This is a genomic window from Halovulum marinum (genome assembly GCF_009697225.1).
GTDB lineage: Bacteria > Pseudomonadota > Alphaproteobacteria > Rhodobacterales > Rhodobacteraceae > Halovulum > Halovulum marinum.
Genome location: NZ_WIND01000024.1, coordinates 1 through 50,901 on the forward strand (window position 1 = coordinate 1; position 50,901 = coordinate 50,901).

A 50,901-nucleotide genomic window follows, 5' to 3' on the forward strand; every position below is an offset into this window, starting at 1 on the left:
GCGCCGTACTGGTCGATCGCGCGGATCGTCACCTCGCTCGAGAAGTCCTGCGTCAGCGTCAGGTCGCCGTAGTTGCCGCTCTCCAGCAGGATCTCGTCGCCGCCGGAGGCCGAGGCCAGCGCGGCGGCGAGCGTGCCGGGCCCGGCGCGCAGTTCGCGGGCGGCGGCGATGCCGGCGGCCAGCGCGCAGGCCAGCGCCAGGGTGGCGGCGCGCAGGATCCTCCCGGCCTTCATCCCGACCTTCATCCCGGCCCTCCTCCCGGCCTTCATCCCGGCCCTCATCGCGCGCCCCGCCCCGGAACCGGGGCACGCCGGGCATAGGGCAGCCGCCGCCGGCCCCCTGCTTCCGGTGCGTCTTCGGGTGCGTCTTCGGGCGCGTCTTCGGGTGCCTCTGCGGACCCGTCCCGGTCCTGCGGCGGCGGCGCGTCGGGCTCTTGCGGGGCGTCCGCGAACCAGGCGCCGGCGCCGATCATGAAGATCAGCAGCACATAGGTCGAATTCCAGTAGTGCACCGTCCACCCGGCCATGATCATGCCCATCAGCGAGATCAGGTAGGCGGTGCGGTAACTGGCGACCCGCGCGTCCAGCCCCTTGCGGAACGCCGCCGCCAGGAAGATGCCGAGCACCGCGACGGCCAGGAAGATGACGGCCGGGATCCCGTTGCGCATCGCCGGCAGCAGCCAGAACATGTCCACGCTCGGCAGCATCCAGTACGGCCGCACCCAGTCATTCAGGCCGAGGCCGAACAGCGGGTTGTCGATCACGTTGGCCGATCCGTATTCCCAGATCCGGATGCGGTTCATCGCCGTCCAGGTGTTGAACGCGAAATAGGAGATCAGGATCTCGGGGGTGGAGCGGTTCGCCACCGCCTCGATCAGACCGATGCCGCCCGCCGACAGGCCGGCCAGGATCTTCCACCGGGCGGCGACGCTGCGGAACATCCAGTTCCAGCCCATCAGCATGATCTGCACCACCTGCGCCGTCAGCGGTCCGGAGGACAGCGCGAAGAACGCCGTGAACATGACGCTGCCCGTGCGCAGGGCCCGGCGCCCCACCGGTTCTCCGTAGCCCAGCACCATGTGCACCATGGCCAGCATGCTGCCGCTGTAGACGCCGAACAGGATCTGGTGATCGAACGGCCCCTGCACCCGGTACAGGCCCATGCGGGGCTCCATCGCGTTCGCCGTCAGGGTTTCGGAGAACAGGCCGAAGATGGACAGCAGCAGCGCGTGCCCGGTCAGCGTCTCGTAGAGCGCGAAGGGCAGCATGACGATGACGGTCCAGTAGAACACGCGCACCATGGCATGGAAGTCCGCCGCGGTGCGGATGTAGCAGCGCGCCAGGAAGTAGGTGCCCACCGTCTCGAGAAAGAAGATCCCGTTGCGCTCGATCATCGGGCCGACGCCGTGGTGGACGGTGAAGCTGAGCGCGCTCCAGAACCACAGCAGCAGGATCGCGAAATCGGGGATCCGCATCCGCCCGGCCTTGCCGCTGAGCCACATGAACAGGCAGGGCACGGTGACCAGCAGAAGCACCACCCGGTAGACCGACAGCCGCAGCGGGCCCAGCTGGATGATCGACGGGATGATCAGGCCGACCAGGAACAGGACGATCATCAGGGACAGGCCCTGCCGCTGTGCGCCGCGCGCGGCCGGGCCGTGCGCCCGGGGTTCCGCAGCCGCCTGCATGTGACCTGCACCCATTCCGTACCCGACCGTCCTTCGCCCCGTCCCATAGTAGACATAGGGCGCGGCACGCTCCAAGCACATGCGCATTCGCACTTCCGGTGCCGGCGGTGGCGCTGCTAGAGTGCCGCGCGTGCGCAGGAGCGGGGGCAGGAGCGGGGGCAGAGCGTAAAATGCCGTTTTTCAGGGCGGGAACGGGCATCTATTTCTTCGCCCATGTGCCGAAATGCGCCGGCTCCTCGGTCGAGGACTACCTGCGCGACCGGTTCGGGCGCCCGGGCTTCGTCGACAACCGCTTCCTCCGGCGCCCCGAGGCGGAGCGCTGGACCCGGACCTCGCCCCAGCACGCCGACTGGGCGACGGTCGAGCGGCTGTTCGGGCCGGATTTCTTCGACGGCGCCTTCGCGGTGGTGCGCCATCCGCTGAGCCGCGCGGTCAGCGCCTATCATTTCCAGGTCGAGGTCGAGAAGACCGCGCCGGCGGGGATCGGCTTCGGCGACTGGCTGCAGGAGATGCGCGCCCGGCAGGCGCGGGACCCGTTCGCCATCGACAACCACTTCCGGCCGCAGACCGACTTCCTGCCCCCCGGCTGCACGCTGTTCCACCTGGAGCACGGGGTGGACGCCCTCGTGCCCTATCTGGACCGGCTGACCGGCACCACCGGCGGGCCGCGCGCGATCGGCCACACCAACCGCCGCGGCGCCGGCAAGGCGGCGCCGGATCCGGCCGCGGCCGCGCTGGCGGCCGAGATCTACGCCGAGGACTTCCGCCGGCTGGGCTATCGGCCCGACCGCCCCGATCCGGTCGCCGCGCCGCCCGCGCTCGACCCGCGGACCGTGGCCGAGGCCGCCGCCGCCCGCGCCCGCAGCGCCCGGCCGGACCGCCGCCTGGCGGCCCGGGTGCGGCGCAGGCTGCGCCGCTGGGCCGGGGCCTGAGCCCTCACAGGCGCGGCTTGCGGCTGAGCTTCTCGCCCAGGAGCCGGCCCGCCAGCGGCGGATGGTGGCGCAACGCCGCCCGGCAGAAGCGCCAGCCGGTGCGCCGCTTGCCGGCGTTGATCAGCGCGCGGCCCAGCCGCCAGAGGTTGAGCGCGTATTCCCGCGGATAGCGGTCATAGAGCGCCCGGTTGCGGCGCATGATGCGCACCAGCCCGATCGCCTTGGCCCGCTTGTTCTTCGAGATCGAATCCGTGGACGAGAACGCCATCACCACCGGCTCGGGCAGTTCCAGGATCCGGGCGTGCTGGGCCAGCGACGAGGTGAAGGCCCAGTCGGCGTTCGAGCGCACCCGCGCGTCGAACCAGACCGGTTCCGGATAGCAGTTCCGCCGGAACAGCGCGTTCTGCAGGCTGATGCGGTTCTCGACCAGGAATTTCGCCACCTGGTCCTCGTCCTCGCGCAGCCGGCCGTCCGGGGGCGGACGCAGCGACACCTTGTCGATGCCGTAGCTGCCGTCCGGCCCGCCGCCGTACAGCACCTTGGCGTTGGTCACCACGTCGATCTCGGGGCGCTGCTCCAGCACCCGCATCTGCTGTTCCAGCTTGCGCGGCAGCCACAGATCGTCGCTGTCCTGGAAGGCGATGAAGTCGCCGCGGGCCTCGGCCAGGCCGGCGTTGCGCGCCGCCGAGGCGCCGCCGTTCACCTCCAGCCGCACATAGCGCAGCCGGGGGTCGTCGATGCGGCCGATCACCCGGGACAGGTCCTCGGTCGAGGCGTCGTCGACGACGATCAGCTCCAGGTCGGCATAGCTCTGGGCCAGGACGCTGCGGATCGAATCCTCCAGCGCGTGCATCCGGTTGTAGACCGGCAGGATCACGGAAACCGTCGGCGCCCCGGCGGATGCTGTCATGCAGGTCTCCTGCGTGCTGCCCCCTCGCGGCGCCGGATCCGGGCCGCCCCCGGGGACCGTTATGGCAGCCGGCCCGCGCCCGCGCCAAGCGGTTTTGCCCCCGGCCGGGCGATTTTCCGCACGCTCCCGGGGGCCTTGCGCCTTGAAAAGCGCCCGGCGCTCGGCCAAGCAGGACGGACCCCTGCCCTGCGGAGAGCCCAGATGTCCGGTACCGGGTCCGAGATCGGCAACGATCAGTATCTGCTGATCATCGGCGCGATGAAATGCGCCACCACATCGCTGTTCAGCTATCTGGCCGAACACCCGGCGATCTGCCCCGCCGCGGTGAAGGAGCCGGAGTATTTCTCGAACCAGGTCCGGGTGCACGACACCCGCAACCGGATCGCCGCCTACGCCGAGCTGTGGGACTTCGACCCCGACCGCCACGCCTGGGCGATGGAGGCCTCGACCGGCTACACCAAGCACGAGGAGCCGGAGGCGCCCGGCCGGGTGGCGGCGCACGGCCTGCGGCCGCGGCTGGTCTATGCGGTGCGCGATCCGTTCGCGCGGATCGAGTCGCACTACAACTTCATGCGCCGCCATCCCGACTGGCGGTTGCCGATCACCCATCCCGACCTGGTGCAGACCTCGAACTATTTCGCCCATGCCCGGGCCTGGACCGGGCTGTTCGGCCGCGACGCGCTGCTGATCGTGGACTACGACGAGCTGATCCGGACCCCGCTGGTCACCGTCAACCGGGTCTGCGCCTTCCTGGACATCGCGCCGATGCACACGATCGCCGACAGCTCGGCGCGCAACGTCACCCGGCGGCCGAAATCGGCGCCCGAGCGCGCGCTGCGCCGCGCCGCGCCGTTCCTGTCGCGCCTGCCCGCGGGGATGAAGGCGCCGGTGCGCCGGGTGCTCGAGGCGACCCGGCCGCAGCCGGCGCGGCTGACCCCGGCCGAGCGCGCGGCCGTCGCCGAGACCCTGGCCCCCGACATGGCCCGGCTGCACGACGGCTGGGGGGTCGACGTCGCCCGCTGGGGGTTCTGAGCCGCCGCCACGGACCGCCGACACGGACCGCCGGACGGGGCGTTCAGACGGACCGCCCGGACGGACCGCTCAGACGGGGCGGCGCCGCGCCAGGCGGGTCACCTCGGCCAGCAGCGGGTGGCGGACCGCCAGCAGCAGCAGCGCATAGACCCCGGCCATCACCGCCGCCAGCGGGAACACCGACAGCGGGTGATCGCGCCACGGCTCGGGCAGCGCCAGCCGCAGCCCGATCAGCGCCACGGCGAACAGCGCCGCGATCGCCGCCGGCTGGGCGACGGCGGCCCCCAGCGCCCGGTAATCCAGCCCGACATAGCGGCGCAGCGCGGTCATGTGCACCACCACATGCGCCAGCCCGAAGCCGACCCGCAGCCAGGCCACCACCAGCACCGAATACGACAGCCCGACCAGCAGCAGCGCCAGCGCGATGCTCTGCAGGATCACCTCGTTGCGCAGCTTCAGCTTGACGTCGCCGGTGGCGATGTAGACCGCGATCGCCTGGCCCATGACGACCTGCAGAAGCTGCGCCACGCACAGCGCCTGCAGCACCGGCGCGGCCGGGGCCCAGGCCTCGCCGAACAGCAGCTCGATGATCGGCCGCGCCTCGATCGCCATGAACAGCAGCGCCGGCCAGGCGATGATCAGCGTGTAGGCGGTGGCCTTCATCAGCATCGGCCGCATGTCCGCGCCGACGCGGTGCTTGGCGCCCAGCTCGGTGCCGGTGACCCAGTTGACCGAGCTCAGGAACAGCCGCTGCACCATGATCGCCAGCCGGTAGCTGCGCACGTAGTAGCCGACGGCGGCGAAGGCGAAGACCTTGCCCATCAGCACCTGCGGCAGCTGCGAGCCCAGGGTGGAAATCACCGCCTCGAGCGAGGACAGCCCGCCGAAGCCGGCGATCGCGCGCCATTCCTTCAGCGACGGGCGCAGCCGGATGTGGTCGCGCCGGTAGGCCAGCGTCATCACCACCAGCACCGCCGACTGCGCCACCGCCCCCCACGCCAGCGAGATCGGGCCGTGGCCGGCCCAGGCGAACAGGATCGAGACCACGGTATTGGCCAGCGTCGCCGCCAGCACGATCACCGACAGTTCCCGGTAGCGCCGGTCGCGGCGCAGCAGCCCGCCCGCCGGCAGGCCGATGGGCAGGATCAGGAAGCTGACCGCCAGCAGCGCGAAGATCGGCGCCAGCCGCGGCTCGTCGTAGAAGCCGGCGATCGCGTGGCGGCTGAAGAAGATCGCCGCCGCCATCGCCCAGCTGACCAGCAGGGCGATGCCGAACACGGTGCGGATCTTGTCGTCGGTCAGCTCCGGTTCCTTGATCAGGTAGCGCCGGACGCCGAACTCGCGCAGCGATTCCAGGATCGCGATCGCCGCCAGCGCCACCGCGGCCACGCCCAGCTCGGCCGGCGGCAGCAGCCGGGCGATGACGATCGCCGAGAAGAACTGGATGAAGAACTGGCCACCGGTCTGGCCGAAGCTGTAGAGAAGCCCGCGGCGGACGCTCATGGCGATCGATCCCCTGCCCCCGACAGGCCGGTTCCCCAACCGGCCATCCGGCGGGTCATAGCATCCCCCGCCGCGGCGCGCGAGATTTCCTCGCGCCTCGGGCCGCAGTTTCGGCGCGGTTTCGGCGCGGTTTCGTCACTGCCGCCCCGCCCGGGTCCGGCAGAAGGCCACGAAGGCCGCGTCCGGCGCGTGCAGCCGCGGCCGGCCCGAGGCCGCCCACCAGGCGCGCCAGTCGGCCTCGAGCGCGTAGACGTCGAAGCCGGGCGCCGCGGCGCGCGCGCGCTCGTGGGCCTGCGCGCCGAGCGGGGGCAGCTCCGCCGCCCCTGCCCCCGCCGCCCCTGCCCCCGCCGCCGTCATCCGGGCGCGCGCGCACACCCGCACCAGATCGCCCGGCTCCACGCTCAGCGTGTAGTCGGGCAGCAGGTCGGCGGCGGCGATGTCGCGGATCATCTTGCGGAACACCCTGAGCGGCGAGGTCGAGCCGGACTTGGTCAGCAGCGTGGCGAGGCCGATGGTCCATTCGCGCTGCCGGCCGCAATGCTTGCGGGCGATCTCGTAGACCCGGCGCTCCAGCGGCTTGCGCAGGCGGAAATAGTCGCGGCTCAGCGTCAGCACCGATTTCGCCAGCACCGCCCGGTACAGCCATTCCGACAGCACCACCTCGGCCGAGACCATGCGGCCCGCCCTTGTCCGCCGCACGATCTCCCAGCTGTCGATCAGCCCGAAGCCGCGGGTGGTCTCGAGGCCCCCGGTGGCGATGGTGGTCACGATCCGGGTGCCCGACAGCCGCTCCAGCGCCTCGCGCAGCCGGCGATAGCCGTCGCCGCTGGTCTCGCGGTTGGTCGCCACCAGCAGGTCGCGCGCGGTCAGCACCAGGCGGCGGCTGACCGGACGCTCGGCGTTGATCGCGGCCATCAGCTGGCTGACGCAGTAGATCAGCACGTCCTTGTCGTGGATCGTCGCCAGCCCCTTGACCGAGGGCGTGATCTCGATGCTGGCGCCGGCGTGCGCGTAGGACAGCACCCGCCGGTCGGGCCGGGTGGACAGCGAGAACACCGGATGCTCCATCGACGCCAGGTCGTCCTTGGGGATCGCGTCCAGCACGTCGCAGACGAAGAAGTCGCCGGTCGGATGCCGGTCCGGAAGAAGTGCCGGGGCCATGACTGCTCTGCCTCACCCTGTTCGTTCATCGGGCCTGTTCATCGGGCCTGTCTATCGGGCGTTTCTTATCGTGGTTTCGTTTACGCCAGCCTAGGGACGGTCCCCCGCCCCGTCCAGCGGCAAGGCGAACCCGAGACGTGGGTTTGGAATCGCGGCTGCGTGGGTTCGGAGTCGCATCATCGTGGTTCCGGAATCGCCTGCGCCGGCGGGCGCCGGTTTTTTCCCGGCGAAACCAAGGGGGTGGCGCAAGGCCGCGAAACCCGTAACACTATATATAACACCCAATAACACACCGGGGCTTGCAGGCTGTGGCCGCCGCGCCCCACCTGCCCCCGGAATCGCCCCGGGAAACCCCGGATTTCCCTGAGAAAATCGAATCGGATGCCGCTTTTGCTTACATGTGCCGCGTTTTGTGGTACATTGCGCAAAACAGGGCACATGAGGCGTTTTTCGATGCAGGATCCCGAGGCCGGCCAGAGGCCCCCGTACTTCAATATCGACCCCGACCAGGCGTTGCGCGAACTGGGCGCACCGGTCGGCACCGACGGCTTCGCCGACACCGCCAGCCGCTCGCTGTCGGGGCGCGAGGACCTGGTCCGCCGCGGCCAGTCCCCCGAGGGGCGCAAGACGCTGCGGCTGTTCTCGACATGGGAGATCACCCGCTACCTGATCCCGGTCGCGCCCGCGCATTTCCGCCGGGTGCTGCGCGCCAACCCGGACCTGCCCCAGGGCCGGTCCGAGACCGAGGGCGGCGCCAAGTGGTTCACCCTCGACGAGGTGCTGCGCCTGCGCGGCCATTTCGCCGACCTTGGCAGCCGCGCCAAGGAATACCGCCCGTACCGGCCGAAGGGGCTGCCGGCCAAGACCGTCGCGGTCGCCAACTTCAAGGGCGGCGTCGGCAAGACCTCGACCGCGGCGCACCTGGCGATGTCGGCGGCGCTGGACGGCTACCGGGTGCTGGTGATCGACCTGGACAGCCAGGGCTCGATCACCTCGATCTTCGGCGGCCAGGTGGCGGACGAATGGCAGACGGTGTTCCCGCTGCTGGCCCGCGACTACGCGCAAAGCCTGCAGGCCGAGAACCGCCGCCGCGCCGACCGGGGCGAGACCCCCCTGCCCTTCGACGACACGCTGCAGACCGCGCTCGACACCAGCGCCGCCGACCTGATCCAGTCCACGCACTGGCCGAACATCGACCTGATCGGCGCGCAGCTGAACCTGTACTGGGCCGAGTTCCAGATCCCGGTCTGGCGCACCGGCCTGCGCGGCTGGAAACTGTGGGACGCGCTGTCGAACGGGCTCGAGGCCGACGGGCTGCTGGAGCGATACGATCTGATCGTGCTCGATACCCCGCCGGCGCTTGGGTACCTCACGATCAACGGGCTGGCGACGGCGGACATATTGCTGGTGCCGCTGGGCGCGTCGTTCCTGGAGTTCGACTCGACGGGCCGGTTCTTCGACATGCTGCACGCCACCTTCGCCTCGATCGAGGAGGGCGAGAACGCCGCCGCGCGCGCGCTCGGCCGCCCCGGCCTGCGCTTCGAATGGGACGCGGTGCGCGCCGTGGTCACCCGCTTCGACGCAAACCAGCAGGCCGAGATGGCGGGGCTGATGCAGGCCTATCTCGGCCCGGTGCTCAGCCCGGTGCGGCAGGACTTCACCGCGCTGGTGGGCCAGGCCGGGGAACAGGTGAACGGGATCTACGAGGCGGATTACCGGGATTTTAACCGCGATACGTATGCTAGGGGGCGCGCCGCCTTCGACGCCACCTATGCCGCCTTCAAGCGCCTGCTGATCGGCGCCTGGCGCCGGGACGAACTGGCCCGGGACGCGGCGCGCCAGCACGAGCCGCAGCAATTGAAAGAGGAGGCGTCCTGATGGCCCGCCGCCGCCTGACCCCCGTTCAGACTCCCGTCCGGACTCCCGCCGATGCCCCGCCGGGCGCCCAACCCGGCGCCGGGCTGGAAACCAAGGCCTTCGGCCTCGCCACCCAGGTCTCGCGCGCGCCGATCGCGCAGGTCGCGGGCGAGGCCTCGGCCACCGCCGCGCTGGAGGCGCTGACCGACGACATGGCCCGCGCCCGCGCCGAGGGCCGGATGGTGATCGGGATCCCGCTTCGGGACGTGCGGGCCGACCACCTGGACCGCGACCGCCTGCCCCGCGCCGACGACGAGGACATGCAGGCGCTGCGCGAAAGCCTGCGCGCCCACGGCCAGCGCACCCCGATCGAGGTCACGCCGCTGACGGACGGGCGCTACGGGCTGATCTCGGGCTGGCGCCGGCTGACGGCGCTGGCGGCGCTGCACGAGCAGACCGGCGACGACCGTTTCGCATCGGTCCGCGCGCTGGTGCGCACGCCGGAAACCGCGGGCGACGCCTATGTCGCCATGGTCGAGGAGAACGAGATCCGCCTCGGCCTGTCGCATTACGAGCGTGCCCGGATCGTGGCGCTGTCCGCCGACCGCGGCGTGTTCGAAAGCGAGCGCGCCGCGCTCAGGGCGCTGTTCGGGAATGTTTCGCGCGCGAAACGCTCCAAGATCGGCAGTTTCCTCGCGGTCTACCGGGCGCTGGACGCGCAGCTGCGCTTCCCGCACGCGCTGGGAGAGCGGCTGGGCCTGCGCCTCGCGAAAGAGATCTCCGACGACAGGGCCGCCGCCAGGGCGCTGCGAAAGGCGCTGGAACAGGCGGCGGCCGAGACCCCCGAGGCCGAGCAGCGGGCGATCGAACAGGCGCTGACCGCGCCGAAAGCGGCATCGCAGCCCGACCCCGCCCCCGAGACCGCCCCCGAAACCGTCCCCGGCATCACCGTGGGCGCGAAACGCAAGGGCCCCGCCATGCAGGTCACCGTCACCGGCCCGCGCGTGGATGCTGCATTGCACCGGGCGATCCTGGACCTGGTCGAGCGCTGGACGCGCTGACACCCGGCCCGGGGGCGGCCCGGGGGCGGCCCGGGGGCGGCCCGGGCGGTTGAAGCGCCAAACGTTTCGCGCGCGAAACGCGAGTGGCCGTCCCGGCGCGCAAATCGTCACAGATTGCCGGGGGTTCCGGCTGGACTCGCAGCCTGCCTTGAATATGCTGCAATGCGGGGTGGCCGGGCGTTTCGTCCGGGAAATCGTGCCGGCAAAAGGGCATTGGGGACATGCAAGCCAAAGATGATCTGGCGGGGGACGCCCCGCCACGGATCTGCGTCCTGTCTCTGCGCGAGATGGAGGCGCATGTCGCGCGCGCGGGCGGGTACGAGTTCGAGGACGTCATCGCCCGCGACCTGGACGATGCCCGGATCCTGACGCCGCGCCATGCCGGATGGTCGCCGCAGCGGCTGGGCCTGCACCGCTGGCTGTCGCGCCGGACACCGCTGGCGCGGCGGCTGTCGCCGGGGCTGCAGGTGCCGGCGCTGGACCGGGACGTGGAGCTTCTGTTCCTCTCGGCAGCCCAGCTGTCGGACCTGTCGGCGCTGGCGGCGGTGAAGGACTGGCGCCGGCGGTCGCGGGTCGCGATCTGCTGGCTGCAGGAACTCTGGGCCGCCGACATCCCGCGCAACGGCCGGCTGCTCGAGGTGCTGAACGCCTTCGACCATGTGATCTGCCCGTTCCACCACTCCACCGGGCCGCTGCGGCAGCGCCTGGACGTGCCGGTCAGCTATCTGCCCTGGGGGATCGACGCGCTGGGGTTCTGCCCCTGGCCGGAGCCGCCGGCGCGGGTGATCGACGCCTACAACATCGGCGGCATCTCGCGGACCACGCACGCCGCGATGGTGGCCCATGCCGAGGCGACGGGCCGGTTCTACCTGCACGACACCACCAGGGGCCGGCGCACGGTGGACTCGCACGTCGCGCACCGGCGGAACTATGGCGCGACGCTGAAGCGGACGAAGTATTTCTTCGCGCACCAGGCCAAGGTGCTGCGGGCGGACGAGCGCGGCGCGCAGGAGGAGTTCGGCCTGCGCTACCTGGAAGGCACCGCCGCGGGCGCGATCCTGCTGGGCGACCGGGTCGACAACCCGGCCTTCCGCGAACACCTGGGCTGGCCCGACGCGGTGATCCGGATCCCCTACGACTGTCCCGACATCGGCGCCGTCATCGAGGAGCTGGAGCGCCAGCCCGAACGCATCGCCGCGGCGCGCCGCGCGAACGTGGCGAACGCGCTGCGCCGCCACGATCACCTGCACCGCTGGGACCGGGTGCTGGAACTGGCCGGGCTGGAGCCGTCGCCGAAGATGCAGGCGCGCCGCGCCGCGCTGGAGGCGCGCGCCGCCCAAGTCGAGGCCGGGGACGAAGCGGCCGGATCGGGGCAGAACCACAAGGCGGCCACGGCATGAGACCGGAACGGAAGGAGCGAGACATGCGCGCGACGGGAAAGACCGGGGTCCGGACGGGCTTCTGGCGGCCGGGACGCCGCAGCGTCCTGACCGGCGCGGCGGCGCTGGCCCTGCTGGGCGGGCGCGGCCTGTGGGGCCGGGTGGTCCGCCACCGCTCGGGCTGGGTGCTGCACGAGCGGGACCTGTAGATGTTCGTCGCCGCCGAGACCTTCGCCGACGGCCATGTCGAGCGCGCCCGGACCTGCGTGTTCGGCTCGGGCCCGGCGGGGCTGACGCTGGCGTACACCCTGGCCGAGCGCGGCGAGGACGTGCTGCTGGTCGAGGCCGGCGGCGCCGAGTGGGAATTCGAATCGCAGGAGCTGTACCAGGGCCGGGTCGAGGGCGACCGCTATTTCCTGCTCGAGGACTGCCGGCTGCGGGTCTTCGGCGGCACCTCGGGGCACTGGGGCGGCTATTGCCGGCCGCTGGACGCCCATGACCTGGCCGGGATCCCGGGCCATCCCGGCACCCGCTGGCCGATCGGCGTCGAGGCGCTGCAGCCCTATCTGGCGGCGGCCGCCGAGATCCTCGAGATCCCCGGCGAGTTCCCCGAGCGCGAGGCCGGTCCCGACCTGGTGCGCACCATGTACAACTACAGCCCGCCGGTGCGCTTCGGCGACAAGTACCGGGACTACTGCGAAAGCTCGGACCGGCTGCGGGTCTGCCTGAACAGCGCGCTGGTCGGCATGGAGCCCGACGCCGGCGCCGGCGAGACCCGGATCCGCGCCGCCGAAATCGTGACCGAGCGCGGCCCCGGCGGCGCCGAGGGCCGGGTGCGCTGGCGCGTCGAGGCCGAGCGCTTCGTGGTCTGCCTGGGCGGCATCGAGAATTCCCGCCTGCTGCTGTGGATCAACGAGCAGAACGGCCGCGCGCTGCTGCCCGATCACGATCTCATCGGCCGCTACTGGATGGAGCACCCGAACGATTCCGTGGGCGAGACGGTGCTGCTGGCCGACCAGGCCGGGCTGTTCGTCGAGCGGCCGACGCATTTCACCCTGTCGGGCAGCTACCAGCAAGACAACGCGCTGCCGAACGTGGTCTTCGAGATCAACGAGGAATCCTATACCAAGGCCAAGCGCCTGGCCGCCGACATCCTGTGCATCGCGCCGCCGCTGGGCCAGCGGCTGCTGGACGGGATCGACAAGAAGCTGGTCTGCGCCGCCCGGGTCCGCTGCCAGTGGGAGCAGGTGCCGGACCCGGACAACCGGGTGGTGCTGGGCGATACGCCCGACCGGCTGGGGATTCCGCAGGTCGCGCTGCACTGGCGCAACAACCCGTCCGAGCGGCGCACCATCGCCGCATCGACCCTGGCCCTGGCCCGGGCCTTCGCCGAGCAGGACATCGGCCGGGTGAAGCCGTTCGACTGGATCGTCGACGACAGCCTGCCGTTCCCCGACGACGAGGTGATCGCCAGCTACCACCACATGGGCGGCACCCGGATGAGCGCCGACCCGGCCGCGGGCGTGGTCGATCCGGACCTGAAGGTGCACGGGGTCGCCAACCTCTACGTCGGCGGCAGTTCGGTGTTCCCCTCGTCGGGCTACGCCAATCCGACGCTGACCATCGTGCAGCTGGCGCTGCGCCTGGCCGACCACCTGAGGCCGGCGGCATGAGGCCGGCGCGGGAAGGGGGGCGGGCTTGCCCGGCCGGCGGAAAGGCGCACCATGATGCGCAGCGAAATCCGAAGGGGAACGAGCATGGCTGACCTGCTGCCCGGCCCGGGCGCCGTCCGGCTGATCCTGGCGCTGATGATCGTCGCCGAACACATCTCCGGGCTGCGCATCGGCGGGCCGGCGTTCATGGCCGTCTTCGTGCTCAGCGGCTACTGGGTGGCGCGGTCGTGGGATCTGCGCTACCGCCAGCTGCCGCGCCCCGAGGCGACCTTCTGGCTGTCGCGCATCCTGCGGCTGTGGCCGCTCTATGCGGTGGTGTTCCTGGGCACGACCCTGGTGCTGGCGCAGGTCGCGGGGCGCTACGATCCGGCGACCTGGGCCGGGCTGCCGATCCTGGGGCTGGCCAGCCACGGGCTGGACCGGATCGGCATCGCCTGGTCGCTGGACATCCTGCTGCAGTTCTACCTGCTGCTGCCGCTGCTGTGGGCGCTGGCCGGACGCACCGGGCCGGCCGGGGCGGCGCTGTGGGTGCTGGCGGCCGCCGCCGCGGGCTGGGCGCTGATCCTCGCCACCGGCCTGGTGCTGCTGCCGGCGTTCCTGCCGCTGTTCGCCCTGGGCTGGGCGGCGCATGCGCGCGGCTGGCGGGTGCCGCTGTGGGGCGCGCTGGCCGCGGGCGCCGGCTTCGTGCTGGTGGCGGGCGCGGCGCTGGTCCTGCCCGACTGGCGCGGCTTCGTGATCGGCGGCTCGGGCAGTTTCGGCGGCGACAAGCTGTTCGCGCTGGTCTGGGTGCTGCCGCTGGTGCCGGCGCTGCTGTGGAGCGTGCGCCGCCCCTCGGGCGCGGCCGACCGGCTGCTGGGCGAGATCGCCTATCCGGTGTTCCTGCTGCACTACCCGGTGATCGTCACCGGCCGGGCGCTGCTGGGCCGCGACTACAGCGCCCCCGAGAAGCTGGCGCTGGTCGCCGCCGTGCTGGCCGCCGCGCTGGTCCTGCACCTGGTGCTGGGCCGCCCGCTGGAGGCGCTGCGCCAGCGCGTGGTGCGCGGCCGGGCCGCGCGCCCCCTGGCCGGGGAAAGCGCGTGATGCCGGCGCTGCTGGGACCGGGGCTGGTGCGGCTGGGGCTGGCGATGATGGTGCTGGTCGAGCACCTGTCGCGGTTCGAGATCGGCAGCCTCGCGGTGATGGTGTTCTTCACGCTCAGCGGCTACTGGGTGATGCGGATGTTCGACGAGAGCTACCGGCACATGCCGCGGCCTCTGACGACGTTCTACGTCTCGCGCTTCCTGCGGGTCTGGCTGCTCTACGTGACCGTGTTCCTGGCCGCGATGGCGGTGCTGTGGGGGCTCGGGCGCTACGATCCGGCGACCTGGGCGGCGCTGCCGATCCTGGGCGTGGCGACCCATGACCGCGACATCATCGGCATCGCCTGGTCGCTGGACATCGAGCTGCAGTTCTATGCCCTGCTGCCGCTGCTGTGGGCGGTGGCGGCGCGGCTGCGCGACGGCGCCGGCTGGGGGCTTCTGGCGCTGGCGACGCTGCTGCTGTCGGCGTTCAGCTGGGTGCTGCTCTACCGCACCGGGATCACGCTGGTGACGGTGTACCTGCCGCTGTTCGTCGCCGGCGCGGCGATCCACCTGCTGCGCCTGCGGGCCTCGTCGCGGCTGGCGCTGCTGTCGGTGGGGGCGTTCGTCCTGGCCGCGGTGGTGGTGTACCTGACGCCCGAGGCGCGCCAGCTGCTGATCTACGGCACCGACAACCCCAACCACAACAAGCTGTTCGCGCTGCTCTGGGCGATCACGCTGCTGCCGTTCGTGGCCTGGAACGTGCACCAGCCCAGCGGGCCGGTCGACCGGCACATGGGCAACCTGTCCTACGCGATCTACCTGGTGCATTTCCCGATGATCATCGCCGGGCGCGAGCTGGTGGGCCGGGACCTGAGCGATCCGGAAAAGCTGGTGGTGCTGGTCGGCGCCCCGGTGCTGGCGCTGGCGCTCTACCTGCTGGTCGACCGGCGCTACGAACGCCTGCGGCGACGGGTGGTGCGGGCCTTGAAAACCCTTCCCCCGCCGCGGCGCGCGGCCATCATTCCGATAGAATCCGCGCCCATGCGTGAATCCGACAGCGTGCAGTAACGACCGAGGCAGCATTCATGATCTTCACCGAAACCGGGCTGGCCGACGCCCATGTCATCGACCTGCAGGAGATCCGCGACGACCGCGGCTTCTTCGCCCGCGCGTTCTGCGCACGGGAATTCGAGGAACACGGGCTGAAGCCGGCGATCGCGCAGGGCAACCTGTCGTACAATCACAACAAGGGCACGATGCGCGGCATGCACTACCAGCGCCCGCCCGCGGCCGAGACCAAGCTGGTGCGCTGCACCGCCGGGGCGATCTGGGACGTGATCGTCGACATCCGCCCCGACTCGCCGACCTACATGAAGCATTTCGGCGTCGAGCTGAGCGCCGCCAACCGCCGCGCGCTCTATGTCCCCGAGATGTTCGCCCACGGCTACCTGACGCTGACCGACGGGGCCGAGGTGATCTATTCGGTGGGCGAGTTCTACACCCCCGGCGTCGAGGGCGGCTACCGCCATGACGACCCGGCGCTGGGGATCGACTGGCCGGTGCCGGTCGAGGTGATTTCCGAGAAGGACGCGACCTGGCCGCTGATCGGGGAAGGGGCGGCGCGATGATCATCGTCGATACCGCGCTTGCCAAACGCGCCGAGGAGGGCCGCCCGGTCCGCGTCGGCCTGATCGGCGCCGGCTTCATGGGCCGGGGCATCGCCAACCAGATCGTCAACTCGGTGCCCGGCATGGCGCTGGTCGCGATTTCCAACCGCAATGTCGCCGGCGCCCGCCGCGCCTATGACGAGGCCGGGGCGGGGGCCGGGGCCGGGGCAGGCGATCTGGTCGAGGTGACCACCCAGGACGCGCTGGAAGACGCGATCCGCGCCGGGAAGCCTGCGATCACCGGGGATGCGATGCTGCTGGCCCGCGCCGACAATATCGACGTGCTGATCGAGGCCACCGGCGCGATCGGGTTCTCGGCCGAGGTGGTGCTCGAGGCGATCGCCCACGGCAACCACATGGTGCTGATGAACGCCGAGCTTGACGGCACCGTCGGCGCGATCCTCAAGCACAAGGCGGACCGGGCCGGGGTGATCCTGACCGGCTGCGACGGCGACCAGCCCGGGGTGCAGATGAACCTGTGGCGGTTCGTGAAGTCGATCGGCCTGACGCCGCTGGTCTGCGGCAACATCAAGGGCCTGCAGGACCCGTACCGCAACCCCACCACGCAGGAGGCGTTCGCGAAACAGTGGGGCCAGAAGCCGCACATGGTGACCAGCTTCGCCGACGGCTCGAAGATCTCGTTCGAGCAGGCGATCGTCGCCAACGCCACCGGCATGAGCGTCTCGAAACGCGGCATGATCGGGCGCGACCACCGCGGCCATGTGGACGAGCTGACGAAGATCTACGACATCGACGCGTTGAAGGCCGCGGGCGGCATCGTCGACTATGTGGTCGGCAGCCAGCCGGGGCCGGGGATCTATGTGCTGGGCACGCTCGAGGATCCGAAGCAGCGGCACTACCTGAACCTCTACAAGCTGGGCGAGGGGCCGCTCTATTCGTTCTACACGCCCTATCACCTGTGCCATTTCGAGGTGCCGCTGTCGGCGGCCCGCGTGGCGCTGTTCGGCGACGTGGTGATGGCCCCCGCCGGCGCGCCGAGGGTCGAGGTCGTGGCCACCGCCAAGACCGACCTGAAGGCCGGCGACACGCTGGACGGCATCGGCTGGTACATGACCTATGGCGAGGCCGAGAACGCCGACGTCGCCCGCGCCGAGCGGCTGCTGCCGATGGGCGTGGCCGAGGGCTGCCGCCTGCGCCATGACGTGCCCCGCGACAGGACCCTGACCTATGACGACGTCGAGCTGCCCGAGGGCCGGCTGATCGACCGCCTGCGGGCCGAGCAGGACGCGCATTTCCACGCGCGGGGTGGGTGAAGTGAAGCGATTTCCGGTTTATGCTGCGCTGCGGAAAACGGAAGGGTGCGGATGGAAGGCGACGTGAACGACACTCCGGAAACCGGATCGCCCGCGATGCCGGCTGCCGCGGCCGAGGCGGCGGACGCCGCGCCCCGGGGCGCGGCGCTGATCCGGCAGATGGGGCTGCTTGCCGTGCTGCGCGAGGATCTGCGCACCCATCAGGGCGCGCTCTCGCGGCCCGGGCTGCAGACGCTGTGGAACTACCGCATCGGCACCTGGGCCGGCACGCTGCCGCCGGGGCTGCGGCAGCTGGCGGGGCTGGTCTATTTCCTGGGCCACCGCTTCTGCCGCAACGTCTACGGCATCGAGCTGTTTCGCACCGCGCGCATCGGCCGGCGCTTCCTGATCGGCCACCAGCACGGCATCGTCATCCACCAGTACGCCAGCATCGGCGACGACTGTTCGGTGCGCCAGGGCGTGACCTTCGGCATCGGCACCGAATGGGTGCCGGGGCAGGGGCCGGTGATCGGCAACAACGTCTCGTTCGCGCCCGGCGCCATCGTCATCGGCAACGTGCGCATCGGCGACAATGTCAGCGTCGGGCCGAACTGCGTGGTATCCACGGACGTGCCCGCCGACCGCTCGCTGTTCATTCCGCCGCCGCGGGTGATCCCGCGCGAACCCGGCTGAGCCTTTCATTCATGTTCCGAGGAGTATGCCCATGTCCCTGACCTACGAGACCGCCCTGAGCGCGATGGAAAGCGCCGTCGACGAGATGAACCTGTCCCTGCCGCAGGAAAAACGGCTGTCCACGGACCCGGACGCGGTGCTGTTCGGCCCCGGCAGCCAGCTCGATTCGGTGGGGCTGGTGAACCTGGTGATGGCCGCCGAGCAGCATCTGGGCGACGCCACCGGCGCGGACCTCGTGCTGGCCTCGGAGGCGGCGATGTCGCGCAAGCGCAGCCCGTACCGCAGCCTGCGCGCGCTGGCCGAATACGCGGTCGAGGTCGCCGGCGCGGACGGCACCGGAGAGCAGGCCGCCACCGCATGACCGCCACCCCGATGACCGAAGCCCCGATGACCGAGAACCGCGTGATCGCCATCACCGGCACCCGCAAGGGGATCGGGCGCTTCCTGGTGGAGCAGTACCTGGAGCGCGGCTGGACCGTGGTCGGCTGCGCCCGCGGCGCCGCCGACATCGACGACAGCCGCTACACCCATTTCGAGCTGGACGTGGCCGACGAGCGCGCCGTGGCCTCGATGCTGCGCCAGGTGGGCCGTGCGCACGGGCGGCTGGACGCGCTGCTGAACAACGCCGGCATCGCCTCGATGAACCATGCGCTGCTGACGCCGGGCTCGACCATGCAGCGGGTGTTCGCCACCAACGTCTACGGCACGTTCTATTTCTGCCGCGAGGCGGCCAAGCTGATGGGCCGCCGCAAGACCGGGCGCATCGTCAACTTCGCCACCGTGGCCACGCCCCTGAAGCTGGAGGGCGAGGCGGTCTATGCCGCCTCCAAGGCCGCCGTGGTGTCGCTGACCGAGGTGCTGGCGCGCGAGCTGGCGCCGTTCGGCATCACCGTCAACGCCGTCGGCCCGACGCCGGTGCCGACCGACCTGGTGGGCTCGGTCCCGCAGGAGAAGATGGACGCGCTGATCGCCCGCCAGGCGATCCCGCGCTACGGCACCATGCAGGACGTGCTGAACGTGTGCGATTTCTACCTGCGGCCCGGGTCCGATTTCGTCACCGGCCAGACGCTGTACCTGGGCGGGGTCTAGGACCGATGGCGACCGGCTTCCTGCTGGCGCGGTTCGCGGCGGCCGGCGACAAGACCGCCTTCGTCGAGGCCGACGGCAGCCGGGAAAGCTATGCCGGGCTGCTGGCGCGGATCGAGGCCGCCGGCGCGGCGCTGGATGCCGCGGGCGTGCGCCCCGGCGCCGCGGTGCAGCTGCGCGGCGATTTCGGCGCCGCCGCCACGGCGTTCCTGCTGGCGCTCTGGGCGCGGGGCGCGGCGGTGATCCCGGTGGCCCCGGTCAGCTTCGAGAAGGCCGGGGAATTTGCGCAGGTGGGGCAGGCGGAATGGATCGTGGACGCCGCCAGCGGGGCCGCCAGCGGGGCCATCGCCCCGGGGCCGGGCAGTTCGGAGCATCCGCTCTACGACGATCTGCGGCGCCGCGGCGTGCCGGGGCTGGTGATCTTCTCCTCGGGAACCACCGGCGCCTCCAAGGGCGCGGTGCACGACGCCACCCGGCTGCTGTCGAAATTCGAGGGCCCGGGCAAGGATTTCCGCACGCTGGCCTTCCTGCTGTTCGACCATATTGCCGGCGTGGACACGCTGCTGTACTGCCTGTCGAACGCGTCCACCATCGTCTGCCCGGCGGAACGCACGCCCGAGGCGATCTGCCGCCTGATCGCCGCCGAGGCCGTCGAGGTGCTGCCCACGGCGCCCTCGTTCCTGAACCTGATGCTGCTGTCGGGCGCGCAGCAGGCGCATGACCTGTCGAGCCTGAAGATCGTCACCTACGGCGCCGAGATGATGCCGCAGGCGCTGCTGGAGCGGGTGGCGGCGGCGCTTCCGCAGGCGCGGCTGGTGCAGAAATACGGCACCTCGGAGATCGGCGCGCTGCGCTCGAGATCGGAAGGCAGTGCCTCGCGCTGGATCCGGATCGGCGGCCATGAAGACGGACGGGGCGCGGAATGGCGCGTCGTCGACGGGCTGCTGGAGGTCAGGACCGGCACCGCGATGCTGGGCTATCTGAACGCGCCGTCGCCGTTCACCGATGACGGCTGGTACCGCACCGGCGACCGGGTCGAGGTGAAGGGCGACATGGTGCGCTTTCTGGGCCGCGACAGCGACGTGATCAACGTCGGCGGGCAGAAGGTGTTTCCGGCCGAGGTCGAGGCCGAGATCGCCCGCCTGGACGGCGTCGCCGAGGTCGCGGTCAGCGGCAGCGCGCACCCGATCCTGGGCGCGGTGGTGACGGCGCGGGTGCGGATGACCGACCCGGGCGCGGCCCCGGCGGCGGTGCGCACCGCCATCCGCCGGGGCCTGGCCGGACGGCTGGAGCCCTACAAGATCCCGCAGAAGATCGAGGTCACCGACCAGCCGCTGGTGACGGACCGGTTCAAGCAGCGCCGGGGCTGAGCCCCGGACACCTCAGCGGTGCGAGGGCGCGACCAGGCCCATGGGGCGCGACAGCGCATCCTTCAGGGTGCGGCCCAGGACCCGCAGCCGGCCCTTCTGATACCGCTGTGCCAGCGCCTTCAGGTCGCTTGCCTGGATCTGGCCCCGATAGCCCAGCTCTTCCGACAGGGCGATGATCTCGGGGTGGCGGCGAATGGTCCTGAAGTCGATCGCCTGCGCGGTCTTGTGGTGGAACCGGTCGATCTTGCGCTGCGGCGCGGTCTCGATCTCGGGGCGCGGCGGCAGGCCGAGAAAGTCGAGCAGCCCGGTCAACGCCTCGCGTTGCTTCAGCAGGTCCTCGAAACGGGCGCGGTGATAGCCTCCGGGCGGCGACAGGTCCTGCTGCTCCAGACCGAAGCGGTGCACCTCGTACCAGTAGAACAGGTTTTTCTCGAACGGCGACAGGCGGTCCCAGCGGTCGGCGTAGCTGTGCAGCCTGACCCCGGCGTCGCCCGGCGTCGGGGCGATCGCGTCGCGGATGTCCGCGCGCCGGTCGGGCATGTACCAGTGGTGCGTGACCAGCGAGGCCGCGACCCGCGCCGGGTTCCGGGTGACCTGCACAAGCCGCAGCCGGTCGCCGAAACGCTGCCGCAGCAGCGGCGCCATGGCGAAGGCCGGAAAGCCCAGTTCGACATAGCTTTTGCCGCTGGCGAGGACCTGGTCGATATCGCCGAAATGGGCCTGCAGCCGGGGGTTTTCGGCCAGGCGGGCCAGCCGGTCGGGGTTCCGCAGGCAGTGCCGGGGATCGTAGAGATAGCCCATCGGCTCGTGCTCGGCATGAACCAGGTCCGGATAGCAGGAGGCCAGGGTCTGGTGCAGCCACTGCGTGCCGGACCGGGCGGTGGTGATCAGAAAAACAACTTTAGAGTTCAAGGCACACTACCCCATTGTACACTTACACAACACATTGCAACATTCAGATACTAACACGGTATCTGTAAAGCGTCGCCCCTGCTGCGGGACAAATGCCGTTTTCAACCGCAAAGCGTGAGAAACGCCGCGACGCCGGCGACTGCGGCCGTTATGTTGGTGGCGGGGCGCGATCAGGGGAGATCCGGGATCACACGGCATTCAGCCTGGGTGGCGACACGCACAAGCGTGCTCTATCTGCTGGGCGCGGGACTGTTCGTCTTTGCGTATTCGGCGCTGGCGGCGGGGATGACCCTGTTGCCCCTGCCGGAAGAGATCCGGACGAATCTGTCCGAAAGCGGCGCGAACTGGGCCGGTCTTTCGGAAAATCTTCCCTATCAACTTCTCATCCACCTGGCCGCCGGTTTTCTGTTCGGGATTCTGGTCACCGTCTATGCCGTGATTTCGTGGCCGGTGATCGCGTTTTCTGGCGCGACCCGGCGGGTCCTGAGGCGCGCGACCGCCCTCTATGCGGTGGTGGTCGCGGTCAACATGGCGCTGGTCGCGGCGCTGGTTGCGGCCGGCTAGGGCCGGCCGGCCGGCCCCTCAGGCGGGGACGGCGCCCACACGGCGGAAGTTCTCGTCCAGCCGGTTTTCGGCCACCAGTGCCTCCAGTTGTGCCAGGCGCTTGTACTTGCGGCCCTCGAAGTCGTCGACGGTCAGCTTTGCCGCCTTCACCGCCTCGTACAGCTGCCGGGCGCCGCGAATCGCGTCCCATTCGGGACGGAAGCCGGGGATCGCCTTCTCGATCTTGGCCGAGCTGACCCGGTAGGAGCGGTTGTCGGGCCCGGCGTCGGCGGCGTAGTCGATTTCCGAATTAGGCACCGTCTCGGCGACGATCTGCGCCAGCTCGCGGATCTGGTAGTTGTTCTCGGTCCGGCAGACGTTGAACGCCTCGCCCCGGATCGCGTCGGCGTCGGCCTCCAGCGCCGCCAGGAAGGCGCGGGCCATGTCCTCGACGTGGATGATCGGCCGCCAGGGCGTGCCGTCGGACATCATCAGGATCTTTCCGGAGGTGTAGGCGTGCGCGATCAGGTTGTTCAGCACGATGTCGAAGCGCATCCGCGGGCTGACGCCGTAGGCGGTGGCGAAGCGCAGGAACACCGGGCAGAAATCCTGATCCGCCAGCGGCTTCAGGTCGCGCTCGGCCAGCACCTTGGAGCGGCCGTAGTCGGTCTGCGGGTTCAGCGCCCCGGTCTCGTCGATCATGCCGTCGCCGGCCTTGCCGTAGTTCGAGCAGGACGAGGCGAAGACGAAGCGCGGCACGCCGGCGGCCCTGGCGCATTTCGCCACGTGGATCGTGCCCTCGTGGTTGATCTGCTGCGTCAGGCCCGGGCGCAGCTTGCCCAGCGGGTCGTTGGACAGCGCCGCCAGGTGGATCACCCCGTCGAACCCTTCCAGGTCGGCGGGGGTCAGGTCGCGGATGTCCTTGCCGATGTTCGGCACGTCCGGAACCGCCCCGCCGGGGGCGAAGTCGGCGCGGTCAAAGAGATTGATATCGCACCCAGTCACCCGGATGCCCGCCGCGGCCAATACCGGCACCGTCACCGACCCGACGTAGCCCTGATGCCCCGTCACCAGCACGCGTTTCGTCTTCCCAGGTTGCCCACGGTCGGTTGCCATTCTTCCACATCTCCTCGAGTCGGCGCTTGTCCGCCAGATGATCCATGCAATACCAGAAGCCGGGATGGCGGTAGGCCATCAGCTGTCCCATTTCCATCAGCCGGGGCAGCGGGCCGTTCTCCCACATGATCTCGTCGCCGTTGACGTCGGCCACCGCGTCGAACGCCTCCGGCTCGATCACGAAGAAGCCGCCGTTGATCCAGTCCATCGCGGTCTCGGGCTTCTCCTGGAAGCCCTGGACCAGCCCGTCCTCGCGCACCGCCAGGTGCCCGAAGGTGGTCAGCGGGCGCACCATGGTCATGGTCACCAGCTTGCCGTGCGCGCGGTGGAACTCCATCAGCGCCTTCAGATCGACGTTGGACACGCCGTCGCCATAGGTCAGCATGAAGGTCTCGCCGCCCAGATAGGGCCGCAGCCGGGCCAGGCGGCCGCCGGTCATGGTGTCCTCGCCGGTGTCGATCAGGTCGACCACCCAGGGCGGCCGCGGCTCGTTGTCGGCGCCGTTCAGCGCCGGCTGGCCGAACAGCTCGCGCTGGCCGAAGTCGACCCGCAGGTTGCCGGAATACTGGCACAGGTCGGCGATGTACTTCTTGATCAGATCGCCCATGTAGCCGAGCGCCAGCACGAACTCGTGGTGCCCGTGGGCCGAGTAGTGCTGCATGATGTGCCACAGGATCGGCCGGTTGCCGATCTCGACCAGGGGCTTGGGCCGCACCCGTGTTTCCTCGATCAGCCGCGAGCCCTTGCCCCCGGCGAAAATCGCTACCTTCACTGTCGCTCTCCCCCACCAGACGGCGCTGTCCACACACTAGCTTTCCGCGGGCGGCCGCGCCACGCCACCGGACCGAAGATTAGGCCGGATTTGTGACAAAATTCAGGTTTGCCGCCAGCGTCCGGCCAGATCGCCGGCGCTGCCGCGCAGCAGCAGCCCCAGCATCCGCCGTGCACGGTAGAGCCGGATCCGGGCAAGGCAACCGAAAGCCCGGATCCGCGCGGCCGCCCCGGACAGGCGCTCGGTCCGGGCCAGCCGCGGCAGCTCGGCCAGCGGCGAGACCGCCAGCGCCCCGGCCCGCGCGCCCCAGCGCAGCCGGCCGCGCAGCCCGCGCACCGCCGAGAAGTCGTGGCCGATGTGCCGGTCCCACTTGCGCGCCAGCTCGGCAAAGCTGTCGCGGGCGGGGGTGGCGATGCGCATCGCGGGGACATAGGCCATGCCGATCCCGGCGGCGGTGGCGCGCCGGCCCCAGTCCATGTCCTCGGCCACGCCGATGCCGGCGAAGTCGCCCACAGCGTCGAACACCGCCCGGCGCACCGCCATGTTGCAGGTCGCGGTATAGCCGTCGCGCGCGACGTAAAGCTGCATCCGGTAGCCCCAGACGCTCTCGTAGGCCTCGACCGGGGTCAGGCGGCCGGGGTCGGCGGCCGCGATGGCGACGTCGCCGCCGATCACGCCGACCGCCGGATGGGCATCCAGCCAGGCGGCCAGCGTGGCCAGCCAGTCCGGCCCGGCGAGGCAGTCGGCGTCGAGGAAGGCCAGGATGTCGCCGCGCGCCCGCCGCGCGCCGGTGCTGCGCGCCGGGCCGGGGCCGGGCGTGGCCTCGGCCAGCAGCCGGGCGAAGGGGAAGTCCGCCACCACCGCCGCGGGCGGCTCCCGCGAGCCGTTGTCGACCACGATCGCCTCGAACGGCGGCGCACCGCGCTGCGCCGCCAGCGCGTCCAGGCAGCGGCGCAGCGCCGCGGCGTGGTTCAGGTGCGGGATCACCACCGAGACCCGGGGCGCCGCGGCGGCGCCGGAAGAGGGGCCGGAGGAGGGGCCGGAATAGGGGCCTGAGGAGGGGCCTGTCTGGGGGTCTGGGCGGGACATCGGCGGCCTCCGGGTGCGGCGCGGCTTCGACTGCGCGGACATGAAATCGGCGTTTTTGTTGTATTCCGTCACGCCGGGCGGGCCAATGCGGTTTTGCCCTCGCCGGGGGGCGGGCTAGGATCCGACGGGGGTCCGGACGGGACGCGGGGAAGGAGACATGCCGGCATGACACAGGCCACGGCGGAAGGGGCGCCGGACCTCTCGATCATCATCATCAGCTTCAACACGCGCGAGATGACGCTGGCGTGCCTGCGCTCGGTGATCGGGCAGACGCGCGAGACCAGCCACGAGATCATCGTCGTCGACAACGACTCGCACGACGGCTCGGCCGCGGCGGTCGCGGCGGCGTTTCCCGACATCACCCTGTTCGCGGAACAGACCAACCACGGCTTCGCCGGCGGCAACAACCTGGGCGTGGCGCGGTCGCGGGGCCGCCATGTGCTGCTGCTGAACCCCGATACCGTGGTGCTGGACGGCGCCATCGACAAGCTGATGGCCTTTGCCCGCGCGACGCCGCAGGCCGGGATCTGGGGCGGGCGCACGATCTACGGCGACGGCACGCTGAACCGCACCTGCTGCTACCAGCGCATGAGCCTGTGGAACGTGTTCTGCCGCGCCACCGGCCTGGCCTCGCTGAGCGGCAACCACCGCCTGTTTTCCGAGGCCTATGGCGGCTGGGGCATGGACAGCGTGCGCCCGGTGGACATCGTCACCGGCTGCTTCCTGCTGATCCCGCGCGAACTGTGGGACCGGCTGGGCGGGTTCGACCCGAGCTATTTCATGTACGGCGAGGAGGCCGACCTGTGCATGCGCGCCGCCGACCGGTTCGGCGCCGATCCGCATTTCACGCCCGACGCCGAGATCATCCACTACGGCGGCGCCTCGGAGCCGGTGCGCGCCGACAAGGCGGTGCGGCTGTTCAAGGCCAAGATGACGGTGATCGAGCATCATTTCCGCGGCTGGCGGCGCCCCGTCGGGCTGGCGCTGTTCCGCGCGATCCCGCTGACCCGCTGGCTGGCGCTGTCGGCGCTGGCCGCCGTCACCCGCCGCGAGCGGTTCCGCGACGGCGCCCGCGTCTGGGGCGAGATCTGGACCCGCCGGGACGAATGGTCCCCGCCCGAGGGCCTGCCGGCGCCCGCGCACGGGGCACGGAACGGGGCACGGAACGGGGCTTGAGTTGATATGTACAGAATTCTGTGCATATAAGGGTGGACCCAGGAGGTTGCCATGGACGTCATGACTTACACCGATGCGCGTGCGTCCCTGAAGGACGTGATGGATCGCGTGATTCACGATCGCGTCGAGGTCGTCGTGACGCGCAAGAATCGCGAAGCGGTGGTGATGATCTCGCTCGACGAGTACAACGCGATCCAGGAAACGCTGCACCTGCAGAAAAGCCCCGCGAACGCGCGGCGGCTGCACGCCTCGATCGCGCAACTGAATGCCGGCACGGGCACCGAACGCGACATCGGGCGCGATATCGATCCTTGAAGCTGGTCTTCCCGGACCACGCCTGGGAGGACTATCTCTGGTGGCAGTCGGCGGGCCGGCAGACGGGTCTGGAGCGGGTCAACGCGCTGATCAGGGCCGCCCGGAGGACGCCGTTCAAGGGGCTCGGCAAGCCCGAACCGCTCAAGGGCGACCTGAGCGGGTGGTGGTCCCGGCGGATCACCGACGAGCACCGCTTCGTCTATCGCGTCAGCGGCAAGGGGGATGGGCAAGGCCTGGAGATCGCCCAGCTGCGGTATCATTACTGAGTGGGAAGGTTATTCCTGCTCAAGTGCCTCGTTGTCATTCAGGAAATCCATACCTGATTACCTTTCCCCAAAGGGTTTTCGTTTCATTTCCCGCTTGTTCGCTCAGCTCATCTGCAGTATTCAATGCTTTTTCCCAAAAGTTTTCGACATTAATCCCGGCTTGTTTCATCCATGTACCAATGGAACTGCTTACGGTAGTCATATACTCCGCGGCATCGGAAACACTTGGAGCTGCCGCGTCGATATTCTTGTACGTTTTCTTTGCTGTATCCCATATATCCGCTGGCGCGGCCGCCATTTGCTCAAAAAGTTCTTCTTTTTTGGGAATCTCTATGGCGCATATCTGATCGACATCCTGGGCTCTTTGCAGGTCTGGGTTGAATGCGATCGCAAGGTCGTAGTTGTCTTTCAGTGCTTCGCACAGATCCGCCATCTCCCATGCTGTAGCGGCCAGAACGACAGAAATCCCAAACCAAGGCAGAGCTTCGGCAGGCATCGCTCCGAAGTTACGCTGCGCACTGGCAACCAGTCGCCTTCGCACGGCTGTGGTGTGTTCATTCACCGCATCCGACAATGGCATTTGCTCACCTTTGTAACGAACCATTCTCGCCCGTACTTCAGGGCTAACAGAGCCTAACCGACTGATCTCCCGCTTATTGTCCTCTAGTTCCTCGACGAGAAGGCTGTTTCTCTGATCGTTGGTCAGGTGGGAAATGGGCTTCAATTTATACTCGGAGCGAAGCCCGTTTGCATCGAGGGCCACGGTTTCTGCCAATTGTGACGGCAAGGTTGATGCAAACTCCTCGGGCGACTTTGCGCCCTTTGCCCGGTTGGTTTTTCTGTGGGTAAAGCGTAAGTTTCGTGGGTCGTTTGCGAGTCTCTTCAAGTCGTCGCCGCAAATACCCTGACTATATGCATAGTAAAGAGATATTAGATGATCAACTTCTATGTCTTCACATTTTATCTTTTTTCCGATGGTGTACTGATCTTCAACGAGCTGCCCGACGGCGCAATAACTGCCACGATTCTTGTATGAAGGCCTGGAAAATTCGTGATCGCATTGCTGCGCTTGTTGCTGCGCTTGAATCTTTGTTGGCGAAATTATAGCTGCCAGCACGACAAAATATATAATATGAATACTTTTCATTTTAATTATCCGCTTGAGTAACTTTATCAAAGTAATGTGACCTATTGTATTTCAGCATGATTTTTTAGCTGGGGCTCGGATCCATCTGCGCCGTCGTGATGACACCCCTAGCCACCCCTCACCCCCCAGGCCGTCTTCCCACCGGCAGGATCTCCAGCGGGTTCAGGTGCAGCGCCTCGGCCCGGTCCGGGGCGTCGGCGAACGGGTCGTAGGCGGTGACCCCGAACCCCGCCGCGCGCATCCGCGCCAGGAAATCGTCGCGGCCGTAGATGCGGACGTGGTCCCACTGGCCGAAGCGGCGTTCCTGCTCGGCCGGGTCGTCGATGCCCGGCTCCTCCTCGGTGCCCTCGCCGTCGGTGGCCAGCGGCACCAGCAGCAGCGCCTGGCCGCCGGGCTTGAGGATCCGCAGGATCTCGCGCATCGCCTTGGCGTCGTCGGGGATGTGCTCCAGCACATGGGAGCAGATCACCACGTCGAAGCTTGCGTCCGCGAAGGGCGCGGCGGTCAGGTCGGCCGAATGCATGTTCTCGATGTGGCGGTAGCGTTTCGCGTCGATGTCGCTGCCGGTGTAGTGCACCTGGCTCTGCCGTTTCAGCCACAGGTACAGCCCGTAGTCGGGGGCCACGTGCAGCACCTTCAGCGGCGTCTGCCCGGCGCCGGCATGGCGTTCGAGGTAGAGCATCATCATCCGCGTGCGGTCGCAGCCGTGGCAGACCGGGCAGCGGTCGTCCTCGCGGCGCATGCCGCCGACCACCTGGCGGCGGTCCAGCACCTGGTGCCCGCCGCCGTGCGGCTTCAGCCCCGAGATGCCGTTGCCGCAGAGCGGGCAGGTCAGCGCGCTGCCGCGGAAGGCCAGGCGGCGCAGGCCGAAGCGCACCGGCTGCGGCAGCATGTTGGTGTACTGGCGGATGTGGCCCATGACGAGTTCCCCCTGTCGCCTGCCGGTTTCGATGCCTACTCGAGATACCAGGGGTTCTCGCGCGCCCAGGCGATGGTGCGGGCGATCCCCTCGCGGGCCGAGGTGCGCGGCGTCCAGCCCAGCAGGCGCCCGGCCTTGTCGACGTTCGGCACCCGGCGGATGATGTCCTCGTAGACCTTTCCGTAACGCTCGCCGGTGTCGACGGGCACCGGCTCCATGTCGACGCCGGCCTCCTCGATCACGGTGCGCACGACCTCTTCCATGGTCAGCTCGACCGGGTTGCCGAGGTTGAACACCTCGCCCACGGCTTCCGGCCTGGTGGCGGCGGCGATGATGCCCTCGATCACGTCGTCGATATGGGTCAGGCAGCGGGTCTGCTGGCCGCCGTCGTACAGCTCCGGCGGCTGGCCGTTCAGCACCCGGTGCACCGCCTTGGAGACGACGTAGATCGGGTTCTGCCGCGCGCCGTAGACGTTGAAGAAGCGCACGATCGACATCGGCAGCCCGGTCTTGCGGTGGATGCCGAACAGCATGTGCTCGCACACCGCCTTGGCCGAGGAATAGGACCAGCGGTCGACATGGGTCGCGCCCAGCACCCGGTCGCCGTCCTCGTCCCAGGGCACGTCCGGGTTGCGGCCGTAGACCTCCGAGGTCGAGGTGAACAGGATCCGCACCCTGTGCCGGTCGCACAGTTCCACAAGGTTCCGCGTGCCGATGATCGCGATGTCGATCAGGCTCAGCGGGTCCTCCATGTAGCGGTTCACGCCGACGACCGAGGCCAGGTGATAGAGCGTGCTGGCCTCGGGGCGGAAGAAGTCCCCGATCACCTGCGGGTCGCGGATGTCGCCGCGGACGTAGTGGAAGTCCGGGTGGTCCCGCACCTCGTCCAGGTTGTGGCTGGCCGCCGGGTCGACGATGTCGAGCCCCCAGACCACCGCGCCCCGGCGCAGGAGATCCTCGATCAGGTGGCTGCCGATCAGGCCGGCGGCCCCGGTGACCATCACGGTCCCCATGGCGGTGTCGTTCATGCGTGCTGCCTCTGCGCGGCCTCTGGCAGGGCGGAGCGCCCGACGCCGCGATAGACGAACCCCGCCGCTTCCAGCGCGGCGATGGTGTCGTGGTCGTAATAGATCCGCCCGTCGTAGATCAGTGCGCCCGGCGCCAGCCGGGACTTGAACGCCGCCACGTCGATGGGGCGGAAGGCGTCGTGCCCGGCCATGATCACCACCGCGTCGGCGCCGTCCAGCGCCTCCTGCCAGCCGGTCAGGCTGAGCCCGTGCTGCGCCGCCTCGGTCGCCGAGACCGTGGGATCGCAGACGGCGACGCCCGCGTAGCCCGCCGCCGTCAGCGCCGACAGGAACGGCGCGACCGGGGTGAACCGGCAGTCGCCGGAGTTGGTCTTGAAGGAATAGCCCAGCACCGCGATCCTGGCGTCGGCGGGCGCGGTGCCGCGGGCCTTCAGGAACAGGTCCACCTGGTCGAAGACATAGGCCGGCATCGCGTCGTTCACCGACCGGCCCGCCGCCGACAGCTTCAGCTCCAGCCCGTGGCGCTTGCCGAGCGCGTCGATGAACCACGGGTCCTTGGTCAGGCAATAGCCGCCGACCCCGTTCGAGGGCGTCAGGATGTTGACGTAGTGCTGGCCCTTCTTCAGCGAATTCGCGCCCCGGATCACCTCCAGCACGTCGATCGGCCAGGGCAGGGCGTCGGCCAGCAGTGCGAGTTCATGCGCCAGCGCGATGTTCAGGTCGATCCACTGGTTGTCGGCCAGCTTCACCAGCTCGGCCGCCTCGGGCGAGGTCACCTCGATCACCTCGACGCCCATCACCTCGCGCCAGAAGGCGCCGGCGGCGGCGGTCGACGCGGCGTCGATGCCGCCGACCACGATCGGCAGGCGGTTGAACTCGGCGATGGCGTTGCCCTCGGCCAGCCGCTCGGGCGAGAACGCCATCAGCACCCGCGCCTGCGGGCGCAGGATCTCGTCGGCCATCAGCCGGGTGACGCCGGGCGGCACGGTGGACTTGATGACGATCACCTGCCCGTCGTGGACATGCGGCGCGATGGCGCCGCAGGCGGCGCGGATGTGGCCCAGATCGGCGTCGAAGCTGTCGGACAGCGGCGTGCCGACGGTGATGACGATCATGTCGGCGCCGGCGACGGCGGCCATGTCGGTGGTGGCGCTCAGCCGGCCGGCGGCGACCTGGGTTTCGACCAGCTCGGCAAGCCCCGGCTCGGGCAGCGGGCAGCGCCCCGCGGAAATATCGGCGACCAGCTGTGCGTTCAGATCGACGCCCCTGACCCGGCAGCCGCGCGACGCGAGCACCGCGCCGATCACGCTGCCGATATAGCCGAAGCCGACGACGGCGACGTTCTTCATACCCAGATCACCCCACTGGCCGGGCCCCCTGCCGTCCATGGACGGCAATCGTGACCCCAATTCGGCATACCCCGGTTTTCGTGTAGCACCCTTGCGCCGCTCCGGGCCAGAGTCTTGCGTGTTGCAGTGCGGGATTTTTCACTCGGTCGGGGATGCGACCTCGTTCTCCCTGATCAACTCCTCGACGATCGTTCGCCATTCCCTACCGAGATTAGGCAGTTCGAAGCGCCTGCGCGCACCTTCAGGTGCGCGCCTTTCGTTCGAGGCGGCAAGCTCGTCAATGGCGCGGACGATCGCTTCTGGATCTCCCGGCGGCACCAGGCGAACGCCTGTCATCCCCGGGGCCAGGAGTTCGCGGATCGCCGGCCCGTCACGCGTTATCAATGGCGCGCCGGCTGCAAGGATCTGAAAGACCTTGTTCGGTATTACTCGACCGGCCTTTTCCGTGGTCCCGAACACGCCGAGGCATATGTCGGCGGACCGTATCCGGTCCGCGAGTTCACCATACGGCACCCATGGGATCCATTCGAGGGCTTCGGGAGGGTCGGCCTCGATCAATTTCCGGATCCTGGGTTCCTCCTGACCTTTCCCGATGATCACCCAATCAATGGGCCGGCTCTTGGTTAATTGTGCCGCTCGCACGATTGTCTCGATGCCGTGGAGTGGGATGAACTGGCCGTAGAACAGGATCTTTGTCCGGTCTTTCCTGTCGGTGCGCCGGTACGGCGTCGTGCGAAACATCTCGGGTTCGGCACCGATCATGACAGCACCCGTGCGGCATTCGGGCAGTTGGTAGAAGTCGCGGAAAAGGGCGGCCTGAGCTTCGGTATCGAGGACCACCTTGTCGGCGCAGCGGCAGGCGCGGGCTTCGAGCGCACGTATGAGACGGGCCGCCGGATGGGACGGCGTGATGAGCTTCCGGTCCAGGACGACGGTGTCATAGAGAGACAGGAAGGCGTCCCAGACGATCGGGACCCCCCTTTTCCGTGCGGCCCGGTGGATGACCTGCACATCGAGATGTCCGAGGTAACCGATGATCACTGCATCGTGCTCCGGCGCGCGCCGGTACTGGCGCAGCAGGCGCGGGTAGGCGGAGATCCAGCGAAGCAACCGCTTCATCCGGGGCAGGAGGCCCGTCAACTGGCTCTTGTCTTCCAGATCGCCCCAGACATCGGCATGGATCTCGACAAGTTCGATATTGGCGGCAGCCAACGCCTTCCGGATCAGCCGGACGCGGGGCTTGCCGGTATCATAGGTGCCCCAGAGCACGACGCGGAGCGGCTTGGTCCTGCTTTCCATTTCGGCAAGAGTACAGCGCTCTGGGGGCGCCAATTGCAAGTGGGGGTGACGAAAGGGCCGATGTACCTTTTGGCGGGAACCTTGACCGATGCCATTTCCTCACACAACCTTCAGGCCCGCCATTTCGGCAGTTGGACTTGAGGATAAGCCCGGCATGATAGGTGCACTGAAGTGGCAGATACGCTCCTGGCAACAGGCGGGTCGGCATGAATGGCTTACCCGGGCGGCGACGTTCTCTTGGTTGCAACTCTATAATGTGCGCGATTTCCTGACGATAGGACGCGTTGGCGACAGTTTGCGGGATGGCTCGTTCCCTGATGACGTCAATGCTGCGGTAGACGAAGTTTGCGAGGGCCGTCTGGGAGCGGGTATTCGGCCCATGCAAGCCCCTTTTGAACTTGCCTCCTTGATGCGCGAAGTTTCTGACCGCCGACCTAAAACTGTCCTTGAGATCGGCACGGCGAGAGGCGGTACGTTGTTTCTTCTTTGTCGCTTTTCCGCGCCTGACGCGAAAATAATAAGTGTGGACTTACCTTATGGCCGTAATGGCGGGGGGTATCCGAAGTGGAAAGAGTCGCATTACCGGAGATTTTGTGGAGAACAGCAAGAGTTGAACTTGCTTCGCGCGGATTCTCATTCCAAGGAAACAGTGGATAAGGTCGACCGTATAGTAGGAGGGGATGGGATCGACTTTATCATGATTGATGCTGACCACTCTTATGAGGGGGTAAAGCAGGATTACATGTACTATTTACCGCTTCTCGCTCCCGGAGGGGTCATAGCGTTACATGATGTCTTGCCCACCGATGACCCTTCCATCGATGTAAACCGTTTCTGGGTTGAGTTGGAGAACGACACGAGCGTTCAGACCAAGACGATTGTTGCCGATCCTGAACAGGGCAGGTACGGCATCGGTCTCGTTTACCCTGTGGCTTGATATAATGATTGCCCATCGTCAGATGGTTTGGTCGGAACGACCATAGCATATCGAAGAATGGCCAAAACACCCGGAAGGTGGAGTGAATGGCATCCAGGCTTCGCATTGCGGGCACCTTCGCGGCGCTGCTCTTCATGGGGGTGGCGCTTTGGCGTGGCAGTCGGGAGATGCCACGGATCAATTTGACAGAGCCCCTGGCATGGGGTTGGCTGATAGCTGCACTCGGGTTTTACGTCATGTCGCAACTGGTCGCCGCGGTGGCTTGGCGTGGCGCCCTTTCGGTTTTCGATATGAAGCTGGAGCCTGGCCGCGCCGAAAGCCAGCTCATGGTTTCGGCGATCGGGAAATATATTCCGGGCAATTTTGCACATCTGATCGGTCGGTATGCGCTGGCGCAAGAAGATCGATTGCCAGGTTGGGCGGTAGGCTTTTCCATGGTGGTGGAGGTCGGGCTGCTCCTGGGCGCGGGTGCGTTGATCTTTGCCTTGGCACTGGTCTTTGCGCCGGATTTGGTCCTTGCGCTTTTGCCCGACGAGACCCTGATCTCGCCCAAGGCGCTCGTTTTGGGCCTGGGCTTGGCGTTGATGGTTGGTCTTCTGGGGGGCGGTGCCCTTTTTCGGAGGCGCTTGGATGGACCGAGGCGCGGAATGGCCCACCCCATGCGCGCCATCGCGCCATTTGGATTGCATGCGGTGAATTTCCTGGTGTTGGGCCTTTCGCTTTATTGTGTCGCCAGGGTCGTGGCGCCCGGGTCCACCGTGGGACTCCTGCCGTCCGTGGCAATCTTCGCTGCTGCTTGGTGCATTGGCTTCATCACGCCCGGAGCGCCAGGCGGACTTGGTCTGCGTGAAGGGATTATCGCTCTTGGCCTCGGGTTGTTCCTCGGGGCCGGGCCGGCTCTGGCGGCGGCACTGCTGCATCGGTTGATTTCGGTGATAGGCGATCTGATCACTTTCCCGATCGGCCTTTATCTACGGCGTGGAAAGGGAAACGGTGGCGAGCCTTCAGCGCAGGAAGATCTGGCTCTACATGATTTGCGACCTTGGACATAAACGGTCGTTTTTGACCGGCGCCGCGAACGTCCGCTGCCGCAAGGGTTTGGCTTTGACAAAAACCCCCGGCAAAAGCTTTGCGGTTCTGGCAGGTTTTTGGCAGGGTGGGCGGCATGATCATCGGATATGCCCGCGTCTCGACCGAGGACCAGAGGCTCGACGCCCAGACCGACGCGCTGGCCGCCGCCGGGGCCGGGCGCGTCTTTGCCGACCGGGTCAGCGGTGCGCGCCGCGCGCGGCCGGAGCTGGACCGGATGCTCGACCAGCTGCGCCCCGGCGACGTGGTCGTCGTCACCAAGTACGACCGGCTGGCGCGCTCGCTGAAGGACCTGCTCGAGATCGTCGAGGCGATCGCCGCGCGCGGCGCCGGCTTCCGCTCGCTGGCCGAGGACATCGACACCACCACCCCGGCCGGGCGGCTGGTGTTTCACGTCTTCGCCTCGATCGCCCAGTTCGAGCGCGAGCGGATCTCGGAGCGCACCCGCGAGGGGCTGGCCGCCGCCCGCGCGCGCGGGCGCGTCGGCGGGCGGCCCCCGGCGCTGAGCCCGGCCCAGAAGGCCGAGGTGCGGCGGATGCGCGACGAGGACAGCCGCACCGTCGCCGAGATCGCGCGGCTGTTCCGGGTGAGCGAACGCACGGTGCGGCGCGCCTGAGCGCCCGCAGCGCCATCGCGGCGGCGCGGGGCGCGGGAAACGGTTGATGTTCGGGGGCCGGCGGGTAGGGTCTCGCTTGGGGACGGGCGGGGAACGGGCCGTTTGGCCGGGCCGTTTGGACAGACGGGGGACCGACATGCAGATCGAGACGACCGCGCTGGACGGCGTGGTGATCCTGACGCCGCGCCGCTTCGGCGACGAGCGCGGCTTCTTTTCCGAGACCTGGAACGCGCGCGCGATGGCCGAGGCCGGGCTGGCGCTGGACTTCGTGCAGGACAACCACGCCTGGACCCGCGACGCGGGCACCGTGCGCGGCCTGCATTACCAGGCCCCGCCGTCGGCGCAGGACAAGCTGGTGCGCGTGGTGCGCGGCCGGATCATGGACGTGGCGGTGGACGTGCGCAAAGGCTCGCCCACCTACGGGCAGTGGACCGGCGTCGAGCTGTCGGCCGGGACCGGCAGGCAGCTGCTGGTGCCCAGGGGCTTTCTGCACGGCTATGCCACGCTGACCCCGGACTGCGACGTGGTCTACAAGTGCACCGATTATTACGCGCCGCGGACCGAGGGCGCGGTGCGGTTCGACGATCCGGACCTCGGCATCGACTGGGGCATCGGCCCGGGCGCGGCAATCCTGTCGGACAAGGACGCGGCCGCGGGCCGGTTCGCCGACCTCGACAGCCCCTTCCGCTACGGAGAGACCGCATGAAGCTGGTGGTGTTCGGCCGGACCGGCCAGCTGGCGCAGGCGCTGGCGCGGCGCGCGCCCGATGCACTGTTCCTCGACCGGCAGGCTGCCGACCTCGCAGACCCCGAGGCCTGCGCCGCGGCGCTGCGCCGGGCCGCCGCCGAGGGCGCGCAGGCCGCGATCAACGCCGCCGCCTACATGGCGGTGGACCGCGCCGAGGCGGAAGAACCGCTGGCCACGCGCATCAACGGCGAGGCGCCGGGCGCCATGGCGCAGGCGGCGGCGCAGGCCGGGATCCCGTTCCTGCAGGTCTCCAGCGACTATGTCTTCGACGGCCGCGGCGAGGCGCCCCATGCGCCCGACGAACCGGTGGCGCCGCTGTCGGCCTATGGCCGGTCGAAGGCCGCCGGAGAGGCCGGGGTGCGGGACGCGGGCGGGGCGCATGCGATCCTGCGGACCTCGTGGGTGTTCTCGGCCGATGGCGGCAATTTCGTGAAGACCATGCTGCGGCTGGGGGCGGAACGCGACGCGCTGCGGGTGGTGGACGACCAGATCGGCGGCCCGACCGAGGCCGGCGACATCGCCGCGGCGCTGCTGGTCATCGCCGGCGCGCTGAAGGCAGGCGCGCCGTCCGGCACCTGGCATTTCGCCGGCGCGCCGGATGTCAGCTGGGCCGGGTTCGCCCATGAAATCATGACCCGCGCCGGGCTGGACTGCGCCATCGAGCGCATCCCCTCGTCCGAGTATCCCACCCCGGCGGCGCGGCCGCTGAACTCGCGGCTGGACTGCAGCCGCACCGAAGCGGTGTTCGGCATCGCGCGCCCCGACTGGCGCGACGGCCTGACCCGCGTGCTGGAGGCGCTGACATGAACCGCAAGGGCATCATCCTGGCCGGGGGCTCGGGCACGCGGCTGTATCCGATCACCATGGCGGTGTCGAAGCAGCTGATGCCGCTCTACGACAAGCCGATGATCTACTATCCGCTGACCGTGCTGATGCTGGCCGGGCTGCGCGAGGTCGCGATCATCACCACGCCGCAGGACCGCACGCAGTTCCAGCGCCTGCTGGGCGACGGGTCGCAATGGGGCATGGCGCTCACCTTCATCGAGCAGCCCGCCCCCGAGGGGCTGGCGCAGGCCTATGTGCTGGCCGAGGATTTCCTGGCCGGCGCGCCCTCGGCGATGGTGCTGGGCGACAACATCTTCTACGGCCACGGGCTGCAGGAGGTGATGCTCAAGGCCGCCCGGCACGACGGCGGCGGCACCGTCTTCGGCTATCAGGTCCGCGCGCCCGAGCGCTACGGCGTGCTGGATTTCGACGCCGGCGGCAAGGTCACCCGGCTGGTCGAGAAACCCCAGGTGCCGCCCTCGGATTTCGCGCTGACCGGGCTCTATTTCCTCGACGGCCGCGCGCCCGGGCGGGCGGCGACGCTGACCCCCTCGGCGCGTGGAGAGCTGGAGATCGTCGACCTGCTGCAGGTCTATCTGGAAGAAGGCAGCCTCGAGGTGGCGCTGCTGGGCCGCGGCTATGGCTGGCTCGACACCGGCACCCATGACAGCCTGCTCGAGGCCGGCGCCTTCGTGCAGACGCTGGAGAAACGCCAGGGCCTGAAGATCGGCTGCCCCGAGGAAGTCGCCTATCTCAAGGGCTGGATCGACGCGGACGCGGTGCGCGAACTGGCCAAGCCGTTCCTGAAGACCGAGTACGGCCAGTACCTGGTGCGCATGGTCGACCACAAGCAGCCCTGACATGATCGCCCCCGAAATGGCCCCCGAAATGGCTCCCGAATGACAGACCGACTCGATGCAGTGGTGATCGGCGCGGGCGTGGTCGGCCTGGCCTGCGCCCGCGCGCTGGCGCTGGCCGGGCGCGAGGTGGTGATCCTCGAGGCCGAGACCGCCTTCGGCACCGGCACCAGCGCCCGCAATTCCGAGATCATCCACGCCGGGATCTACTATCCGCACGGCAGCGCCAAGGCGCGGCACTGCGCGCGCGGCAAGGCGATGCTGTACGACTTCTGCGCCGCGCACGGGGTGGCGCACCGCAACAGCGGCAAGATCATCGTGGCCAGCGACGCGGCGCAGCACGCCGACCTGGACCGGATCGCCGCCGCCGCCCGCGGCGCGGGGGTCGGGGACCTGACCCGGATCGGCGCCGCCGGGGCGCGCGCGCTGGAGCCCGAGGTCTCGTGCACCGACGCGATCCTGTCGCCCTCGACGGGATTGGTGGATTCGCACGGGCTGATGCTGGCGCTGCTGGGCGACGCGGAACAGGCCGGCGCGATGCTGGCGCTGTCCAGCCCGGTCGAGGGCGGCGCGGTCACCGATGACGGCATCGTGCTGCATGTCGGCGGCGCCGAGCCGGTGACGGTCTGCGCGGCCACGGTGATCAACGCCGCCGGGCTCGGGGCGCAGCCGGTGGCGCGGTCGATCGCGGGCATTCCGCCCGCCTCCATCCCGCCGCGGCATCTTGCGCGCGGGGTCTATTTCACCCTGACCGGGAAGCAGCCGTTCTCGCGCCCGGTCTACCCGGTGCCCGAGCCGGGGGGGCTGGGCTGCCACTACACCGTGGACCTGGCCGGGCGGGGCAAGTTCGGCCCCGATGTCGAGTGGATCGACCGGATCGACTATACCGTCGATCCGGCGCGCGGGGTCCGCTTCTACGACGCGATCCGCCGCTACTGGCCCGGCCTGCCCGACGGCGCGCTGCAGCCCGCCTATGCCGGGATCCGGCCCAAGACCGGCCCGCAGGGCGGGGCGGCCACGGATTTCCTGATCCAGGGCCGCGCGGCGCACGGCGTGCCGGGCTGGGTCGCGCTCTACGGCATCGAATCGCCCGGGCTGACCAGTTCGCTGTCGATCGCCGAGGAGGTGGCGGCGCTGAGCTGACCGGCGCGCGCGCCGGAGCCGGCCCCCGGCTTCCCTGTCCCCGGAATAAAGACTGCCGCCGGGGCCTCCGGCGGGATATTCACCGGCAAGCGGAAGCCGGGCGCTATTCGGCAGCCGAGGCGGTTCCGGTCGCCGAGGCGGTGCGGGGCTGGTCCATCTTCACCTCGCCCGGGGCGCGGGCGCCGCGGCCGATGCCGTAATGGGTGAAGCCGTGGCCCTGCATCCGCTCGGGGTCGTAGAGGTTGCGGCCGTCGAACAGCACCGGTTCCGACAGCGCCTCGCGGACCGCCTCGAAGTCCGGCGACTGGAACATGCGCCATTCGGTCATCACCACCAGCGCGTCGGCGCCGCTCAGCGCCGCCTCCTTGGTGCCGCACAGGCGCAGGTCGTCGCGGGAGCCGTAGATCCTCTGGGTCTCCTCCATCGCCTGCGGGTCATAGGCCTGCACGGTGGCGCCGGCCTGCCACAGCGCCTCCATCAGCACCCGGGCCGAGGCCTCGCGCATGTCGTCGGTGTTGGGCTTGAACGCCAGCCCCCACAGCGCGATGGTCCTGCCCTTCAGGCCGCGTTCGCCAAATCTGGCCCCGAAATGCGCCTGCATCTTCTCGAAGATCGCGGTCTTGGCGTCGGCGTTGCGGTCCTCGACCGCGCGCAGCACATGCGGCTCGCAGCCGGCGGCGCGGGCGGTGTGGATCAGCGCCTTCACGTCCTTGGGAAAGCACGAGCCGCCATAGCCGGCGCCGGCATAGATGAAGTGATAGCCGATCCGCGGGTCCGAGCCGATGCCCTGGCGCACCGCCTCGATGTCGCAGCCCAGCCGGTCGGCGATGGCGGCGATCTCGTTCATGAAGCTGATCTTGGTCGCCAGCATGCAGTTCGCCGCGTATTTGGTCAGCTCGGCCGAGCGCGGGTCCATGACGATCATCTTCTCGCGGTTGCGGTTGAACGGCGCGAACAGCTCGCGCAGCAGCGCCTCGCTGTCGTCGCGGGTGACGCCGACGACGATCCGGTCGGGGCGCATGCAGTCGGCCACCGCCGAGCCCTCCTTCAGGAACTCGGGGTTCGAGACCACGTCGAAATCCAGCTCGGCCCGGTCCCGGGCCGCCAGCGCCTCGGCGATGCGGGCCCGCACCGCGGCCTCAGTGCCCACCGGCACGGTGGACTTGTTGATCACCAGCCGGGGCGCTTCCATCCGCTCGCCCACGGTCTGCGCCACCGCCAGCACGTGGCTCAGGTCGGCGCCGCCGTCGGCGCCCGGCGGCGTGCCCACGGCGATGAAGATCACCCGTCCGTGCGCGACCCCGTGCGCCGGATCGGTCGAGAAGGTCAGCCGCCCGGCGGCGGCGTTCTCCTGCACCAGCCGGTCGAGGCCGGGCTCGTAGATCGGGATCACGCCCTCCTCCAGCGCCGCGACCTTGGCCGGGTCGACGTCGATGCAGCAGACCTCGTGGCCGACCTCGGCCAGCGCCGCGCCCTGCACCAGGCCGACGTAGCCGGTGCCGAAAACCGTGACCTTCATGAGAACTCTCCTGCGCGGTCGTCCCGAATTTCCAGACCGGTGCGCGCGCGCACACGCGCGCGGCTGGCCGTGGCTTCGGGCATTTCCGCTTTCAATGTGCGTTCGATCCCGGTTCCGCAAGACGTTTTCGCGCCCGTTCCGGTTCCGGGGCGGGGTGTTTTGGGGCGGGGTGTTTTGGGGCGGGGTGTTTTGGGGCGGGATGGTCCGGGGCGGGGGCGGGATGGTCCGGGGCAGGGTGCGGGCCTGCGGGATCGCGCGCTCGGGATCGCCGGCGGCCGGCAGCGCCGCGCCGCGCCCGGCCCGGCGCGCTTTCCGGCGGATCTGCACCCGGCCAGGGCGGCCGGGCCCAGTGTCGTCGCGGTCGGCAACCTCGGTCGTGCTCGGGCCATGCTCGGTGTTCGATCCTGCCTTGGGCCCGCCGCGGGCAGCCTGCCGCCCGGCCTCAGGTTCCGGTCCGGCGCAGCACCACCGAGACGGTGCGCAGCAGCACCCCCAGATCGGTCGGCAGCGAGAGCCGGTGGAAGTACTCGGTATCGTAGGACGAGCGCCCCTCGAACGAGCACTCGTTGCGCTGCGACACCTGCCACAGGCCGCTGATCCCCGGGCGCAGCGCGTAATAGGCCCGGCCCGGATACAGCCGCACCTGCGACGGCATCATCGGCCGCGGACCGATCAGGCTCATGTCGCCCTTCAGCACGTTCCACAGCTGCGGCAACTCGTCCAGCGACGCGGCGCGCAGGAAATGCCCGCAGGGCAGGATCCTGGGATCGTGCGCCAGCTTCTGGCGCGTGTCCCATTCCCGCCGGGCCTCGGGATTCGCGCTCAGATACGCCTCCAGCGCGGCCTCGGCGTCCGGCACCATGGTGCGCAGCTTCCACAGGCGGAAGACGCCCCCGCCCTTGCCGACCCGGTCCTGGACGAAGAACGGAGAATGCCCCTGCAGCCCAATCCAGACCGCCAGCCCCGCAATCAGCGGCAGGACTATGGGCATCGCCAGTAGAACCAGTGTGATGTCGAGCAGCCTCTTGCCGAACTGGGCATACAGTCCCGTGCTCGAATGTCTCTCGCGCCCGCTTTTAAGCGGCGCGAGGCTGTCAGTCGCCCCTACCATTTATCTAGCCCCCAAACACTACAACACGAAGTACTGAGTCACTCTACCCGAATCGCATACATAGCGATTTCTGAATACCAGGCCGGAATTCCCCAATTCCACATGCCTGGCAGCAGTCACTACCCTTCTCCCGCCCCGGATTCTCCGCCAGCCGGGCGATTCATACAACAGGAAATCCGCATTTTCGCCCAATTTGAACCGCATTTTAGCCATCCGGACCCGGGGGGGATGTGCGAAACTTAACATTCGCGGGCCGCGCGACCAGCCTGCAGGGGAGACTCTCCCTTTCCCTCGTGATGTTATGGTCCACATATGTGACTGGGGACGCGGTCGCCGAGGGGGTAGCGGTCGATCGCGACATGCAGGAGTAGTGGGTAGAGTGGGGTTCGAGAAAAGCGGGTCCGGCCAGACCGCGCGCAAGGCGGGGCGGCTGGACATCTACACCGAATATTTCGGCCTGACGCGCAGGCCCTTCACGTTGCAGCCCGACCCGGATTTCCTGTTCTGGTCGGGGCAGCACAAGAAGGCCTATGCGATGCTGGAGTACGGCGTGATGACCAACGCGCCGATCACCGTCATCACCGGCGAGATCGGCGCCGGCAAGACCACGCTGATCCGGCACCTGCTGCGCAACCTCGAGGACGACATCACCGTCGGCCTGATCTCGAACGCGCACGGCGACCGGGGCGAGCTGCTGCAGTGGGTGCTGATGGCGCTCGGCCAGCACGCCCCCGAGGACGCCTCCTACGTCTCGCTGTTCAGCCGCTTCCAGGCGCATCTGATCGAGGAATACAACGCCGGCCGCCGCACCATCCTGATCTTCGACGAGGCGCAGAACCTGGCCGAGAACACGCTGGAGGAGCTGCGCATGTTCTCGAACATCAACGCCGACGAGGACGAGCTGGTGCAGCTGATCCTGGTCGGCCAGCCCGAGCTGCGCGAGAAGCTGGCCAGCCCCAGGCTGGTGCAGTTCGCGCAGCGGGTGTCGTCCGACTTCCACCTGAGCCCGATGTCGAAGCTGGCGGTGCGCGAGTACATCGACTTCCGCATGCTGACCTCGGGCGCCACCCGCAACGTGTTCACCGAGGACGCGGCGGCGGCGATCCACGAGGCCACCGGCGGCGTGCCGCGGCTGATCAACCAGCTGTGCGACTACGCCCTGCTCTACGCCTTCGGCGAGGGCGTCTACCGGGTCGACCGGCCGATGATCGAGCAGGTGGTCGAGGACCGCAACGTCAACGGCTCGTTCGCGCCGCTGAAATCCTCCGGCCGGGCGCCGCGCCAGCGCGGGAGGTTCCGGCCGTGAACATGGGCGACATCAAGTTCTACCTGCAGGTCTTCTGGCGCCGGCTGCCCTATTTCCTGGTGGTGTTCCTGTTCGTCGCCACCGCCGGCCTGTCGCTGGCGGTGATGCTGCCCGCGGTCTACCGCGGCACGGCCATGATCCTGGTCGAGCCCGGGCAGATCTCCCAGGACCTGGCGCAGTCCACGGTCGAGGTCGAATCGATGCAGGTGATCCAGATCCTTCGCGAACGGCTGACCTCGCGCGAGACCCTGCTCGACGTCGCCGAACGCTACGACGTCTTCGCCGGGTCCGAGCCGATGACCGCGACCGAGACCGCGCAGGCGATGCGCGACCGGCTGGAGTTCAAGGCGATGAACCTGGGCGACCGCCGCAACCCGGCGCCGGCGATGGAACTGGCGTTCGAGGCCGCCGACCCGGCGCTGGCCGCCGACGTGACCAACGAGTTCGTCGCCCTGGTGCTGCAGGCGAACCAGCGGCTGCGCACCGACCGCGCCACCGACACGCTGCAGTTCTTCGAGAACGAGGTCGAGCGCCTGGGCAGCGAGCTGGACCGGATCTCGGGCGAGATGCTGGAGTTCAAGAACGAGAACATCGAGGCGCTGCCCGAAAGCCTGGAATTCCGCCGCGCGGAACAGTCCCGGCTGCAGGAACGGCTGGCGCAGCTGGAGCGCGAGACCTCCACCTTGCGCGAATCCCGCACCCGGCTGGTCGAGGTCTACGAATCCACCGGCCGGCTGCTGGAGACGCAGCGCACGCTGAGCCCGGCCGAGCAGGAGCTGCAGCGCCTGCGGGGCGAGCTGGAGCAGCAGCTGGTGGTGTTCTCGGAGAACAACCCGCGGATCGTGCTGCTGAAGAACCGCGTCGCGGCGCTGGAAAAGCAGGTGGCGGCGCAGAGCGGGATCGAGGATGACGCGCCCGAAAGCCCCGCCACCGGCGAGCTCGGGCTGCAGCTGCGCGACTACGACGCGCGGCTGTCCTATCTCGACAGCGAGACCGAACGGCTGCGCGGCGAGCTGTCCGCGCTGAGCGACAGCATCCGCGCCACGCCGGTGAACGAGGTCCAGCTGAGCGCGCTGGAGCGGCGCTACGAGAACATCCAGGGCCAGTACAACACCGCCGTCGCCCGGCTGGCCAGCGCCGCCACCGGCGAGCGGATCGAGGTGCTGTCCAAGGGCGAACGCTTTTCGGTGGTCGAGCAGGCGGTGCCGCCGGCCCAGCCGGACAGACCCAACCGGCTGCTGATCGCCGCCGGCGGGGTGTTCGCCGGGCTTGGCGCCGGGCTGGGGCTGGTGCTGCTGCTGGAGCTGCTCAACGGCGCGATCCGGCGGCCCGAGGACCTGGCGCGCAAGCTGGACATCCAGGCCTTCGGCGCGGTGCCCTACATCCGCACCCGCCGCGAGGTGCTGGTCAAGCGCGCGGTGATCGGCTCGGCGGCGATGACCGCGGTGGTGATCCTGCCTGCGGTCACCTATGCGCTGCACGTCTACTACATGCCGCTGGACCTGCTGCTGATGCAGGTGGCGGAGCGCGCCGGGCTGGCCGGCGTGCTGAGCAAGCTCTGAGGCACGACGGGAATGGACAGGGTTCAGGCAGCGATAGAGAAGGCCCACCTGCTGCGCGAGCGGCGCCAGAAGGAGATGAAGCAGGCCCTGCGCGAACACCCGCCGGGCGGCGACAAGGGATTCCGCTGGAAGGGCGAGCCGGTCGGGAATGCTCCGGCCGCGGACGCCGCGCCGCCGCTGCGGCTTGCCACGGCCGGAGCACGGCCGGAGGCGGCCGCCGGCGCCGAATCGCGCCGGGTGGCGCCGGTCCCGGACCCGGTTCCCGGCGGCAGGGGCGAGTCCGCGCCCGGCCCCGACGCCGAGCGGTCGCGCGCGCGCAGCAGCCACGGCCCGCTGCCGCAGCCGCCGCGCTTCCACCTGAAACCGCCGCCGCCCGGGGCGCAGCCGGCGCCGGCCGACCCCCGGGCATCCGACCCGCAGGCATCCGAGCCGGTCCCGGCCGCCGAGGAAAGCTGGCCGATGGCCTGGGATGCGCTCGGCGCCTACGAGCCCGACGCCAGGCTGCTGCGCGCCAACCGCATCGTCAGCTTCGAGCGCCGCAGCGTCGAGCATGCGCCGATCGACATGATCCGCACCCGGATGCTGCGGATCATGCGCGAGAACGGCTGGCGCACCGTGGTGGTGACCTCGCCCGGGCCGAACTGCGGCAAGTCCACGCTGGCCGCCAACCTGGCGTTCTCGCTGGCGCACCAGCCCGACACCCGCACCGTGCTGATGGACCTGGACCTGCGCCGGCCGTCGCTGGCGAAGCTTCTGGGGGTGCGCGGCGCCGGCTCGATGGCCGAGGTGCTGACCGGCGCCACGCCGATCGAGGACAGCTTCCTGCGCTATGGCGACACGCTGGCGGTCAGCACGCCCGGCCATGCCGCGGGCAACCCCTCGGAAGTGCTCAACAGCCGGACCGCCGCGATCACCATGAAGCGGGTCGAGGCGATCCTCGGCCCCGAGATCATCCTGTGCGACATGCCGCCGCTGATGCGCGCCGACGACGTGATGGCCTTCCTGCCCAACATCGACTGCGTGCTGCTGGTGGCGGCGGCCGAGGAATCGAAGATGACCGAGATCGACCGTTGCGAGCGCGAGCTGGGCGCGCACACCAACGTGCTGGGGGTGGTGGTGAACAAGTGCCGCTACACGCCCGAGGAGTACGGCTACTGATGCGACCTGTAGCATTTTCAATACGCCCCACGGATTCCGCATCAGGTCCGGGGCGCAAAGCCTTGAAGTTTCTGGTAGGTCTTCGCCGATACGGTTCGGCGGTGTCTGCGCCAGGCGGAACCACGTTCGAGGGAGGTTGTCCATGCGGATACTGATCGTTGCGCTGTCTCTGATTCTGGCGGCGCTGCCGGCGCTGGCGCAGAGCCGCTATCTCATCAAGCCGGGCGACACGCTCGACATCTCGGTGCTTGAGGATCCCAGCCTGAACCGGCAGGCGCTGGTGCTGCCCGACGGGCGCATCTCGCTGCCGATGGCCGGGACCGTGCAGGCCGCGGGCCGCACCGTCGAGGACGTGCAAAGCGCGATCACCGAGGGCATCGCCGGCAACTTCGCGGCCCGCCCGAACGTCTTCGTCGGGCTGTCCTCGCTGGCCGAACCGGCGCCGGTGATCACCGGGCCGATCGTGGTTCCCACCATCGACGTCTTCGTGCTGGGCGAGGTGAATTCGCCGGGCCTGGCCGAGATGCCGCCGGGGATCAACATCCTGCAGGCGCTGGCGATGGCCGGCGGACCGTCGCGCTTCGCCGCCACCAGGCGGATCCAGCTGCGCCGCACCGATCCCGGCACCGGCAAGACCTACACCTCGCTGTTCAACTACGACGCGGTGATGAAGGGGGCCGAGCTGCGCAACCTGTTCCCGCTGCAGAGCGGCGACGTGATCCTGGTCCCCGAACGGCGGCTGTTCGAGTGATGCAGAAGACGTGCCTGGTTCGCAGGGCCGGCGCTGTCGGCCTGGTTGTCACTGCTGCGGCGACGGTCCCGGCTTCGGCTCAGGATGAGGGCGGGCGCCGTCTGAGCGGCGTCGTCTCGCAGAGCGTCGAGGCCGGCAGCAACCTGGCCTTCCGCCCGGGCGAGAGCGACCTGGGCGCGCGCTCGGTCACCACGCTGGGGCTGGGCTTCCTGACCGAGACCCGCACCCAGAGCTTCGCGCTGGACGCCACCGTCATCGCGCGCAGCAAGGTGATCGGCGACGAGGACAGCACCGCGGACGACCTGCGCGTGCTGCCCACGGTCGAGCTGACCTACGGCATCGAGGGGCCGCGCACCAGGCTTGGGCTGGAGGGCTATTACCGGCTCGATGCGGTGGACGAAGACACCGAGGCGCAGGAATATCTGGTCGCCGGCACGATCAGCCGCCAGCTGACCCGGGGCCTGTCGGCGAACGCGCGTCTCGGCTACCGCGTCGACGGCGCCGAGAACGACGGCGTGCTGGACGACACCGCAAGCTATTTCTTCACCCTGGGCACCGACTATGCCGGGCAGCTCTGGCAGGTCGGCGCCTCGGCCGGGGTGCGCATCTTCGAGGACGAGGTGCGTCCCACCGGCGAGGTGCATTTCAGCCGCGAGATGCCCCGGGGCGAGATCGGCGGCTTCGTCGGCGTGTCGTCGTCCCGCGACGCCGACCTGGCCGTCGTCGGCGGGCTCGAGGTCGATTACGCGCTGAACAGGACCAACCGGCTGAACGGCAGCCTCGACCAGTCGATCTCGGTCAGCGACGAGGGCGAGGACCAGCTGCGCACCACCGCGCGGCTGGCCTATGTGCGCGACCTGACCAGCCGCAGCAGCGCCCAGCTGGGCGCCAGCGTCTCGCTGCGCAACGGGCTGGGCGATTCCGGCATCGACAACCTGCCCGGCGCCGGTCTGGACCTGGGCTACAGCTACGAGCTGACCGAGCGCGCGGACCTGAACCTGGGCTACGAGTACCGGTTCGAGGAAGAGGCCGCGGGCCCGTCGTCCCAGTCGCACCTGATTTCCGTCGGCATCACGCTGCCCTTCGATCTCTGAGCCCTCGGCCATGCAGGGGAACAGCGCCACCGGCTGCCGGGTTCTGTGCGTGGCCTCGGCCGGCGGGCACTGGGTGCAGCTGCAGCGGCTGCGCCCGGCCTGGGACGGCTGCGCGGTCACCTATGTCACCACCCGGGCCGGCTACGAGGCGCAGGTCGCCGCGGACGCCGCGGCCCGCGGCCAGCCCGCGCCGCGGATCCGCGTGGTGACCGAGGCCAGCCGCTGGCAGAAGCTGAAGCTGCTGCGCCAGCTGGCGGAACTGGCGCTGATCCTGCTGCGCACCCGCCCGCAGGTGGTGGTGACCACCGGCGCCGCGCCGGGCTATTTCGCGCTGCTGCTGGGCCGCCGCCTGGGCGCGCGCACGATCTGGGTGGACAGCATCGCCAACGCCGCCGAGCTGTCGGCCTCGGGGGCGCGGGCGCGGCGCCACGCCGACCTGTGGCTGACGCAATGGGAACACCTGGCGACGCCGGACGGGCCGGCCTATGCGGGGGCGGTGCTGTGATCTTCCTGACGCTGGGCACGCAGCTGCCCTTCGACCGGCTGGTGCGGGCGGTGGACGAGTGGTGCCACGCGCGCGGCCGCGACGACGTCTTCGGCCAGATCGCCGAGCCGGGCGACGCCGGCTACCGCCCGCGGCATTTCGACTGGGTCGCGCACCTGCCGCCCGCGGACTACGGCGCCCGATTCGCCGCCGCCCGGCTGATCGTGGCCCACGCCGGCATGGGCTCGATCATCACCGCGATGGAGCTGGGCAAGCCGATCGTGCTGATGCCGCGCCGCGCCGATCTGGCCGAACACCGCAACGATCACCAGCTGGCGACGGCCCGCCGCTTCGCCGACCGGCCGGGAATCCACGTCGTTCCCGACGCCGCCGCGCTGGCCCGGACGCTGGACCGGCTGTCCGACCGGACCGGTCCCGCCCCGCACGCGGTCTCGCCCTTCGCCGATCCCCGCCTGATCGAGGCGCTGCGCAGCCTGATCCGCCCGCCGCGGGGCTGAGCCGGATTCATCCTTTCGCCGCAAGGGCCTGTGGTCCTGCGGATCGGGCGAGCGCGCGCGCGGCGCGACACGCGTTGGCGGTATTCGGCCAACGCGCTCCGGCCCTCCCGGGGCTGCCTTGATTTCGGCAGAATCGGCGGCTACATATCGGTCAAGACAAATATGAGTAATTCTGGATTCAACCAGATCAAAACAGGCGCGTGTGTCCAAAATACCAAGCCCTACCTGAGTAAAAGGACATGTTCCCGAGGAAGAGTCGCGGCCGTTAGTGATCGTGACTGACCTCTTGACTGGCCCTTCACTTGGACTTGCACGCGGTTCCGCACGGGACCGCGCAGGGCGAGTGTTTGCGCGCCCGGAAGTCTGAAACCCGACCCCCCCACGGGTCCAGAAGCTAGGTGAATCTATGGCTACCTACACCGTATCCTCCAGCGCCGACCTGCAGTCGGCGCTTTCCAAGGCCTCCGGCGGCGACGAGATCCTGCTGGAGAGCGGCAACTACGGCGACCTGCGGCTGACGCAGGATTTCTCGAGCGAGGTGACGATCCGCGCGATCGACCAGTACGGCGCGAATTTCGGCGGCATCGAGATCTCGGGCGCCAGCAACATCGTGCTGGACGGGCTGCGGGTCAACAACGGCTCGGACACCCACATCGAGATCGGCAACGGCAGCAAGCAGATCACGGTGCAGAACTCGGACATCGGCGCCGACTCGGGCTATGGCGCCCTGTTCGGCATCCGCGCCAAGGATTCGTCGAACATCTCCTATATCGACAACTACATCCACAACGTCAGCAACGGCACGGCGATGTTCCAGACCGACGACGTGGTGGTCTCGGGCAACCGCGTCGACTGGGTGTCGCTGGACGCCTACAAGTTCAGCGAGGTCAACGGCGGCCTGGTCGAGAACAACTGGGGCCCGGAGAACGTGGCGGCCACCGACGGCGCGCACAACGACTTCATGCAGTTCCAGGGCAACCCGTCGACGAACTTCGTGATCCGCGGCAACGTGCTGCTGCCGGCCGAGGGCACCGACGCCACCGCGCAGGGCATCTTCGGCAACCTGCACGATTCGCTGATCGAGCAGAACATCATCCTCACCGCGCTGGTGCGCGGCATCTCGGTGAAGTCCGGCAACACGGTGATCGACAACACCATCCTGGACATCCCCGGCCAGGCGGTCGACGAGACCCGCATCTATCACGACGGCGGCACCGTCGAGAACAACATCTACACCGGCTGGGCCGGCGGCACCGACGGCTCGAACATCGTCGTGCAGCACGACGACAAGAACGACGCCAACTACATGTACGACCTGTTCACCAACTTCCACGGCACCGGCACCACGCTCGAGGGGCTGGTCCCCGTCGAGGGCAGCGTCGTCGAGGGCAAGGGCGCCTATGACCGGCTGATGGAGCTGCTGAACGGCGATGCGTGGACGCCGACCGAACCGACCCAGCCGGCGCCGGAAGAGCCGACCGAGCCGGCCCCGACCGAGCCCGCGCCGACCGACCCCGCGCCGACCGACCCCGCGCCGGAAGAGCCGACCGACCCCGCCCCGACCGACCCCGCCCCGGAAGAGCCGACCGACCCCGCCCCGACCGACCCCGCGCCGGAAGAGCCGGTCGAGGAACCCGCCGGATCCTCCGGCGAGGGGCAGGAAATCTACGGCGACGGCGCCGACAACGTCCTGACCGGGACCGAGTACGACGACCTGATCGACGGCGCAGGGCGCAGCGACACGCTGTCGGGCCTGGGCGGCAACGACACCCTGATCGGGGACTCCGGCAACGACATCCTGTCGGGCGGCGACGGCAACGACCTGTTGCGCGGCGGGCGCGGCAAGGATGTGCTGACGGGCGACAACGGCAACGACGAGTTGCGCGGCTTCCGCAGCGACGACGAGATCGATGGCGGCGACGGCGACGACATCCTGATCGGCGACCACGGCAACGACATCCTCGTGGGCGGTGCCGGCAACGACATGCTCCATGGCGGCAACAAGGACGACATCCTGACCGGCGGCGCCGGCGCCGACAAGTTCAGGTTCCGCGAGAACACGGACAACGACACCGTCACCGACTTCGAGGACGGGGTCGACCTGATCGACCTGAGCCTTCTCGACGTCGATGCTTCGGCGCTTCAGAACCTGATCGCCACCGGCGTGAGCGACGCGAACGGCGGTGTCCGGATCGACCTCTCGTCGGTCGGCGCGGCGGGAACGGTCCTGTTCGAAGGCCTGGAGCGTTCGGTCATCGACGAGTCCGACTTCCTGATCTGAAGGCGTTCCGCCGACCCGGACGGGGGCGCTTTCCGCCCCGTCGCGCCGGGCCGGCGAAGCCGAAACACCCCCGCCCGCCCCTGGCACCGACGTGCGCCGGGGGCGGGCAAACCCGCGATCCCGCCTTCCTTGTGCGAAGGCACGCGCGGGCCGCCGTTGGCCGATTACCGCCAACGCCCCTCGCCCCGCCCGAGGCCGCCTTGATTTCGGCAGAATCGCCCGATACACATCAGTCAAGACGAATATGAGTAATTCTGAGAACACTCGGAAAAAAGCAGGCGCGTGTGTCCCAAATACCCATCCCTACCTGAGTAAAAGGGCATTTTCCTGAGCTTGTGTCGCGGCTGTTATTGGCCTCGACCTTCTCTTGACTGACCTTTCGCTCGGGCTGTCGCGCGGTCCCCTCCAGGTCGCGTCGGGCGGGTGTGTGCGCTTGTCCCCTTCCAAACCCGAACCCCCACGGGTCCAGAAACAGGTGAATCCATGGCTACCTACACCGTATCCACGAAATCGGACCTTCTTTCCGCGCTGTCGTCCGCCAGCGGCGGCGACGAGATCCTGCTGAAATCAGGCAACTACGGCGACCTGACGCTGACGCAGGACTTCTCGAGCGAGGTGACGATCCGCGCGATCGACCAGTACGGCGC

The 50,901-nt window shown here is 69.1% G+C and carries 50 protein-coding genes; 34 read left to right on the forward strand and 16 right to left on the reverse strand.

Annotated elements, in window-relative coordinates:
- Window positions 1–245: hypothetical protein (locus GE300_RS19190; RefSeq protein WP_154449120.1), on the reverse strand; the 245-nt coding region annotated here is incomplete at its 3' end.
- A 32-nt stretch (window positions 246–277) separates the two neighbouring features.
- Window positions 278–1,615 (reverse strand): O-antigen ligase family protein, encoded by a 1,338-nt coding sequence (locus GE300_RS19195; protein ID WP_154449122.1) that lies wholly within the window; start codon window positions 1,613–1,615, stop codon window positions 278–280.
- Between the two features lie 242 nt (window positions 1,616–1,857).
- Here GE300_RS19195 and GE300_RS19200 point away from each other — a divergent pair, with 242 nt between their 5' ends.
- Window positions 1,858–2,619, forward strand: a complete 762-nt coding sequence (locus tag GE300_RS19200; RefSeq protein WP_154449124.1) for a sulfotransferase family 2 domain-containing protein — start codon at window positions 1,858–1,860, stop codon at window positions 2,617–2,619.
- A 4-nt stretch (window positions 2,620–2,623) separates the two neighbouring features.
- Here the strand turns inward: GE300_RS19200 and GE300_RS19205 are convergent, their stop codons facing one another.
- Complete coding sequence (locus GE300_RS19205) at window positions 2,624–3,529, reverse strand: glycosyltransferase family 2 protein (protein ID WP_154449126.1); 906 nt, start codon at window positions 3,527–3,529, stop codon at window positions 2,624–2,626.
- Window positions 3,530–3,730: 201 nt separating this feature from the next.
- Here GE300_RS19205 and GE300_RS19210 point away from each other — a divergent pair, with 201 nt between their 5' ends.
- Window positions 3,731–4,561 (forward strand): sulfotransferase domain-containing protein, encoded by an 831-nt coding sequence (locus GE300_RS19210; protein ID WP_154449128.1) that lies wholly within the window; start codon window positions 3,731–3,733, stop codon window positions 4,559–4,561.
- Window positions 4,562–4,630: 69 nt separating this feature from the next.
- Here the strand turns inward: GE300_RS19210 and GE300_RS19215 are convergent, their stop codons facing one another.
- Window positions 4,631–6,064 carry an oligosaccharide flippase family protein gene (locus tag GE300_RS19215; protein WP_154449130.1) on the reverse strand — a complete coding sequence of 478 codons (1,434 nt, stop codon included), beginning with the start codon at window positions 6,062–6,064 and terminating at the stop codon, window positions 4,631–4,633.
- 135 nt (window positions 6,065–6,199) lie between these two features.
- Window positions 6,200–7,225, reverse strand: coding sequence for a replication initiator protein A (locus GE300_RS19220; RefSeq protein WP_154449132.1), 1,026 nt, complete (start codon window positions 7,223–7,225; stop codon window positions 6,200–6,202).
- Window positions 7,226–7,663: 438 nt separating this feature from the next.
- On the opposite strand from GE300_RS19220, the gene GE300_RS19225 reads away from it, so the two are divergent.
- From GE300_RS19225 to GE300_RS19285, 13 genes are all read left to right on the forward strand, one after another.
- A complete protein-coding gene (locus tag GE300_RS19225) occupies window positions 7,664–9,103 on the forward strand; it encodes an AAA family ATPase (protein ID WP_154449133.1) in 1,440 nt (479 codons plus the stop codon).
- Window positions 9,103–10,143 (forward strand): ParB/RepB/Spo0J family partition protein, encoded by a 1,041-nt coding sequence (locus GE300_RS19230; RefSeq protein WP_154449134.1) that lies wholly within the window; start codon window positions 9,103–9,105, stop codon window positions 10,141–10,143. Before GE300_RS19225 ends, GE300_RS19230 begins: the two co-directional genes overlap by 1 nt.
- A 221-nt stretch (window positions 10,144–10,364) precedes the next feature.
- Window positions 10,365–11,543 (forward strand): glycosyltransferase family protein, encoded by a 1,179-nt coding sequence (locus GE300_RS19235; protein WP_154449135.1) that lies wholly within the window; start codon window positions 10,365–10,367, stop codon window positions 11,541–11,543.
- Between the two features lie 23 nt (window positions 11,544–11,566).
- Window positions 11,567–11,731 carry a hypothetical protein gene (locus GE300_RS19240; protein ID WP_154449136.1) on the forward strand — a complete coding sequence of 55 codons (165 nt, stop codon included), beginning with the start codon at window positions 11,567–11,569 and terminating at the stop codon, window positions 11,729–11,731.
- Window positions 11,732–13,195, forward strand: a complete 1,464-nt coding sequence (locus GE300_RS19245; protein ID WP_154449137.1) for a GMC oxidoreductase — start codon at window positions 11,732–11,734, stop codon at window positions 13,193–13,195.
- A gap of 84 nt (window positions 13,196–13,279) precedes the next feature.
- Window positions 13,280–14,275, forward strand: a complete 996-nt coding sequence (locus GE300_RS19250; RefSeq protein WP_233417197.1) for an acyltransferase family protein — start codon at window positions 13,280–13,282, stop codon at window positions 14,273–14,275.
- Window positions 14,275–15,324: an acyltransferase family protein gene (locus tag GE300_RS19255; RefSeq protein ID WP_154449139.1), complete on the forward strand. Its 1,050-nt coding sequence runs from the start codon at window positions 14,275–14,277 to the stop codon at window positions 15,322–15,324. Before GE300_RS19250 ends, GE300_RS19255 begins: the two co-directional genes overlap by 1 nt.
- A 17-nt stretch (window positions 15,325–15,341) precedes the next feature.
- The gene (gene rfbC, locus GE300_RS19260; RefSeq protein ID WP_154449140.1) at window positions 15,342–15,884 is read left to right on the forward strand and encodes a dTDP-4-dehydrorhamnose 3,5-epimerase; all 543 of its coding nucleotides are present in this window, start codon (window positions 15,342–15,344) and stop codon (window positions 15,882–15,884) included.
- Window positions 15,881–17,197, forward strand: a complete 1,317-nt coding sequence (locus tag GE300_RS19265; RefSeq protein WP_154449141.1) for an NAD(P)H-dependent oxidoreductase — start codon at window positions 15,881–15,883, stop codon at window positions 17,195–17,197. Before rfbC (GE300_RS19260) ends, GE300_RS19265 begins: the two co-directional genes overlap by 4 nt.
- A gap of 51 nt (window positions 17,198–17,248) precedes the next feature.
- Complete coding sequence (locus GE300_RS19270; protein ID WP_233417198.1) at window positions 17,249–17,869, forward strand: serine O-acetyltransferase; 621 nt, start codon at window positions 17,249–17,251, stop codon at window positions 17,867–17,869.
- Window positions 17,870–17,900: 31 nt separating this feature from the next.
- Window positions 17,901–18,230 (forward strand): hypothetical protein, encoded by a 330-nt coding sequence (locus GE300_RS19275; protein ID WP_154449142.1) that lies wholly within the window; start codon window positions 17,901–17,903, stop codon window positions 18,228–18,230.
- Window positions 18,227–18,958 (forward strand): SDR family NAD(P)-dependent oxidoreductase, encoded by a 732-nt coding sequence (locus GE300_RS19280; RefSeq protein WP_233417199.1) that lies wholly within the window; start codon window positions 18,227–18,229, stop codon window positions 18,956–18,958. The genes GE300_RS19275 and GE300_RS19280 overlap by 4 nt, the downstream gene beginning before the upstream one ends.
- A 5-nt stretch (window positions 18,959–18,963) precedes the next feature.
- Window positions 18,964–20,325 carry an ANL family adenylate-forming protein gene (locus tag GE300_RS19285; protein WP_154449143.1) on the forward strand — a complete coding sequence of 454 codons (1,362 nt, stop codon included), beginning with the start codon at window positions 18,964–18,966 and terminating at the stop codon, window positions 20,323–20,325.
- Window positions 20,326–20,337: 12 nt separating this feature from the next.
- Here GE300_RS19285 and GE300_RS19290 read toward each other — a convergent pair whose 3' ends face one another.
- The gene (locus GE300_RS19290; RefSeq protein WP_154449144.1) at window positions 20,338–21,237 is read right to left on the reverse strand and encodes a sulfotransferase domain-containing protein; all 900 of its coding nucleotides are present in this window, start codon (window positions 21,235–21,237) and stop codon (window positions 20,338–20,340) included.
- Between the two features lie 225 nt (window positions 21,238–21,462).
- Between GE300_RS19290 and GE300_RS19295 the strand changes: the two genes are divergently transcribed.
- Window positions 21,463–21,801, forward strand: coding sequence for a hypothetical protein (locus tag GE300_RS19295; RefSeq protein WP_154449145.1), 339 nt, complete (start codon window positions 21,463–21,465; stop codon window positions 21,799–21,801).
- An 18-nt stretch (window positions 21,802–21,819) separates the two neighbouring features.
- Here GE300_RS19295 and GE300_RS19300 read toward each other — a convergent pair whose 3' ends face one another.
- The 3 genes from GE300_RS19300 to GE300_RS19310 form a co-directional block, all read right to left on the reverse strand.
- A complete protein-coding gene (locus tag GE300_RS19300) occupies window positions 21,820–22,857 on the reverse strand; it encodes an NAD-dependent epimerase/dehydratase family protein (RefSeq protein WP_325063329.1) in 1,038 nt (345 codons plus the stop codon).
- Window positions 22,757–23,668: a sugar phosphate nucleotidyltransferase gene (locus GE300_RS23765; RefSeq protein ID WP_325063326.1), complete on the reverse strand. Its 912-nt coding sequence runs from the start codon at window positions 23,666–23,668 to the stop codon at window positions 22,757–22,759. The genes GE300_RS19300 and GE300_RS23765 overlap by 101 nt, the downstream gene beginning before the upstream one ends.
- 102 nt (window positions 23,669–23,770) lie before the next feature.
- Window positions 23,771–24,757, reverse strand: coding sequence for a glycosyltransferase (locus tag GE300_RS19310; protein ID WP_154449147.1), 987 nt, complete (start codon window positions 24,755–24,757; stop codon window positions 23,771–23,773).
- A 165-nt stretch (window positions 24,758–24,922) separates the two neighbouring features.
- Here GE300_RS19310 and GE300_RS19315 point away from each other — a divergent pair, with 165 nt between their 5' ends.
- The 3 genes from GE300_RS19315 to GE300_RS19325 are packed head-to-tail and all read left to right on the forward strand — an operon-like array spanning window position 24,923 to window position 26,514.
- Window positions 24,923–25,933, forward strand: coding sequence for a glycosyltransferase family 2 protein (locus tag GE300_RS19315; protein WP_154449148.1), 1,011 nt, complete (start codon window positions 24,923–24,925; stop codon window positions 25,931–25,933).
- A 51-nt stretch (window positions 25,934–25,984) separates the two neighbouring features.
- Window positions 25,985–26,248, forward strand: a complete 264-nt coding sequence (locus tag GE300_RS19320) for a type II toxin-antitoxin system Phd/YefM family antitoxin (protein WP_154449149.1) — start codon at window positions 25,985–25,987, stop codon at window positions 26,246–26,248.
- Window positions 26,245–26,514, forward strand: coding sequence for a Txe/YoeB family addiction module toxin (locus GE300_RS19325; protein WP_154449150.1), 270 nt, complete (start codon window positions 26,245–26,247; stop codon window positions 26,512–26,514). Before GE300_RS19320 ends, GE300_RS19325 begins: the two co-directional genes overlap by 4 nt.
- Window positions 26,515–26,548: 34 nt before the next feature.
- On the opposite strand, the gene GE300_RS19330 is transcribed toward GE300_RS19325, so the two are convergent.
- The 5 genes from GE300_RS19330 to GE300_RS19350 all read right to left on the reverse strand — a co-directional run bounded on the left by GE300_RS19330 (window position 26,549) and on the right by GE300_RS19350 (window position 32,256).
- Window positions 26,549–27,661, reverse strand: a complete 1,113-nt coding sequence (locus tag GE300_RS19330; RefSeq protein ID WP_154449151.1) for a hypothetical protein — start codon at window positions 27,659–27,661, stop codon at window positions 26,549–26,551.
- A gap of 118 nt (window positions 27,662–27,779) precedes the next feature.
- Window positions 27,780–28,580, reverse strand: a complete 801-nt coding sequence (locus tag GE300_RS19335; RefSeq protein ID WP_154449152.1) for a class I SAM-dependent methyltransferase — start codon at window positions 28,578–28,580, stop codon at window positions 27,780–27,782.
- A gap of 35 nt (window positions 28,581–28,615) precedes the next feature.
- A complete protein-coding gene (locus GE300_RS19340; RefSeq protein ID WP_233417200.1) occupies window positions 28,616–29,608 on the reverse strand; it encodes an NAD-dependent epimerase/dehydratase family protein in 993 nt (330 codons plus the stop codon).
- A complete protein-coding gene (locus GE300_RS19345; protein WP_233417201.1) occupies window positions 29,605–30,996 on the reverse strand; it encodes a nucleotide sugar dehydrogenase in 1,392 nt (463 codons plus the stop codon). Before GE300_RS19345 ends, GE300_RS19340 begins: the two co-directional genes overlap by 4 nt.
- 99 nt (window positions 30,997–31,095) lie before the next feature.
- Window positions 31,096–32,256, reverse strand: a complete 1,161-nt coding sequence (locus GE300_RS19350) for a glycosyltransferase (RefSeq protein WP_154449153.1) — start codon at window positions 32,254–32,256, stop codon at window positions 31,096–31,098.
- Window positions 32,257–32,410: 154 nt separating this feature from the next.
- Here GE300_RS19350 and GE300_RS19355 point away from each other — a divergent pair, with 154 nt between their 5' ends.
- The 7 genes from GE300_RS19355 to GE300_RS19385 all read left to right on the forward strand — a co-directional run bounded on the left by GE300_RS19355 (window position 32,411) and on the right by GE300_RS19385 (window position 38,470).
- Window positions 32,411–33,193, forward strand: a complete 783-nt coding sequence (locus GE300_RS19355; protein ID WP_233417202.1) for a class I SAM-dependent methyltransferase — start codon at window positions 32,411–32,413, stop codon at window positions 33,191–33,193.
- 86 nt (window positions 33,194–33,279) lie between these two features.
- Window positions 33,280–34,245 carry a lysylphosphatidylglycerol synthase domain-containing protein gene (locus tag GE300_RS19360; protein WP_154449155.1) on the forward strand — a complete coding sequence of 322 codons (966 nt, stop codon included), beginning with the start codon at window positions 33,280–33,282 and terminating at the stop codon, window positions 34,243–34,245.
- A gap of 113 nt (window positions 34,246–34,358) precedes the next feature.
- Window positions 34,359–34,898, forward strand: a complete 540-nt coding sequence (locus tag GE300_RS19365; RefSeq protein ID WP_154449156.1) for a recombinase family protein — start codon at window positions 34,359–34,361, stop codon at window positions 34,896–34,898.
- A gap of 136 nt (window positions 34,899–35,034) precedes the next feature.
- Window positions 35,035–35,604, forward strand: a complete 570-nt coding sequence (gene rfbC, locus GE300_RS19370; RefSeq protein ID WP_154449157.1) for a dTDP-4-dehydrorhamnose 3,5-epimerase — start codon at window positions 35,035–35,037, stop codon at window positions 35,602–35,604.
- Window positions 35,601–36,452, forward strand: coding sequence for a dTDP-4-dehydrorhamnose reductase (gene rfbD, locus GE300_RS19375; protein ID WP_154449158.1), 852 nt, complete (start codon window positions 35,601–35,603; stop codon window positions 36,450–36,452). Before rfbC (GE300_RS19370) ends, rfbD begins: the two co-directional genes overlap by 4 nt.
- Window positions 36,449–37,330, forward strand: a complete 882-nt coding sequence (gene rfbA, locus GE300_RS19380; protein WP_154449159.1) for a glucose-1-phosphate thymidylyltransferase RfbA — start codon at window positions 36,449–36,451, stop codon at window positions 37,328–37,330. Before rfbD ends, rfbA begins: the two co-directional genes overlap by 4 nt.
- Before the next feature lie 39 nt (window positions 37,331–37,369).
- Window positions 37,370–38,470: an NAD(P)/FAD-dependent oxidoreductase gene (locus GE300_RS19385; protein WP_154449160.1), complete on the forward strand. Its 1,101-nt coding sequence runs from the start codon at window positions 37,370–37,372 to the stop codon at window positions 38,468–38,470.
- Between the two features lie 103 nt (window positions 38,471–38,573).
- Here GE300_RS19385 and GE300_RS19390 read toward each other — a convergent pair whose 3' ends face one another.
- Window positions 38,574–39,989, reverse strand: coding sequence for a UDP-glucose dehydrogenase family protein (locus GE300_RS19390; RefSeq protein WP_154449161.1), 1,416 nt, complete (start codon window positions 39,987–39,989; stop codon window positions 38,574–38,576).
- A 442-nt stretch (window positions 39,990–40,431) separates the two neighbouring features.
- A complete protein-coding gene (locus tag GE300_RS19395) occupies window positions 40,432–41,100 on the reverse strand; it encodes a sugar transferase (RefSeq protein ID WP_154449162.1) in 669 nt (222 codons plus the stop codon).
- Window positions 41,101–41,479: 379 nt separating this feature from the next.
- Here GE300_RS19395 and GE300_RS19400 point away from each other — a divergent pair, with 379 nt between their 5' ends.
- From GE300_RS19400 to GE300_RS19435, 8 genes are all read left to right on the forward strand, one after another.
- Window positions 41,480–42,406 carry an ExeA family protein gene (locus GE300_RS19400; RefSeq protein WP_325063327.1) on the forward strand — a complete coding sequence of 309 codons (927 nt, stop codon included), beginning with the start codon at window positions 41,480–41,482 and terminating at the stop codon, window positions 42,404–42,406.
- Window positions 42,403–43,968, forward strand: coding sequence for a GumC family protein (locus GE300_RS19405; protein WP_154449164.1), 1,566 nt, complete (start codon window positions 42,403–42,405; stop codon window positions 43,966–43,968). Before GE300_RS19400 ends, GE300_RS19405 begins: the two co-directional genes overlap by 4 nt.
- Before the next feature lie 12 nt (window positions 43,969–43,980).
- Window positions 43,981–45,126, forward strand: coding sequence for a CpsD/CapB family tyrosine-protein kinase (locus tag GE300_RS19410; RefSeq protein WP_154449165.1), 1,146 nt, complete (start codon window positions 43,981–43,983; stop codon window positions 45,124–45,126).
- A gap of 142 nt (window positions 45,127–45,268) precedes the next feature.
- Window positions 45,269–45,877, forward strand: coding sequence for a polysaccharide biosynthesis/export family protein (locus GE300_RS19415; protein WP_154449166.1), 609 nt, complete (start codon window positions 45,269–45,271; stop codon window positions 45,875–45,877).
- Window positions 45,877–46,971: a hypothetical protein gene (locus GE300_RS19420; RefSeq protein ID WP_233417204.1), complete on the forward strand. Its 1,095-nt coding sequence runs from the start codon at window positions 45,877–45,879 to the stop codon at window positions 46,969–46,971. Before GE300_RS19415 ends, GE300_RS19420 begins: the two co-directional genes overlap by 1 nt.
- A gap of 10 nt (window positions 46,972–46,981) precedes the next feature.
- Window positions 46,982–47,476, forward strand: a complete 495-nt coding sequence (locus tag GE300_RS19425; protein WP_154449168.1) for a UDP-N-acetylglucosamine--LPS N-acetylglucosamine transferase — start codon at window positions 46,982–46,984, stop codon at window positions 47,474–47,476.
- Window positions 47,473–47,973 carry a glycosyltransferase gene (locus GE300_RS19430; RefSeq protein ID WP_325063328.1) on the forward strand — a complete coding sequence of 167 codons (501 nt, stop codon included), beginning with the start codon at window positions 47,473–47,475 and terminating at the stop codon, window positions 47,971–47,973. Before GE300_RS19425 ends, GE300_RS19430 begins: the two co-directional genes overlap by 4 nt.
- Before the next feature lie 406 nt (window positions 47,974–48,379).
- Window positions 48,380–50,254, forward strand: coding sequence for a right-handed parallel beta-helix repeat-containing protein (locus GE300_RS19435; RefSeq protein WP_154449170.1), 1,875 nt, complete (start codon window positions 48,380–48,382; stop codon window positions 50,252–50,254).
- The last annotated feature ends 647 nt before the right edge of the window (window positions 50,255–50,901 follow it).

Coding starts and splice junctions, on each gene's coding strand:
- GE300_RS19355 (WP_233417202.1), top strand. CDS start 32,411: ATGATAGGTGCACTGAAGTGGCAGATACGCTCCTGGCAACAGGCGGGT.
- GE300_RS19360 (WP_154449155.1), top strand. CDS start 33,280: ATGGCATCCAGGCTTCGCATTGCGGGCACCTTCGCGGCGCTGCTCTTC.
- GE300_RS19385 (WP_154449160.1), top strand. CDS start 37,370: ATGACAGACCGACTCGATGCAGTGGTGATCGGCGCGGGCGTGGTCGGC.
- GE300_RS19285 (WP_154449143.1), top strand. CDS start 18,964: ATGGCGACCGGCTTCCTGCTGGCGCGGTTCGCGGCGGCCGGCGACAAG.
- rfbA (WP_154449159.1), top strand. CDS start 36,449: ATGAACCGCAAGGGCATCATCCTGGCCGGGGGCTCGGGCACGCGGCTG.
- GE300_RS19425 (WP_154449168.1), top strand. CDS start 46,982: ATGCAGGGGAACAGCGCCACCGGCTGCCGGGTTCTGTGCGTGGCCTCG.
- rfbC (WP_154449157.1), top strand. CDS start 35,035: ATGCAGATCGAGACGACCGCGCTGGACGGCGTGGTGATCCTGACGCCG.
- GE300_RS19315 (WP_154449148.1), top strand. CDS start 24,923: ATGACACAGGCCACGGCGGAAGGGGCGCCGGACCTCTCGATCATCATC.
- GE300_RS19215 (WP_154449130.1), bottom strand. CDS start 6,064: ATGAGCGTCCGCCGCGGGCTTCTCTACAGCTTCGGCCAGACCGGTGGC.
- GE300_RS19245 (WP_154449137.1), top strand. CDS start 11,732: ATGTTCGTCGCCGCCGAGACCTTCGCCGACGGCCATGTCGAGCGCGCC.
- GE300_RS19265 (WP_154449141.1), top strand. CDS start 15,881: ATGATCATCGTCGATACCGCGCTTGCCAAACGCGCCGAGGAGGGCCGC.
- GE300_RS19255 (WP_154449139.1), top strand. CDS start 14,275: ATGCCGGCGCTGCTGGGACCGGGGCTGGTGCGGCTGGGGCTGGCGATG.
- GE300_RS19320 (WP_154449149.1), top strand. CDS start 25,985: ATGGACGTCATGACTTACACCGATGCGCGTGCGTCCCTGAAGGACGTG.
- GE300_RS19390 (WP_154449161.1), bottom strand. CDS start 39,989: ATGAAGGTCACGGTTTTCGGCACCGGCTACGTCGGCCTGGTGCAGGGC.
- GE300_RS19235 (WP_154449135.1), top strand. CDS start 10,365: ATGCAAGCCAAAGATGATCTGGCGGGGGACGCCCCGCCACGGATCTGC.
- GE300_RS19210 (WP_154449128.1), top strand. CDS start 3,731: ATGTCCGGTACCGGGTCCGAGATCGGCAACGATCAGTATCTGCTGATC.
- GE300_RS19345 (WP_233417201.1), bottom strand. CDS start 30,996: ATGGACGGCAGGGGGCCCGGCCAGTGGGGTGATCTGGGTATGAAGAAC.
- GE300_RS19395 (WP_154449162.1), bottom strand. CDS start 41,100: ATGGTAGGGGCGACTGACAGCCTCGCGCCGCTTAAAAGCGGGCGCGAG.
- GE300_RS19220 (WP_154449132.1), bottom strand. CDS start 7,225: ATGGCCCCGGCACTTCTTCCGGACCGGCATCCGACCGGCGACTTCTTC.
- rfbD (WP_154449158.1), top strand. CDS start 35,601: ATGAAGCTGGTGGTGTTCGGCCGGACCGGCCAGCTGGCGCAGGCGCTG.
- GE300_RS19435 (WP_154449170.1), top strand. CDS start 48,380: ATGGCTACCTACACCGTATCCTCCAGCGCCGACCTGCAGTCGGCGCTT.
- GE300_RS19330 (WP_154449151.1), bottom strand. CDS start 27,661: ATGAAAAGTATTCATATTATATATTTTGTCGTGCTGGCAGCTATAATT.
- GE300_RS19205 (WP_154449126.1), bottom strand. CDS start 3,529: ATGACAGCATCCGCCGGGGCGCCGACGGTTTCCGTGATCCTGCCGGTC.
- GE300_RS19195 (WP_154449122.1), bottom strand. CDS start 1,615: ATGATCGTCCTGTTCCTGGTCGGCCTGATCATCCCGTCGATCATCCAG.
- GE300_RS19200 (WP_154449124.1), top strand. CDS start 1,858: ATGCCGTTTTTCAGGGCGGGAACGGGCATCTATTTCTTCGCCCATGTG.
- GE300_RS19250 (WP_233417197.1), top strand. CDS start 13,280: ATGGCTGACCTGCTGCCCGGCCCGGGCGCCGTCCGGCTGATCCTGGCG.
- GE300_RS19280 (WP_233417199.1), top strand. CDS start 18,227: ATGACCGCCACCCCGATGACCGAAGCCCCGATGACCGAGAACCGCGTG.
- GE300_RS19365 (WP_154449156.1), top strand. CDS start 34,359: ATGATCATCGGATATGCCCGCGTCTCGACCGAGGACCAGAGGCTCGAC.
- GE300_RS19420 (WP_233417204.1), top strand. CDS start 45,877: ATGCAGAAGACGTGCCTGGTTCGCAGGGCCGGCGCTGTCGGCCTGGTT.
- GE300_RS19410 (WP_154449165.1), top strand. CDS start 43,981: ATGGACAGGGTTCAGGCAGCGATAGAGAAGGCCCACCTGCTGCGCGAG.
- GE300_RS19270 (WP_233417198.1), top strand. CDS start 17,249: ATGGAAGGCGACGTGAACGACACTCCGGAAACCGGATCGCCCGCGATG.
- rfbC (WP_154449140.1), top strand. CDS start 15,342: ATGATCTTCACCGAAACCGGGCTGGCCGACGCCCATGTCATCGACCTG.
- GE300_RS19350 (WP_154449153.1), bottom strand. CDS start 32,256: ATGGAAAGCAGGACCAAGCCGCTCCGCGTCGTGCTCTGGGGCACCTAT.
- GE300_RS19335 (WP_154449152.1), bottom strand. CDS start 28,580: ATGGGCCACATCCGCCAGTACACCAACATGCTGCCGCAGCCGGTGCGC.
- GE300_RS19415 (WP_154449166.1), top strand. CDS start 45,269: ATGCGGATACTGATCGTTGCGCTGTCTCTGATTCTGGCGGCGCTGCCG.
- GE300_RS19340 (WP_233417200.1), bottom strand. CDS start 29,608: ATGAACGACACCGCCATGGGGACCGTGATGGTCACCGGGGCCGCCGGC.
- GE300_RS19230 (WP_154449134.1), top strand. CDS start 9,103: ATGGCCCGCCGCCGCCTGACCCCCGTTCAGACTCCCGTCCGGACTCCC.
- GE300_RS19225 (WP_154449133.1), top strand. CDS start 7,664: ATGAGGCGTTTTTCGATGCAGGATCCCGAGGCCGGCCAGAGGCCCCCG.
- GE300_RS19275 (WP_154449142.1), top strand. CDS start 17,901: ATGTCCCTGACCTACGAGACCGCCCTGAGCGCGATGGAAAGCGCCGTC.
- GE300_RS19310 (WP_154449147.1), bottom strand. CDS start 24,757: ATGTCCCGCCCAGACCCCCAGACAGGCCCCTCCTCAGGCCCCTATTCC.
- GE300_RS19240 (WP_154449136.1), top strand. CDS start 11,567: ATGCGCGCGACGGGAAAGACCGGGGTCCGGACGGGCTTCTGGCGGCCG.